This is a genomic window from Coleofasciculus sp. E2-BRE-01 (assembly GCF_040221695.1).
Taxonomy (GTDB): domain Bacteria; phylum Cyanobacteriota; class Cyanobacteriia; order Cyanobacteriales; family Coleofasciculaceae; genus Coleofasciculus.
Window position 1 is genome coordinate 57,672 of sequence record NZ_JAVKEA010000189.1, and the last position, 47,745, is coordinate 105,416.

General features: G+C 45.4%; 38 protein-coding genes, 1 tRNA gene and 3 pseudogenes (1 of these 42 cut by a window edge). 15 read left to right on the forward strand and 27 right to left on the reverse strand.

Annotated features, from left to right (window positions below):
• The 4 genes and pseudogenes from RIG66_RS23350 to RIG66_RS23365 form a co-directional block, all read left to right on the forward strand.
• Positions 1-990, forward strand: the 3' portion of a protein-coding gene (locus RIG66_RS23350) for a hypothetical protein (protein WP_446381097.1). It extends 168 nt beyond the left edge of the window; the window shows 990 of its 1,158 coding nt (coding positions 169-1,158); its start codon lies beyond the left edge, outside the window; it ends in the stop codon at positions 988-990.
• Complete coding sequence (locus tag RIG66_RS23355; RefSeq protein ID WP_446381098.1) at positions 980-1,978, forward strand: pentapeptide repeat-containing protein; 999 nt, start codon at positions 980-982, stop codon at positions 1,976-1,978. The genes RIG66_RS23350 and RIG66_RS23355 overlap by 11 nt, the downstream gene beginning before the upstream one ends.
• 147 nt (positions 1,979-2,125) lie before the next feature.
• Positions 2,126-2,686 (forward strand): Uma2 family endonuclease, encoded by a 561-nt coding sequence (locus RIG66_RS23360; RefSeq protein WP_446381099.1) that lies wholly within the window; start codon positions 2,126-2,128, stop codon positions 2,684-2,686.
• A 66-nt stretch (positions 2,687-2,752) separates the two neighbouring features.
• A pseudogene (locus RIG66_RS23365) lies at positions 2,753-2,962 on the forward strand (DUF72 domain-containing protein); the annotation flags it as partial.
• A 265-nt stretch (positions 2,963-3,227) separates the two neighbouring features.
• Here the strand turns inward: RIG66_RS23365 and RIG66_RS23370 are convergent.
• From RIG66_RS23370 to RIG66_RS23380, 3 genes are all read right to left on the reverse strand, one after another.
• A complete protein-coding gene (locus RIG66_RS23370; protein WP_446381100.1) occupies positions 3,228-3,542 on the reverse strand; it encodes a DUF1816 domain-containing protein in 315 nt (104 codons plus the stop codon).
• Positions 3,543-3,839: 297 nt separating this feature from the next.
• On the reverse strand, positions 3,840-4,412 hold the full coding sequence (locus RIG66_RS23375; protein WP_446381101.1) for a ferritin-like domain-containing protein: 573 nt from the start codon (positions 4,410-4,412) through the stop codon (positions 3,840-3,842).
• 186 nt (positions 4,413-4,598) lie between these two features.
• The gene (locus tag RIG66_RS23380; RefSeq protein WP_446381102.1) at positions 4,599-5,105 is read right to left on the reverse strand and encodes a hypothetical protein; all 507 of its coding nucleotides are present in this window, start codon (positions 5,103-5,105) and stop codon (positions 4,599-4,601) included.
• A gap of 331 nt (positions 5,106-5,436) precedes the next feature.
• On the opposite strand from RIG66_RS23380, the gene RIG66_RS23385 reads away from it, so the two are divergent.
• From RIG66_RS23385 to RIG66_RS23400, 4 genes and pseudogenes are all read left to right on the forward strand, one after another.
• The gene (locus tag RIG66_RS23385) at positions 5,437-6,099 is read left to right on the forward strand and encodes a BON domain-containing protein (RefSeq protein WP_446381103.1); all 663 of its coding nucleotides are present in this window, start codon (positions 5,437-5,439) and stop codon (positions 6,097-6,099) included.
• A 163-nt stretch (positions 6,100-6,262) separates the two neighbouring features.
• The gene (locus tag RIG66_RS23390) at positions 6,263-6,439 is read left to right on the forward strand and encodes a hypothetical protein (RefSeq protein WP_446381133.1); all 177 of its coding nucleotides are present in this window, start codon (positions 6,263-6,265) and stop codon (positions 6,437-6,439) included.
• A pseudogene (locus RIG66_RS23395) lies at positions 6,381-6,611 on the forward strand (hypothetical protein); the annotation flags it as partial. The gene RIG66_RS23390 and the pseudogene RIG66_RS23395, both read left to right, overlap by 59 nt.
• A gap of 239 nt (positions 6,612-6,850) precedes the next feature.
• The gene (locus tag RIG66_RS23400) at positions 6,851-8,071 is read left to right on the forward strand and encodes an L-lactate MFS transporter (RefSeq protein WP_446381104.1); all 1,221 of its coding nucleotides are present in this window, start codon (positions 6,851-6,853) and stop codon (positions 8,069-8,071) included.
• A 211-nt stretch (positions 8,072-8,282) separates the two neighbouring features.
• Here the strand turns inward: RIG66_RS23400 and RIG66_RS23405 are convergent, their stop codons facing one another.
• The gene (locus RIG66_RS23405) at positions 8,283-8,732 is read right to left on the reverse strand and encodes a response regulator (RefSeq protein WP_446381105.1); all 450 of its coding nucleotides are present in this window, start codon (positions 8,730-8,732) and stop codon (positions 8,283-8,285) included.
• Positions 8,733-9,037: 305 nt separating this feature from the next.
• Between RIG66_RS23405 and RIG66_RS23410 the strand changes: the two genes are divergently transcribed.
• Positions 9,038-10,231 (forward strand): aminotransferase class V-fold PLP-dependent enzyme, encoded by a 1,194-nt coding sequence (locus RIG66_RS23410; protein ID WP_446381106.1) that lies wholly within the window; start codon positions 9,038-9,040, stop codon positions 10,229-10,231.
• A gap of 180 nt (positions 10,232-10,411) precedes the next feature.
• On the opposite strand, the gene kaiC is transcribed toward RIG66_RS23410, so the two are convergent.
• The 3 genes from kaiC to RIG66_RS23425 all read right to left on the reverse strand — a co-directional run bounded on the left by kaiC (position 10,412) and on the right by RIG66_RS23425 (position 13,412).
• Entirely contained in the window at positions 10,412-11,971 is a 1,560-nt protein-coding gene (gene kaiC, locus RIG66_RS23415; protein WP_446381107.1) for a circadian clock protein KaiC, read from the reverse strand.
• Between the two features lie 93 nt (positions 11,972-12,064).
• Entirely contained in the window at positions 12,065-12,379 is a 315-nt protein-coding gene (gene kaiB / locus RIG66_RS23420) for a circadian clock protein KaiB (RefSeq protein WP_446341388.1), read from the reverse strand.
• Between the two features lie 115 nt (positions 12,380-12,494).
• On the reverse strand, positions 12,495-13,412 hold the full coding sequence (locus RIG66_RS23425) for a circadian clock protein KaiA (RefSeq protein ID WP_446381108.1): 918 nt from the start codon (positions 13,410-13,412) through the stop codon (positions 12,495-12,497).
• 304 nt (positions 13,413-13,716) lie between these two features.
• On the opposite strand from RIG66_RS23425, the gene RIG66_RS23430 reads away from it, so the two are divergent.
• Positions 13,717-17,100 (forward strand): ATP-binding protein, encoded by a 3,384-nt coding sequence (locus RIG66_RS23430; protein ID WP_446381109.1) that lies wholly within the window; start codon positions 13,717-13,719, stop codon positions 17,098-17,100.
• A 64-nt stretch (positions 17,101-17,164) separates the two neighbouring features.
• Here the strand turns inward: RIG66_RS23430 and RIG66_RS23435 are convergent, their stop codons facing one another.
• The 12 genes and pseudogenes from RIG66_RS23435 to RIG66_RS23490 all read right to left on the reverse strand — a co-directional run bounded on the left by RIG66_RS23435 (position 17,165) and on the right by RIG66_RS23490 (position 30,562).
• Complete coding sequence (locus RIG66_RS23435; protein ID WP_446381110.1) at positions 17,165-17,314, reverse strand: hypothetical protein; 150 nt, start codon at positions 17,312-17,314, stop codon at positions 17,165-17,167.
• A gap of 278 nt (positions 17,315-17,592) precedes the next feature.
• Positions 17,593-18,033 carry a hypothetical protein gene (locus tag RIG66_RS23440; protein ID WP_446381111.1) on the reverse strand — a complete coding sequence of 147 codons (441 nt, stop codon included), beginning with the start codon at positions 18,031-18,033 and terminating at the stop codon, positions 17,593-17,595.
• A 352-nt stretch (positions 18,034-18,385) separates the two neighbouring features.
• A complete protein-coding gene (locus tag RIG66_RS23445; protein WP_446381112.1) occupies positions 18,386-19,150 on the reverse strand; it encodes an SDR family oxidoreductase in 765 nt (254 codons plus the stop codon).
• Between the two features lie 20 nt (positions 19,151-19,170).
• A complete protein-coding gene (locus tag RIG66_RS23450; RefSeq protein ID WP_446381113.1) occupies positions 19,171-19,830 on the reverse strand; it encodes a DUF2301 domain-containing membrane protein in 660 nt (219 codons plus the stop codon).
• A gap of 166 nt (positions 19,831-19,996) precedes the next feature.
• Positions 19,997-20,800, reverse strand: a complete 804-nt coding sequence (locus RIG66_RS23455) for an SAM hydrolase/SAM-dependent halogenase family protein (protein WP_446381114.1) — start codon at positions 20,798-20,800, stop codon at positions 19,997-19,999.
• A gap of 149 nt (positions 20,801-20,949) precedes the next feature.
• Positions 20,950-23,184 (reverse strand): hypothetical protein, encoded by a 2,235-nt coding sequence (locus tag RIG66_RS23460; protein ID WP_446381115.1) that lies wholly within the window; start codon positions 23,182-23,184, stop codon positions 20,950-20,952.
• Complete coding sequence (locus RIG66_RS23465) at positions 23,177-24,850, reverse strand: Swt1 family HEPN domain-containing protein (protein ID WP_446381116.1); 1,674 nt, start codon at positions 24,848-24,850, stop codon at positions 23,177-23,179. Before RIG66_RS23465 ends, RIG66_RS23460 begins: the two co-directional genes overlap by 8 nt.
• A 287-nt stretch (positions 24,851-25,137) precedes the next feature.
• Positions 25,138-26,871 carry a glycoside hydrolase family 9 protein gene (locus RIG66_RS23470; RefSeq protein WP_446381117.1) on the reverse strand — a complete coding sequence of 578 codons (1,734 nt, stop codon included), beginning with the start codon at positions 26,869-26,871 and terminating at the stop codon, positions 25,138-25,140.
• Positions 26,872-27,091: 220 nt separating this feature from the next.
• The gene (locus RIG66_RS23475; RefSeq protein ID WP_446381118.1) at positions 27,092-28,981 is read right to left on the reverse strand and encodes a glycoside hydrolase family 9 protein; all 1,890 of its coding nucleotides are present in this window, start codon (positions 28,979-28,981) and stop codon (positions 27,092-27,094) included.
• A gap of 578 nt (positions 28,982-29,559) precedes the next feature.
• The gene (locus tag RIG66_RS23480; protein WP_446381119.1) at positions 29,560-29,829 is read right to left on the reverse strand and encodes a hypothetical protein; all 270 of its coding nucleotides are present in this window, start codon (positions 29,827-29,829) and stop codon (positions 29,560-29,562) included.
• Positions 29,830-29,867: 38 nt separating this feature from the next.
• Positions 29,868-30,056: pseudogene (locus tag RIG66_RS23485) on the reverse strand (nitroreductase family protein); the annotation flags it as partial.
• Between the two features lie 239 nt (positions 30,057-30,295).
• Positions 30,296-30,562, reverse strand: coding sequence for a hypothetical protein (locus tag RIG66_RS23490; protein WP_446381120.1), 267 nt, complete (start codon positions 30,560-30,562; stop codon positions 30,296-30,298).
• A gap of 156 nt (positions 30,563-30,718) precedes the next feature.
• Between RIG66_RS23490 and RIG66_RS23495 the strand changes: the two genes are divergently transcribed.
• A complete protein-coding gene (locus RIG66_RS23495; RefSeq protein WP_446381131.1) occupies positions 30,719-32,842 on the forward strand; it encodes an NAD(P)/FAD-dependent oxidoreductase in 2,124 nt (707 codons plus the stop codon).
• An 11-nt stretch (positions 32,843-32,853) separates the two neighbouring features.
• Positions 32,854-34,482 (forward strand): WD40 repeat domain-containing protein, encoded by a 1,629-nt coding sequence (locus tag RIG66_RS23500; RefSeq protein ID WP_446381121.1) that lies wholly within the window; start codon positions 32,854-32,856, stop codon positions 34,480-34,482.
• 154 nt (positions 34,483-34,636) lie between these two features.
• Here RIG66_RS23500 and ntcA read toward each other — a convergent pair whose 3' ends face one another.
• Entirely contained in the window at positions 34,637-35,308 is a 672-nt protein-coding gene (ntcA, locus tag RIG66_RS23505) for a global nitrogen regulator NtcA (protein WP_044210879.1), read from the reverse strand.
• A 280-nt stretch (positions 35,309-35,588) separates the two neighbouring features.
• Between ntcA and fabI the strand changes: the two genes are divergently transcribed.
• From fabI to RIG66_RS23520, 3 genes are all read left to right on the forward strand, one after another.
• On the forward strand, positions 35,589-36,365 hold the full coding sequence (gene fabI / locus RIG66_RS23510) for an enoyl-ACP reductase FabI (protein ID WP_446351965.1): 777 nt from the start codon (positions 35,589-35,591) through the stop codon (positions 36,363-36,365).
• A 252-nt stretch (positions 36,366-36,617) separates the two neighbouring features.
• Positions 36,618-37,097 carry a type II toxin-antitoxin system antitoxin SocA domain-containing protein gene (locus RIG66_RS23515; protein WP_446381132.1) on the forward strand — a complete coding sequence of 160 codons (480 nt, stop codon included), beginning with the start codon at positions 36,618-36,620 and terminating at the stop codon, positions 37,095-37,097.
• A gap of 1 nt (position 37,098) precedes the next feature.
• Positions 37,099-37,698: a type II toxin-antitoxin system PemK/MazF family toxin gene (locus RIG66_RS23520; protein ID WP_446381122.1), complete on the forward strand. Its 600-nt coding sequence runs from the start codon at positions 37,099-37,101 to the stop codon at positions 37,696-37,698.
• A gap of 46 nt (positions 37,699-37,744) precedes the next feature.
• On the opposite strand, the gene RIG66_RS23525 is transcribed toward RIG66_RS23520, so the two are convergent.
• The 7 genes from RIG66_RS23525 to RIG66_RS23555 form a co-directional block, all read right to left on the reverse strand.
• Positions 37,745-38,452: a M48 family metallopeptidase gene (locus RIG66_RS23525; RefSeq protein ID WP_446381123.1), complete on the reverse strand. Its 708-nt coding sequence runs from the start codon at positions 38,450-38,452 to the stop codon at positions 37,745-37,747.
• Entirely contained in the window at positions 38,449-41,709 is a 3,261-nt protein-coding gene (locus RIG66_RS23530) for a type I restriction endonuclease subunit R (protein WP_446381124.1), read from the reverse strand. Before RIG66_RS23530 ends, RIG66_RS23525 begins: the two co-directional genes overlap by 4 nt.
• A gap of 32 nt (positions 41,710-41,741) precedes the next feature.
• The gene (locus tag RIG66_RS23535) at positions 41,742-41,936 is read right to left on the reverse strand and encodes a type II toxin-antitoxin system VapB family antitoxin (protein ID WP_446381125.1); all 195 of its coding nucleotides are present in this window, start codon (positions 41,934-41,936) and stop codon (positions 41,742-41,744) included.
• Positions 41,920-42,162: a FitA-like ribbon-helix-helix domain-containing protein gene (locus tag RIG66_RS23540; protein ID WP_446381126.1), complete on the reverse strand. Its 243-nt coding sequence runs from the start codon at positions 42,160-42,162 to the stop codon at positions 41,920-41,922. The genes RIG66_RS23535 and RIG66_RS23540 overlap by 17 nt, the downstream gene beginning before the upstream one ends.
• Before the next feature lie 66 nt (positions 42,163-42,228).
• Positions 42,229-43,548: a restriction endonuclease subunit S gene (locus tag RIG66_RS23545; protein ID WP_446381127.1), complete on the reverse strand. Its 1,320-nt coding sequence runs from the start codon at positions 43,546-43,548 to the stop codon at positions 42,229-42,231.
• Complete coding sequence (locus RIG66_RS23550) at positions 43,529-46,270, reverse strand: N-6 DNA methylase (protein WP_446381128.1); 2,742 nt, start codon at positions 46,268-46,270, stop codon at positions 43,529-43,531. The genes RIG66_RS23545 and RIG66_RS23550 overlap by 20 nt, the downstream gene beginning before the upstream one ends.
• 447 nt (positions 46,271-46,717) lie before the next feature.
• A tRNA-Arg gene (locus RIG66_RS23555) sits at positions 46,718-46,790 on the reverse strand.
• Positions 46,791-47,745 lie beyond the last annotated feature (955 nt).

Below are 47,745 nucleotides of genomic sequence, written 5' to 3' on the forward strand. Positions count from 1 at the left end.
TCCCATTTCAGTCTGGAACAACTTCGTTCAACGCTTTATAGCTTTGCGGAAACCTTAAACCGCCAAGCTGAATACTTAGTCGTGGCGGATACGATTATTCATCAATTAGAACCCCTCTATAGTGAACCGGAAGAGTTAACTCAAGTTGTCTCTGTCAAATCCCCGCCTAAAGCGGCGACTCAACCCCCATGGATTGTCTTAGAAACCGCCAGTGAACTGGCAGAAGATAGTAATATCCTGCGAATCAAAAAACTGATGCTTTATGTCAGTAAAAATCACTGGGAAACCGACTCGCAGATTCTCGAACAATTAAATTTGGCGGATTTAATTCAAGATTTAAGAGAATCTTACCCTAGCATCAAGAAACTCAGTGCAGCACTCAAGCAGCAAGTGCAAACCCTCAACCGACAGGCAGACTATATTGTCGTGGCAAAAACGATTCTCAAGGCGCTGCAAAAACTCTATACTGATGATTCAGAAATTACCAGTGTGAAATCAGCAAAAGTCGCGCGATCGCAGCCGCCAGCACCGCCACCGACAACCTTGCCATCACCGACCAATCGAGGGAACAGAAATACCCAAAAACGGGGAGAAAAAAACGAGCAGAGTGAATTTAATTATCAGCAATTATCAGGTGTTAAAGGTCAAGAAATTGGACAAAATTTAACTCAGGATTCCCCGTCAAACTCATGCTCGTATGACCCTTTTGATTTACGTTTAAATGTAATGAAATATACAACCCCATTGCGGGCAAAGTTATTAATTTTTTCGGTACTCTATCATCCGATTAAGAAAACGCAACATGATTGGTTATTAATGAAAGCCAAGCCCCTAGACGATTTGTTATTTGAATTATTCTCAAATTGTGCCACAGTTGAGGAACTCGAAACCAAGCTTTACCAGACAGCACAAGCCCTTGAGAACACCGATGAAAACACTCAAGCCGCTGGCGCGATCGCACAATCAATGAAACGACTTTATGAACGTTAAGGAACTCCTACAGCGCTATGAAGCGGGAGAAACAAAATTTACTGGCATCAGTCTCAGCGGTGTTAATTTGTTTGGCGCGGACTTAATTGGCATTGTTCTCAATGGTGCTGATTTACATGGCGCGACGCTAATTTTTGCTTACCTGAGTCGCGCTAATTTTCGGAAAGCTAATTTAGTGGGGACGCGGTTAAGTGGCGCAAATTTAAATCAGGCGTGGCTGAGTGGGGTTAATTTAAGTAATGCCGATTTACATGGGGCAAGTTTACAAAGCGCTGACTTAAGAAGCGCAAATTTGACATTAGCTAGTTTGCTCGATGCTAACTTAATGGATGCTGATTTGCGGGGGGCAAATTTAAGTGGGGCGGATTTAACTGGGGCGTGTTTGCGGGGGGCGAATTTGCGAGAAGAGAAGCGGATGTATACCGCCAAGCTGCGGGGCGCCATCTTGCAGAAGGTAGATTTACAAGGGGCAGATTTGCGGGGGGCAGATTTATTGAAAGTGAATTTAAGGGGTGCTAATTTAAGGGAAACGAATTTGCGGGAAGCGGATTTGCGGGGGGCAAATTTGAGTGACGCCAATTTGAGTTCGGCATTTTTGACGGAAGTGAATTTGATGGGGGCGAATTTGCGTGGCGCTATTCTAAAGAATGTCAAATTGGAACGGGCAATTTTAAGTGAGGCAGATTTAACTGGCGTGAATTTACAGGGGGCTGTAATGCCAGATGTCAGGTTAAGTAAAGCCCAAGTGAGTCGGGGAAATCTGAGTTTTGCGCGATTGAATCGGGCAGATTTGAGTCGGACAAATTTACGGGAAGCGAATTTGAGTGAGTCGGATTTAATTGAGGCATATTTGGCAAGAACAAACCTGATGGGGGCTAATTTGAGCAATGCTAATCTGACACGGGCAGAATTGAGTACCACGAATTTAATGGGGGCAAATTTGCAGGGGGCGACAATGCCTGATGGTAGAATTCATGACACAGATTGAATGGCACAGACAGAACACTGAATAGTGAGGGACACAGATTGACACAGACAAGTAAATAATCCCCCCAACAATTCTTACATCTTTATGGTGAAAGGTGCTTTAAGTTAAGATGGAGACAGTACCTTTTTTTAGGTCATCGCGATCGCTATGATAACCACAGAACAAGTTCGCTGGACTGTTGGTGATTTAGAACTCTTTCCAGAAGACGGAAAACGGTATGAAATCATTGATGGAGAACTGATTGTGACGAGAGCGCCTCATTGGAAGCATCAGGAGGTTACCGGAAATGTGTATGCTCAGTTACAGACTTGGTCGCGTCAGACAGGTTTAGGAAGAGCCGCGATCGCTCCGGGTATTATTTTCTCAGCTACCGATAGCGTCATCCCTGATGTAGTTTGGGCAAGTAATCAGCGATTAGAGGAATGCTTAGATGAGTCTGGACACTTAACTGATGCGCCTGAGTTGATTGTTGAGGTGCTATCAAAAGGTAGTAAAGATAGACAACGGGATTTAGAGTTAAAGCTCAAACTTTATTCCACCCAGGGAGTGCAAGACTATTGGATTCTCGATCGCCAGAGACAAGAGATTAAAGTTTATCGGCGCGAACAGGCGATGCTGAAATTAGTAGTAACATTGTTTGCTCAAGATGTACTGACAACTCCGCTTCTACCTGGGTTTAGTTGTCTAGTGGGAGAACTATTTCACTAAACACAATCCCCCAGTCGTCGCAAGTTGAACGATGCTCAAGCAACGGTGTCGAATCTGCTGGAGCGAGTGAATATATTAGGGGAACAATTAGACATAATTCTGTTTCAGTTACCTCCCCGATGGCATTGTAATCCCCAACGACTGCGCGATTGTCTGGCGGCGCTTGATCCAGAGTATCAGTATGCCTTTGAATTCCGCGATCGCACTTGGCATAATTCTCAAGTCTACGGCATCTTAGCCGAACACGGGATAGCGTTTTGTATCTATGACTTAGGCGGTTATCTTTCTCCAAAAGAAGTAACGGCAGATTTCGTCTATTTGCGACTCCATGGACCCCACTTTGGAGTCGGTTTCGTGAACCTGTTTAAACGGCTGATACGGACAGATCGTGCTAATTTCCAACACATGATGACCCTCTGGTGCCATTCCGGGTTCCCTCGATTTCATCGTGGGACAGGAGAGAAAAATCCAGGGCTTCTCAAAGTTATCTTCGATTGGTTAAAAGTCTTTGAAGGAAAATTATTGATTTTCTGGAATCGGACTAAGAAAAGCGTTTTGAATTATAGACAAAATCAAAAATGCCGCATTTGAAATTATTGGCGGGTTCATTTTCTGAAATGGTCAGCAATTGGGGTTGACCTTGCTTTAGTTCAGTTACTCGGATTTGACTGCCTTCCTCTTTTAAATCCTCGATATATCCGGATTGGTGAAGTTTGGCTTGCTTGCCACTGCCAAACGGTCCGAAATAGTAAGTACAGTGGGGGTTATCTGTGACGATTTTCAGCCACCAAGCTAAACCCAAACGCTCTAAGGAAGCAAGAAATGTATTTTGATGTTTTTTCCAAAAACCAGTCATCTTTTTTTGGTAAGTCTGTTACTGGATCTGTAGATACCCTGTTAATCATGGATGGCATTCTTCAAGATTGCCATCTCTACGCTAGAGCTTTTGGGTTTCCAGAGGTTAAGATTATCAATGTTAGTGAGGCAATTTCTTCTATCTAAAGAATGAATATTGAGTTAAGTTAGCTTGTAACGCTGAATACAAAACTATTTGGGAATCAGGAAAAAATCCCGCACCCAGTTGGGGTTCTGGTAGCACGGGATACTTTTTACCTGAAAGTGGCGCGATCGCACGCCCAATAGAACCAATTAATTAGCTGGGTTTATTTCTGGGATCGATAGCCGCTAACAGATCAGCAAGTTCACTGGCGTGATCTTCTTCATCTTCGAGAATGCTTTCGACGATATGACGAGTTGTGGGATCAGCATGACCAAAAAAGCCAACTAACTTGCGATAAACTTCAATCGCAATCCGCTCGGCGACTAAATCTTCTTTGATCAATTGAGTCAACTCAATATTGGCACCCGTGCTACCATACTCCGTAGATGAGCGCTCCATGATTGTCGCCGGATTAAAATCGGGATCACCCCCAAGCTGATCAATCCGCTCGGCGAGCATCATCGTATGTTCTTGTTCTTGCTCGGCGTGTTCAGCAAACTCCGCCGCAACCTGAGGATAATTAATTCCCTTAGCAATAACCTGATGGTGACGGTAGCGCATTACACATAGAATTTCCGTGGCTAGCGCTTCGTTGAGGTACTGGCAAGCTTGTTCGCGATCTAGGGGATAATCTTCAGTAACGGCTCCCTCTTCAATAGATTGACGCGCCTGCTGACGGATCTTATCAATATCATAAAGTTGATTTTTTGTTTGTGTGGCTGTCATACGTGTTCATCCTTCTCATTATCAATTCAGGGATACTCACCGATGCACCAACGATAAGTCGTTGGCTCTCGGCGTTAATTGAGTAACCCAAATCTTTATTACTGAACTTAACTTTAAACAAAGAGCCGAAAATGTGCTTCTGTCGTAGGGGAGAACTATCATTTCTAACTTCCGAACTATTTCGACTTAGGCGGAAGTCGGCTCTTGATACCCCTGAATCGCTTCGGGTTCAAATTGGCGCAGCACACGAGTGGCTTGGCGGATTAAATCCTCCGGTGCTTTTACCGCAATCAAATATTTGCCCGCATTGATGCGATTGCGATACGTCAAAGCGTCACCCCCACCAATGGCTATACCAACGCCACCACCAACAAGAGCGGCCAGCGCTCCAGCAATAGCGCCGATAATTCCAGCAATAATATGATTAATAAGGCTACTCACGCCGGGAAAAATTGCGATACCCGTTAGGAAGATATAACCCGCAATGAATCCAACAGGAATCAACCAATAGGCTAAGCGAATGATTTGTTGAGTCACCTGTTGATTGGGTTCAACTAATCCAAATCCATCTGCGCTTTGATAGCCTTCACCGATGATACTAATCTGAGTTGTTGATAGACCATTTTTAACTAAGGCAGAGGAAGCTGCTTCTGCTTTGGTACGATTGGGCAATACGGCAATCAGATAAGACATAATCCGATAGTTTATGATATCTACAAGTTGAGCAGAATAATAGAGTTAGGGAAGTTTACGATAATCTTAAAGAATAGAACCCGGCAATAACGTCAGTCTTGAGACGGAATACATCTCCAATACCTTTACCTTGATCTGACCCCACCCTAACCCTCCCCTTGGCAAGGGGAGGGAACGTTCCCCCCCTACTTTGAGAATCATATCTACCCCTTTAGAAAGAGGAAAGCCAAGGGGAACAAATACCAAGATGAAGTGGGGGTGTCGGCTATTTCAATATGAGTTAGATTCCGTTAAAACCAAATGGTGATTTGAGGTGATAGGTATGGTTTTCATGACAGACCAAGAACTTGGTACTAGAGTTAAAGATCAAATCCGCTGGGATGGGCGTGTGCCAGCAGCAGATATTGAGATTACGATTGAAGATAGTAAGGCAATCCTGAGAGGCAATGTACCCAGTTACCGCGCCAAAATGGCAGCAGCAGAAGACGCTTGGGTGGTATCGGGAATTCAGAAAGTGGATAACCAACTCCAGGTAAAATATCCACCTGCGGTAACAGTTCCCCCAGATAGCGAAATTGCATCGAGTGTAAACGCCGTCTTAGTTTGGGAACCTGATATTGATTCGGCGAACATAGAAGTCAGTGTTACCTCAGGAGTTGTTACTCTCCGAGGTACTGTGGATGCTTATTGGAAGAAATATCAAGCGGAACAGGATGCTTATGGGATTGCGGGTGTCATCGATGTAATTAATGAACTTGGGGTGGTTCTGACCGATAAACTGCTTGATCAGGTAATCGCTAGAGATATTGAAGCCGCCCTAGCCAGAAATTCTCATGTCAATGTTGAGGATGTCACGGTGGCTGTAGACAATGGCACTGTGATCTTAGGGGGTAATGTTCCCAATTGGGCGGCATGGCGCTCTGCCTATAATGCGGCTATCTATACTACTGGCGTGGTTGATGTCGTCGATCAACTGAATATCTTTTATACCTAGTTACCGATGAGGAATTAGGGAGATGAGGGCGTTAATTCAAAATTCGGTTGGGGCGGGTTTCGCACAGACGTTACCATCAATAACTAACAGAAAATCCCTAAACCCGCCCCTACACACTCAAAAATTAACCAATACTGAAAATAAAACTACTGAGAAGAAAACCATGACTAAAACATCAGCATTAAACGTAGAACAAAAACCTGTCCAAATCCCATCGGGTCGAGTTAACCTGGAAGGCAATTTGAATATGCCTGAAGCGACTCAGGGCGTGGTAATTTTTGCTCATGGGAGCGGTTTTACCGCAGGTGCAAGCGCCGACGCTACTAATTGTGGGTGGTAATGATGCTCCCGTGATTGAGATGAACAAGGAGGCTTTGGCACAGCTAGAGGTTGAAAAGAAATTAGAAATTGTTCCAGGGGCTACCCATTTGTTTGAGGAACCTGGTGCCTTGGAAAATGTGGCAGAACTCGCTTGTGATTGGTTTGAGCGCTATCTAGCTAGGACAAAGTAATAATCGGATAACACGTTTAAGAGAGGGAGCAGGGGAAGCTGAGGGAGCATGTCAGAGAAAGCAGACAATTGTTCAGCTACCTGCTAAGTTGGTTTATTCTTCCAGAAGGCTCTACCTACGTACCTCAACGCAATCGACAAAGGGGATCATAGAGCCGAAAATTAGCTTGATCCAGTTAGCTGATCAGATTCTATTCAGGTGGTATCCTCTTGGATGATCAGCTATGTGTAGGAGATTCTATGGATAACTGGCAATCTGTTCGCGTTTTTGGCTTGCCAGCAGAGAAAGGCAGATGGTTTTTAATCCCCTTAGGCTCGCTTGTTCTACTGTGTTTAGGCACAGTCTATTCTTGGAGTATCTTCCGTAAACCGCTAGAGGACTTATTTGGCATCAGCGCCACTCAAAGTTTATTACCGTTCACAGTTTTATTAGTCCTCTATGCCCTGTTGATGCCCATTACGGGATTCTACATTGATAAGATTGGTGTGAGCAAAATTACCGCGATTGGTGGCGTGGTGACGGGAATTGGTTATCTCCTCTCCAGTTTCGCCACGAATATCATCCTCTTAACGATTACCTATGGGGTAATCGCTGGGGCGGGCGTTGGCATTGCCTATGGTGTTCCCCTAGCCGTTTCCGCTAAATGGTTTCCCGATCGCAAAGGGTTGGCAGTAGGATTGACGGCGATCGGCTTTGGACTTTCTCCCTTGGTGACAGCACCGCTAGCAAAGGGCTTAATTGAGGCGTTTGGGGTTCTTCCTAGCTTTGCAATTCTGGGGATTAGCTTGACGGGAATTATTCTCGTTATCTCAATCACGCTAAAATTACCCCCAGTTGGATGGAAACCCCAAAACTGGACGCCAAAACAGATTGAAACAAGCAAAAATCAGCGACGACAACTCTTGCAATCGCCATCTTTTTATGCGCTCTGGTTTTGCTATACCATTGGTACGTTTGTCGGACTATCGGCGATCGGTATTTCTAGTCCTGTGGCACAGGAAATTATTCAACTCGATGCGACGACTGCCGCGATTACAGTTTCTATCTTTGCTATTTTCAATGGCATCGGGCGTCCTCTATTTGGTTGGTTAACGGATCGCCTACAGCCCAAGGGAGCGGCGATTATTTCCTATGTGTTAATTCTGATCGCTTCGATTTTGATGCTCAGTGCGGGAGAGGGGCAAGCTTTGACCTATCTGGTTGCCTTTTCTCTGTTCTGGCTTTGTTTAGGAGGATGGTTAGCGATCGCACCAACAGCGACGCTGATTTTGTTTCCGCCGGAGGACTATGCTAAGAACTATGGGATTGTCTTCACCGCCTATGGCGCTGGCGCATTATTAGGGACTCTCGCCATCGGTCAACTCCGGGATTTGTTTGGCAGTTATACCTACGCTTTCTATCCCACCGCCATTTTAGCCGTCATCGGCATTATTATCGCCCAATTTAAGCTTCGCGCTTAAGTATTGGACTTTGGACAAAAAAATAAATTTGCGTAATTTATTTGCCAAGGCATTTGGGGCAGAAAAATTAGATGTAGGGGCGGATTTAGGGATAATTGTTTGGGTTTTATGTCCCGATATCATATTTTAATATTAACCTGAAATCCGAGCAAAAAACACCAGATTTCCAACCGCGATCGCACTTTTTTTGTCCAAAGTCCAGTAAATCCGATTAGCCAACATTTGCCAGGGGTTTCCCTTCAAGGGGATAGAGTTCAATTAATTCGCACAGTCTATACTGTTGATAATTTTTCGGCGAACTGAGACGGGCTTTATTAATAGTCCAAACCAGTTGATCGCGAGAAAACGGTTTACTTAAGTGAGCAATAGCCCCCTGTTTCATGCCCCAAATTCGGTCAATTTTATGATTTTTAGCGGAACAGATAACAATGGGAATGTTCTGAGTCTCTGGATGTTTTTTGAGCTGACGACACACCTCAAACCCATTCATTTCCGGCATCATTAAGTCAGTGACAATGACATGGGGTTTATACAAAACTGCCTTATTTAGCGCTTCTTTTGGGTTGGTTAGATTGATGATCGTATGACCGCTATCACGCAGGTAAAGATTCATCAATGCTAACTGGGTGATACTATCCTCAATCAATAAAATCTTACTCATAGGAAGATTAGCCTGAAAGTTTCAATCTGCTGGGACACAATAAAAATAGGAAATTGCTTTTAGATGTCTATGCTACCTACCAGAATACCTTTACTTCCTGTAACAAAAAATCCGTTGATTCGCTGAATCATCCTACGTAGAATGGCTGAGTTTAAGGAAATGAATCAGTATATATGCTTATCGGATTGATAAAATTGGGATTATTGAGATTATCATGACGCATTTCTGAGATACAGTAAAAACTTGCCAATAGAGTTCTGAGAAGGGAGGATTGTAGTAAGACCCTATCCATCAGCAACTTTTCCATGACAGGCATATCGGGTGCATCAACTCATCTGCAACACCATCGACAGCAGTTTCCGGCTTTAGCCAACAAAGCCTATTTCAACTTTGGCGGTCAAGGGACTCTCCCCGCCAGGTCATTAACGGCGATTCAACAGGCTTATGAGTATACTCAGGAGCATGGACCATTTTCGGGTAAGGTCTATGGATGGGTGGTGGAACAAACCCAGCAAACCCGAAGCGCGATCGCGTCGGAGTTGAGAACGCCTCCCGAAACGATTACCCTCACCGAAAATGTCACCGTTGGCTGTAATATTGCCTTCTGGGGAATGGACTGGCAAATTGGCGATCGCATCCTGCTGACGGATTGTGAACATCCGGGTATTGTGGCTACAGCAGAAGAGATTGGACGGCGATTTGGCGTAGAGGTGTCCACCTGTCCAATTATGGCGACGCTGAACCAGGGTGATCCTACCGCCGTGATCAAACAACACCTGACACCGCGTACCCGCTTAGTGGTTCTCAGTCATATCCTCTGGAATACGGGTCAAGTTTTGCCCTTAAAAGAAATTGTGGAAACCTGTCGTAATACGGCGACAGAAAATGCCCCGATCCGAATCTTAGTCGATGCGGCTCAATCGGTTGGTTCTTTACCCTTAAATTTAAGCGAACTTGGGGTAGACTTTTATGCCTTTACGGGTCATAAATGGTGGTGTGGACCTGCTGGGGTTGGCGGTTTATACGTGCGCCCTGAGGTACGAGACGATCTGCATCCGACATTTATTGGTTGGCGCGGTATTCTCATGGACAAAACCGCTAAACCCATCGGTTGGAAGCCGGATGGAGAACGCTTTGAAGTCGCGACATCCGCCTATCCTCTCTATGTAGGATTGCGAGAGGCGATCGCAACTCATCAGCAATGGGGAACGGATCAAAGCCGCTATGAACAAATTTGTCAGCGCAGTCAGTATCTTTGGCAACGCCTATCTGAATTAAACTCGGTGCGTTGCTTGTTGAACTCTCCCCCCCAAGCAGGTTTAGTGTCCTTTATCTTAACCGATAGTACCCCCTCTTCCCAACTTGTCAACCAATTAGAAGACAAGGGTTTCCAGCTTCGCACGCTGCGCGATCCCGACTGCATTCGCGCCTGCGTTCATTACTTTACAGACTATGAGGAAATGGATCGGTTAGTGGACGCGATCGCGAATCAATTGTAGAGGCGGATGTAGGGATAATTGTAGGGGCAGGTTTAGGGACTCAATTCAAATATCCACCAATAATGGAACAACAAAACCCGCCCTTATTTAATTAGAATCTCCGTGATAACATCTCAACAAAACCCGCCCTAACACCAAATCCTGGCATAAGACAAATGACATAAGACAAATGACCAATAACTATTCCGTTGACTTTTGCCGCACACCTTGGACAATCCGCGAGAGTTCACTCTTTTCGTCAACCGTAATCCGACTGGGGGAACCACTGATAATCCGCTCGTAATTGCGGAATGAATCTTTAATGTCTGCCCCATCTTTGCTAATCAAATACTCTCGAATGCCGGTATCGTGCCAAGATCCCCGCATTTTAAATACATTAAGCGCCCGCGACATTTGCCCCCGAATTTCCACGTATTGCAACATTAAAATTGTATCAGTAATCGTAGAAATATGGGAATCTGTAATTGAATTCGATCCCATAAATTGATCAGTTGTATTGGTGAAGAACCCGGTAATTTCTTCTTGCTTGGCGTAACCAGTCACACTAATCACGAACTGACGGAATGCATTATTGCTCACTCCCCGTGCTAACGCCGAAAGAGAATCAATGGCAATCCGAGACGGTTTGAACTCCTGAATTTGGGTTTGAATAATTTGCAAATGATCTTCTAATCCTGCCGATTCTGGGTAAGAACAAAGAATTTTCAATAATCCTTTTTCCTCCATTTCCTCAAAATCGATTCCCCAGGATAAGCCGTTCCGCGTAAGCTGCGCTCTAGATTCTTCGTAAGCAAAGAGAATCGCCCGTTCTTCATTTAAACAAGCATCATGAATAAACTTACTAACTAATAAAGTTTTTCCCGTTCCCGTAGCTCCCGTTGCTAGAATAATGGAATCTTTAAAGAAGCCACCGCCACACATTTCATCCAGGGTTTTAATTCCAGAGGATACCCGAACATTAGATGAACGCTGAGTTAATTGCATGGCACCTAAGGGGAAGATATTAAATCCTTGATTGCTTAGGGTAAACGGGTATTCCCCTTTCATGTGGGTTGTACCCCGTAACTTAAGTATTTCAATGGTGCGGCGTCGCCGTTCTCCTTCCAAAACATTGCGAACAATTACCACATTATCGGAGACAAACTCTTCCACGCCAAACCGGGCTACAGGTCCATACTCTTCCACGCGCTCCGTTGTCATCACTGTCGTCACGCCAATTTGCTTGAGGCGAGCGACTAAGCGAAAAATTTCTCGCCGCACTACTGAAGCCGCATCATATTGTTGAAATATGGCAGTAATCGAATCAACAGAAACCCGCTTGGCTTTGTACTTGCGAATCGCGTATTGAATCCGCTCAATTAAAGCAGACAAATCAAAGTTGCCGACAACTTCTTGTCCTTCGGGATCAGGAGAAGCATCCAGAATAAACAGTTTGCCGTCATCAATTAACTTTTGCAGATCCCAGCCTAAACTATGGGAATTTTTAATAATATCATTAGGAGATTCTTCAAAGGTAACGAAGACACCCGGATCATCAAATTGAGTGATCCCGTTATGCAGAAACTGAACCGCAAACAATGTTTTCCCCGTACCAGACGTGCCGCTCACCAATGTGGTTCGAGCCACAGGTAACCCCCCATGGCTGATATCATCGAACCCTTCAATCATCGTCCGGATTTTATGGACTCCTGGGGTGGTAAATTCATCGGGTCTTTGCTCATCTAGATTAAATGGACTCATATTTTTTCGTCAAATTTAAACATATAACTAAAATCGCCGTCATCTGAGAATAGATCTCGAATTTGCTATTATCTCATAAAATCTGAATATGCTCTAAAAATCTATCTCTCCATCCTGAAGTTCTTCATACAGCAGATCCAATCCGATTAAGACTTTTTCGCGATCAGACAGATCCCCAATAATTTTTCGCACCGGAGGAGGTAAAACTTTCGCTAGAGTTGGCGTTGCCAAAATTTTATCTTCCTCGGCAAGTTGAGGACTTTTGAGAACATCAATCACTTTCAGGGCGTAAACCCCTTGAAATTCCTGTTCTAGGATATTTTTGAGGGTTTTCAATGCGGTAACTGAGTGGGGAGTATTCCCAGCCACATAAAGCTTGAGGACATAAGTTTTTTTTAGGGGACTCATAGGGTTAGCCATTAGGAATAAGCGAAGGATAGTTGCCAATTTAAAAGTAACCCGGAAGAAATTCGCTCACCGTGGACGTTGATGGGTCGGGAGCGAATTGCTAATACCACAATTATTATAACTCTCTGGGAATCGAGCGGCGATACATTTCACCTAAATGAGCAATTACATCGATCAGTGTTAGGCGATAGTCTGTGAGAATATCTTCCTTGCGCCCCTCTAGCTTGAGTTGTTTAGCAAAATCATCCATCAAATCCATGTGAATTTCTACAATCTTAGAAACGGATATATCGGCAAAAAATGCTTCATTTACCAAATTATCAATTAACTGGTTAATCGTGGTGTCTTGACTGAAGTACATTAAAACAATGTCACGATAATCACTCTTAAGCTGTTCGATCAGTTTACTTTTTTCATTTTGCGATAAATAGCGAAAGAAAAACTGAGGATTTCGTTTATAGTAAACACCGAGATATCCCAGTCGCTCTTTGAGTTTTTCAGATAACCGATACTGCTGCTTCATTAAAGAACCCCGATGAATTTCCTCGGTTGTCTTATCCGCATTAGCCGGAAGAATAGGCAAGTTGCAGTTCGGAGAAAGGGAAAGGAACTGGGTAATTGCCTGTTCCAGGGAACGTTCTAGGTCAGAGACTTGGCTACTATCGAGTCGAACTTCAGCGGCGTGAAACAAATAATGCACCTCCCCTGGAGTACAACGAACGGTTGTCTGAATTGGGTTTGGCTGAGCATTTGTGACAACAACAGAATCATTGTTTTTTGATTCTTTGGGAAAAATAACTAGAGGAAGTAGGATTCCTTGTTCGTACAACTGATTAATAACGGGTGGTAAGGTGTCGTCATCTTGAAGCACTAAACAATCGATATGCTGCTGTTTTTGTTCCACGAACTCCAGAAACTCAGAGGCTGAGTTCGCGATCGATAACAGATAGCGATCGCCACTTAAAACCTGGCTCAGTGACTGCGCCAGGGCTGGGGAACGAACAAAAATACCAATTGACAGTTGAGGATGCAAAACGATAGAACTTTAATGTTGAAAAACAACCTTACCAATTGCCGAGTTAAATTTCTCGACCGTAACATATCTTAACAAAATTTTTCTAAAGTTAATTAACATTACGTTAAGTACTCTAAGAATTGTAAGTAATTGTAAGCATTTTGCCCTTTCCCCCCCCCATCCAGCGCAATAATTGAACTAGAGCGGTGGTTGTGCTGGTCAGCGGAGCAAGTCCCTGGCGCTATTCGGCTTATGGGCAACTTAATAATTTATAGCCTGCGACCTAGCCGCTTCCCCTGATTTGAGCTAATTGGTCATATCCATGTCAACTCCCAGTTTAAAAGAATGTGCTGCTCCTGTTCCGATTTGTTCCCAATCCACTGATCTAACTGCCCTACTGGAGATTTTTCACGTATCAGGGAGTGACTCGATTGTTGTGGTCAGTGAGCAGCACTATCCTCTGGGAGTCGTGAATTTGCGACAGCTTATGCCCCATCTCCTGACCGGGGCGACGTCAGCCGCAACTTTAGGAACAACCGCAACTAGAGATTTCTCTCAACGGCTCTCGGAATTGGAACCCTCTGTAATTGAACCCCTAGAGATTCTACCAGCATCGTTGACAATCAGCCAGTTCTGGACTATCTTAACCGACTTGGGTAGGGGAAGACCAGACACACCATTCGATACATCCACCATTCCCTACCCGGAAGGTTCCAGACAATGGGCATTAGTCGAACCCACTGGTAGATTTTTGGGACTGCTCAATAGCTGGCAATTATTGAAATTCTTAGCACCATTACCCCAAACTGAAGATGTAGAGACGTTACATGCAACGTCTCTACGTCAGGGCGGGTTTTGCCCAAACGTGATCATCAATAACCAACAGCACGTTCCTAAATCCACCCCGACAACCCATTCCCTCGATAATCGCGAAGGGTTCCCCAATCCCCAATCACCCTTAATCCAACTCCTCGAACAACTACCACTCCCCCTGAGTTTACAAACCGCAACCGGGCAAATATTGTCCGAAAATCGGGCTTGGCGTCAGCAGATAGGGTTATCCTGGGAGCATCCAACTGGGATAGAATCAACCTCGGTTGAATCACCCTCCAACCTACGCATCCTTAGCCATAACACTCAGCCAGACTCAACCCGCTACTGTGCAAATGGGCAGACAAATCCTCAGGTAACAGAACCATTAGCGGTAGCTGAGCCGAACCCCACCCATAAGCAGCTCAACAATAGGGAGAAGCCAGTGGCTTGGGGTGTTGGTGATCAAACTCAGCCAACATTCACTTCCCCTAGAGCGATGGGTTATGACTGTGCAGGCGATCGCACCCACTTCATGGCAACCCATGCTCAACATCCAGAACTTGAGTCTACAGCGACATCTCAGTATCCTCAAGACTCACGCCGGGATGGGGAAACGCTAGAAATGACGAAAAAAATCCAGGATCGCCAGTTTGTGTTGACAAAAATGCCTCTACCTCCCTCGTTGTTCCCCGAATTGACAACTGAGGACTGGAAAGGCACACCATGGAAAGACGCACCATGGCACAAAAATACCCTCAATCCCCCTAATTCACAGCTTTGGTTAGTCATGGCGCAAGACACGACGGCTCAACAGCAAGTCGCTCAAGAACTGACTGCCAAAAATGCGGATTTAGTCCAACTCAACCGCCTGAAAGACGAGTTTTTAGCCTGTATTAGCCATGAACTGAAGACGCCACTCACCGCCGTTTTAGGATTATCAACCCTGCTCAAAGACCAGTTATTAGGTGAACTCAATGAGCGTCAAGCGCGTTATGCTCGGTTGATTTACCAAAATGGGCGTCAACTGATGGCAGTGGTCAATGATATTCTGGATCTAACGCGCATGGAAACAGGTCAGCTTGAACTGACGTTAGAACCAGTGCAGATTCAAAGCCTGTGCGATCGCGCTTATCAACAAGCCCTACAAGTCTACTCAGACAACAATCCCAACCACGAAGGTGCAACCCCCGACATCTCCTTTGTATTAGACATCGAACCCGGTCTAGACACCATCATTGCCGATGAACTACGGCTGCGGCAAATGCTGGCACACCTGCTATCCAATGCACTCAAATTTACCGATAGCCAAAACACCGTAGGTTTAAAGGTTAACAATCAAGATGGTTGGATTGCCTTTAAAATCTGGGATACCGGAATTGGTATTCCCGAAAACAAGCAGCACTTAATTTTCCAGAAATTCCAACAGTTGGAAGAACCCCTCACTCGTCAGTTTGAAGGGACAGGGTTAGGATTAGTCTTAACCCAACGCTTGGCTCGCTTGCATGGAGGAGATATTTCGTTTATCTCAAAAAGCGGTGATGGTAGCGAGTTTACCCTGCTCCTTCCCCCCTGTCCACCTTCTGGTAAGGATTTGGCAGAGACTGAGGACTGGGAACAGGTAAGCACCAACCTCTCATCCCCCCATCGTAACCGCTTGGTGTTAATTGTCGAAACTGTACCCCGGTATCTAGAAAGCCTGACGGTGCAGCTAAAACATTTAGGCTACTGGGTGATCAATGCTCGTTCTGGTCCAGAAGCACTCTCCAAAGCTCGTAGCTTACAACCGAGCATCATTTTACTCAATCCTCTTCTCCCACAAGTTTCGGGTTGGGATGTACTGACATTACTTAAGTCTGATCTGCAAACCCGTCATATCCCCATCTTAGTTACAGCGACTCAAGCTGAAAAAGAACAGGCTGATCAAAATAACGCCGATGGCTTCTTAAGTTTACCGGTTCAAGCGGAAGCATTAGCCAAAAGCCTGACTCGCTTGGGTAAACATCAGCCTCCCGCCAATCAGGTTCTAACGCTGCTTTATGTCAGTGCGGGGTTAGTCGAGGTTCCCCCGGAATCGTCAAGACTAATTTCTCAGTTAACTGATATACTCAGTTGCCAACATTCAGATCTAAAATACCGGGTACTGGAAGCCGATGATTTAGAACAAGCAGAATTATTGGCGCGGGTTTGGAATCCAGATATCGTTTTGCTCGACGGGGCTGGGATCAACGATTCCCCAAGTTACTTTAAAACCTATTCGTTATTTCCCGCATTAGCAGAGCTACCCCTAATTACCCTAGATCATCAAACCACACAAGCTGCCAATCAAGCGATCGGTCTTTCTGTCTATCCCTGTTTAGCCCCAGATAACCCCCAGAAAATTACCACACTGCTGCAAGTGATTCAAATTGCGGCTGGCGTGAGTCGCAAGTCGAGTATTCTGATCTTTGATCTGGGCGACACTCAAGGAGTTAGTCCAAAACATCACGCTTTCAATCCTAATTCCGTTACACCTTACACCCCTTGGTTACGGGCATTAATTCAATATCTACAAGCGGCTGGATTTAGAAGTCTATTCTCCCAGTGTTGGTCAGATGTCTACCATCAACTTCAAGCACAAATGGTTGATGTACTGCTGATTCGGATCAAGGATATTGAAAATAATTTGGGCATGGTTCAAGGATTAAAAGAGTTGAATCAGCTCCCGAATCGACCCCCGATTCTTTTGCTGGATCATCGATTGCCTGATTCCTCTCTGAATGTTGGAATCTCTGAGTCTGATAAAAGAACGACGGAATTAGAGTCGCAATTGCAAAGCGTGGCTACTAAAGTTTTGCCAGGGCGTTCCTATTCCATGAGTCAATTGTTAGAACAAATTCATCAGGTTCTCGACTAAGGTATAATCCAAGCCAGATCCCCGACTTCTCCAAGAAGTCGGGGATCTCTGTTCTTACCAGTGATTAACGATCAATAATTAATTTGGTATGAATCCCTGGATAAGAGTGGCTGCCAATTCTCACCTCTAAATTTGAGGCTCTGTCGAAATAGACGATAGTCGCGGTAATCATCGCGAGTCCGAGGAGGATGACGCCAATATCATTTTTTTCCATGGTAGTATGCCCTTATTGCTGATACCTTCAACAATAGACGGCTAACTCCATGCAAAGAAAATACACAGGATAAGTTGCTGAATTGACTATGATATAGGGGTTTAACTTAACCAAGATTGGGGAACGGTTAGCTTTGGGGAGTGGACAATTTCTCAGCTAGCACGGTTAAGGGATGAGGGATATAGGAGATGGGGAAGATGAGGGCGGGTTTAGTTAAGTTATTGGTTTGTGGCAAAATGTTATCTGTAAAACCCGCCCCTACACGCCTGTTCCTAGTTTCAATGTAAATCTTCTTCCCAAATCCCGATATAGATTCGTCCCTCTTGTTGGCGTTCAATCACGCCTTCGAGATAGTCTAGCTGAAAGGAAAACTGCCGAGATTGACGTTGCCACACTTGTTCTAATCCCTGTTGGATTTGCTGGTTCAGCTTGCACCCTAACATTCCATTCAATGTCAACAATACTGTCTGGGAATCCACTTCAGCCGTAAAGGAGGCTTCGGTTTGTCGAATTCGTAGAGAATTTCGGTCAAACAGGAAACCTAAGCTAATCTGATCCGGTATTAATTCATAGAATACAGCACGAGTATTGGGCCAATAACCGCGTGCGGTTCCGGTGGGAGCGCCTAATAAACGCATCACATCTTCTTTGGTAATTCCTGGCTGAAAGGCGGGAATACCAACGCCTGTCGGGACTTCTCGACATCGCTTTTCAATCATGTCCCCTAGAGGAGGTGGAAAGACGTTGATGGATTCTAAGGGGAATGTAGAGGGCTTTGAGGCAAGTAGGGAACTCAGTTGTAACCGCGTCAGTGGTGAGAAAAATTGAGCGGATAGCACAACAGGGAAAACCCCGGCTATCAGGCAATTTATAATGATGACTATTACCATGATAATTTTCTTAAGATTTAGAGTGGTAAAGCACCGCCGATAATCGGGTTAACTTACCTAATAATTGGCAATTACAAAGTTATAAATAGGATTAGATTTATACTCAAATAATGGCGCATTTTTTAGGACTATCAAAACATTACGCCTTAAATAATTGGGTTAGAAAACTGCCGCTCGTTTTTTAGGAGTACATCATTTTCCGGGTCATCCCGCCATCAATGACAAAATTCGCACCCGTGATAAATGTAGCTGGGGAAGAGGCTAAATAAACAGCAAATGCGGCAATGTCTTCGGGTTTGCCCACTCTACCCGCCGGATGTTGTTGATGATCCTGGGGGGTTAATTGGAGTTGATGTCTAGTTGAGGGCTTTTGCCATTCACTAACATCTATCCATCCTGGACTAATACAATTGACTCGAATATCTGGACCGAGGCTAATGGCGAGGGCATGAGTTAAGGCGACAATTCCGCCTTTAGCCGCCGCATACGCTTCTGTATTCGGTTCAGACATAAACGCTCTAGTCGAAGCAATATTAATAATTATGCCTTGGTTTTGCCGGAGATAGGGAACAGTATATTTGGTACAAAGAAATGCCCCAGTTAGATTAGTCGTTAGCTTGTGATTCCAATCGTCTAAACTGAGTTCTGTGATTGGCGGATTTTCGGGATTGGCAATCGCCGCATTATTGACTAAAACATCGATTCTCCCCCATTGATTTTGGATGGCTTGAATCGCCTGTTTCACGGAATCTTCTTGGGAAATATCCGTTTGAATAAATTGAATGGCACCAAGGGGTTGAAACTCGGCGGCTGTAGTTGTTCCGGCTTCTGGATCAATTTCTGCGATCGCGACATTCATCCCCTGTTCTAAGAAGGCTTTCGCAATCGCCTTACCAATCCCTTGTCCGCCTCCGGTAACAATGGCAACTTTTCCTGGCAAGCTCATCGGTTATTATACCCTAATCCTTAGGATTGAGCCGCACGTTGTTGTTTCAGATAGGCAAACACTGACTTATCGCCAATGTCAGGGGGAATGGGCTGGATTGCCTTACGCACCGCAAAGACTAAAAATAGAACTGTCCAAAGTCCTAAAAGCACCTGTTCCCCGGTAGCGGGTAACATATTAACTAAATGTCCCAGTAACAAGACGGGTACTAAGGGAGTCAGCAGTTTAGTTTCAAAGCGGTTAAAACAAAAGGCTTCTTTAAAGTAAATCCCGGTTAACGCTACAAACACAAAGCCAATCCCGAACAGGGTAACGGGTTGGTTATACACGAAAAGGGCGAGGGGTTCGTTAGTCTGGATGGCAAACCAGCCAGCCGCAATCGTACCAATTCCCCAAAACAGTTGTAGGAGGCGGTGTAGGGGGGCTAAATAGATATGAATTGTTGCCAAACTTACGCCTAGCGCTACACAGAATAAGCCATATAGGGGCGTGAGGGCGGTTAAAATGGTGGGATTATCCGGTTGCCACAAGACCAAACCACTACCGATCGCAAAGCTCAATGCCGCGATTATCAGGCTAGTTCGGTATACAATAACGCCGACGCGATCGTGGTCGGTAATCGTAAATTCGCCAAATTGACCCTGGTAAACCTCAGAGTCCCATTGTTGCTGTAGTACCATGTTTATCTCATCTCCTCTCAATACCAGGAAGGGGCTGGGAAAGTTTTAAGTTTTGAAGGGTGTAGGGGCGGGTTTCACTATTATCGTTTCTGAATTCACCCAGATGTGACTAAACCCGCCCTCATCTCCCTCATCTCCAAGCCTGTACCCTCTGCCTCTATATAATTTAACCTTCATTTTCAGTGGTGACAGCCACGTCTACCCTATTTCCTAACTCTAACTGCAACTCAGATTGAGCGCTACCGCCATTCACAGCAATTTCGACCCAACCGTGACTCCCAATTAGGGCGATCAGTTCTCCTAAAGGGCGATCGCTATAAGTTTGACCCGTGGGGATCTGGCGCTGGTTGACGGTAACTGTCCTCATTTTTCCCCTCACGTCAGCGGCAGGAATATTGGTGATGAGGTTGCCGAAATGGTCAATATACTGGATAGAACCCGTGATCCCCGTCGCGGTTTTGGTCAGTTCCGGGATTGGCAATTGTACCAGAGTGCTAGGTTCGATCACTGATCCCAACTCGTCTAAGGGAACACCACTGGCAAGATGTGCGCCGACGGGGGCAAATATATCTCGACCATGGAATGTTTGACTAGGGGTGGGGGTGCGCCAAAATTCTGGGTTAGTGAGTTCAACGGCAAAAACAATCGTACTTTGGGTTAAAATACCGCTAAACAATCCATTATCGGGTCCGACTAGGAAACCGTCATCCGCTTGTAGCGCGATCGCACGGCGCTGGCTACCTACACCCGGATCAACTACAGCGACATGGATGGTGCGATCGGGAAAATAGGGATAGGCGTTCATCAGGTTAAATCGGGCGGCGGCGATGTTTTGCCTAGAAATCTCATGGGTGAGATCGATGATCGTGATGGCTGAGTTAATTTGGGCGATGACGCCTTTCATGACTCCCACGTAGACATCATTGATGCCAAAGTCGCTTAATAGGGTGATGATTGGGTTTTGGGACATAATGAATTTAAATGAATTAAGGCGGTTGAAACCACAGCTACACAAACAAAACCCGCCTGCGCGGGTTTCCACACCCCTAGTTTTTCTCTCTTTCCTGGTCAAGCGGACGAAAGTTTCGTTTGGTTCCGCGATTTCCTTTTCAACAGGGCTTAAGTTGACACGGATGAAGGCTTGCGCCCGCACATAAGTACCTCATCTATTATTCCTTCCAAGCGCAGGAAATGCACTCGTCCCGATGCTTCCCCTGCAACAATTGTTACTCCATCGGGCGCAATAGCACAGCAGGTTAACTCACTCTCCCCAATGAAATTAGCAATTATCTCTCGACTTTCCAAATCCCAGATAGTGAGAATATGGTCAGATGAACTAGATATCACCCAGTTACCATTTTGTGCTACTGCCACAACATTGACATGATTGGTGTGAGTTATGGAAAAAAGTTCCTTTTTGGTATCCAGATCCCAGACTTTGAGAGTGTTATTATCAGATGAACTAGAAATCACCCTCTGACCATCAGGTGTAACGACCAAAGCTTTTACCACGCCGAAACGAGGGTTTATTGTCTCTATTTTGTCTGTTTCAAATTCCCATAAATTGATAGTTTGACGAGAACTAAAAATTATCCGTTTACCATCATAATTTAAAGCTAACTTTTTGATTGCTCTGGTCTCATCTCTTTTGAAAATCTCTTTTCCTGTTTTTATATCCCAAACTCTAATAGTTTTATCTTCTGAACCGGAAATTACCTGCTTACAATCTGGTGTTACTGCCACAGATTGCACCCAATTAGTATGACCTTGTAGAGTTACAATTAGCTTTTTGGTTTCCCTATTCCATACCTTCACCGTTTTATCGTTAGAACCAGAAATAATCCATTTTCCTATAGCCGCCACAGTATTTACAGGTTCATCATGACCTGTAAGAGTGAAAAGGTGCTTTCCATTTTTCCAATTCCATATATGGAGAGTTTTATCAACCGAAGCGGAAATGACTTGATTTTCTGTCAATGCCAGAGAGGTGACCGATCTTTTATGCCCTCTAATATCTAAAATATCCTTTCCGTAGTTTATATTCCAAATCTTTATCGTATTATCTTTAGAACCGGAAATTATTTGTTCTCCATCCGGTGTAATGACTACAGATTTTACATGATTAGCATGACCTGTAAATGTTAAAAATTCCTCTCCAGATTCCAAATCCCATATCTTAATAGTCTGGTCTCTACAACCTGAAATTAGCCATTGACCATCGGCTGTCACTGCCATAGATAGTGTTACAGGTTTTGTCTCATTTGTAATCGTTTTTAGTTGTTCTCCTGTTTTTATATTCCAGACCCTGATAGTGTAGTCAGCCGAACCAGAAATAATCTGCTTACCATTTGGTGTCACTGCCAAAGCGTTTACCGAATCGGTATGACCTTTGAGGGTGAAAAGTTCTTTTTTTGTTTCCAAACTCCAGACTTTGAGAGTTTTGTCATCACCACCAGAACCAGAAATAATCATCTTTCCATCTGGTGTTACTGCCAAAGCGTTTACCGAATCAGTATGACCTTTAAGCGTGAAAAGTTCTTTTCCTGTTTCCAGACTCCAGACTTTGAGAGTTGTGTCTTTTGAGGCAGAAATTACCAGTCTGCAATCTAGGGTAGTTGTCACAGCTCTTATTTTGTCACTATGACCTTCGAGGGTAAAAATTTCTTCTCCTGTTTTCAGATTCCAGACTTTGAGAGTTTTGTCTTTTGAGCCAGAAATTATTAGTCTACCATCTGATGTAGCTGCTACAGATCGTATGGCAGCAGTATGACCTGTGAAACTTTTAATCTCTTTTCCGGTTTGGAAATCCCAAATCTTTAGCGTTCTATCATCTGAACCAGAAATGAGCCAGTTAGTATCTGGTACTATCTCTAAAGCCATTACTGAGTCAGTATGACCTGTAATAGTACGTAACAATGGTTCACCTGGCTGGGTCAAGCTAGGAGTCAATGGACGTAGCCAGGGAGAAACTTTTCTTTGCGTTGCCTGTTCTAGCAATGCCTGAATATCTGGTATGTCAAAAGACAGCAAACGCCCCCATAGTTGCCCAACAAGTTGCGTTTTGTCTCTATCTAAAATATGTGCCGATAATCGAAGCGCACCTTGAATTAATCTGAATACCTTGCATTTTTTATCAGAAAGTATGATATCAGGATTGAAAGCCAAATCATAATCTTTAACAAGTGATTGTGTTCCAACAGCAGAAACCTTTGCCTCGATGAAATCAAAATTCGTCAAGCAGCGATACAATTCCTGTGCCTTTCCAGCTTTTTCCAAATGACGTGGCGCATGTTTCAAAGCATAATCTCTCTTTTCAGGCGACAGACTAGCTAACCGATCACGAAAATCACTCATCCCCAAACATCCCTTGCATTAATTTATCCGAAATCCGTGCATTAATATCTTGAAGTGTCACCCCAGCCGCTTGAACAATATCTTTGCGAGATAAAAAATCACAGAAACTTGAATGATAGATGCTGTAGCGAGTTTCGCCATTAAATTTATCCCGGTGCAAAAATTGCTGCCACTCGTCAAGTACCTCCTGCACCGTGAAGGCATCTTCACCAGCAAATTCAGCAATTAATTCACGAGATACGGGTTCCCGAAGTTCCGCTAACACGTACACAATCTTAATTTTGGTACGTTTACTTTCCTTGTCAAACATCCCCATTCGCCGCCAGTGGTCTTCGTAGTAATCCTGCAAACCTTGGGGTAGACTCTCGATACTCAAATTTCTATACTTACCATCGGCTATATCTGGCAAAACATAGCGCAGATACATGAAGTTATTCTCGCTTTTATTCGCTAACTGAGTAACGAATTCCCCCACCGTCAATCCCCTTTCATCAATCCACGCCTGTAGCGGCGATGATTTATTGATCTCACTCCGAATATATCTGTGAATATCTTCTAAACTTTGCGTTTGGTACTGCATCAAGTTGAAGCGATGCGGCGGCGTATTAACCGTTAAGGTTAGAGTGACGGGTCGCTGCGTCATTACCAAGTAGACACCCTTGTCCAGTGATGTAGGTAAATAGAGAAGATTCGCACCACTGTGGTCAGTTTGATCCACCTCATCCAGTGCATCAACAGCGATAACCAACCGTTTCCCTTTTTTTGGTGCAACGCCTTGCGCCTTGACAATTTCTGCTAATAACTGGCTAAAAACTTTGCCGTCTCGTTTGGCGTCTGGTGGTAGGGAAGAATAAGGCAAATTATAACGGGCAATCAGTTGGGTGCAGACATTCTCTAGAAATTGGTCAGCCCGGTTGATACCTTGAGAACGTACATTAAAATGAGCCACACATCCCGTTTGCTGCACGTATTTAGCCAAAATCGCACTTTTACCGATACCGGGTTCGCCTTGAATAATAAAATAACCGCTAGGCTGACTTGTCAGAAATTCTTCTATCGCTTGAAACACAAATTCACGCCCTATAAACCCGGCTGTCTTCTCCTCAATTAGTGATTGAAAGGAGTGACGCACTTCTGGTTTCTGGGTGACAGGTGTAGATTGATTTGTGACTCCTGATTCTGGCTTATCTTCAACCTCAACAGTCGCCTGTCCTTGCCGCACTTTTGCCTTCTGCTGTTCGATTGTCTGTGCTGCTTTCTTGGCGCTTTTATCATCAGTAGCAGCCAGTAGCCGCGCCATACTGTCTAAGGCGCGAAATGTATAGTCATCATCAAACTTTTCTATCTGGTTATGCTTGACTTCATTGCGGACTTGTAGTAATTCACTAACTAAGCTGCGCTCAAAATGACCGAATTTTGCCGCATCGCGGAACGCATTATTCCAATGATCAATAATAAGTTTCAATACAACTTGAGGATCTCTCCATTTGAGATCATCGCCCTCAAGATGATAATCCTGTAAACCAAGACGCGCATCCTGCAACCAGTTTTTGCCATAAGCCTGCTTCATCTGGCGTTGGATGAAAAACTTGAGTCCCGGCACTAAATCCTCTTCCAGTGCCTGATCCACCCATTCCTTATTGCGCTTGCGATCGCCTTGAGTCATGATATTTCTATTTGCTGCTTGGGAAGAGGGTGTTAGGTTTCGCTTTCACTCAACCCCACCTACAATCTTTCTGATTCAATGATAGGGATAAAACTCCTATCTTGCAGCACTGGTAATAAATCCTCACTTACCTTGAGGTGGGCAAGAGCAACAAAGGATAATATTAGGGTATCAAGGTTTATAACTCTTGCCCACCCTACATAAAATCAACTGAATCGAAGAACCCGCGCAGGCGGGTTTTGTTTGTGTAGCTGCGGTTTCTAACCGCCAAGCTTTTCTCGTACAAGTTAACCTTCCGCCATCACCATCCCTATCAGTGCGATCGCAGGGGCATTATAATCAATCGCATATTCGTTCGTGGCATAAGATCGCTGATCATCCACATAACTTAGCGGACCCAATCCTTTCGGGGCAATTCCATCCTGGGCTTCTGTATTCGCCCCCCCTACCATTAACCCGGGAATTACCGTTTTTTTCGCGACAGCAACTCGGTGATGCACATTACGGACTGAATTTGACCCCACAGCCGTAACAAAGGATAGATTAAAATGATTGCGTCCTAACAAATAATCTAACTGATCCAGCGCCGCCTGATAATACGCTTGATTTCCGGTGAGTTTATAGGCATAAAACAAGGTAATTCCTTCCTCCGCTACCATCTTATTCGACGCCCAAATAAACTTATCAAGTGCCAAGCGATAGCCACTGCGATTCACCGTATCCAGTAAACGATCTGCCCGTTCTAATAACTTTTGCTTCATTTGTGCATTCAGATTTTCTGAACCTTGCTGACGCGGTTGCAACAGATAATCTGCCATCCCCAAAGCCGAGGGATCTTTCCATTCAAATAGAGTATAAGACAAGTCAGGAAGCTCTTGGTCTAAATACTCCGCAAAACTTGTCTCCCCTGTCGTAATCAACAACTCCGCCGCCGCCCAAAAACGGTCATCCTTATCCGTTTTTAACGACGCTTCCGTATCCCACTCCCCAGCTAGATATTTCCCCGAACCACTATCGTCCCCCTCAACCCAATCCACACGCATTGAGGGTTCATTTTGCAAGAATTCCCAAGCTTTTTGCGCCGCTTTTAAATAATTCTTCGCCAATAACACATCATAGGCTGAATACACTCGCGCCGCCATTGCCAATGCGGCGGCAAATTTCGCCGTTTCTGGTGTGGAAATTCCATAAATATAACGAGGTTGGGTATCTTCATTCGGTAGAATCATGGGGGGCCATTCTTTTCCCGAAAGCTTGCGATAAACCGCACCATCACGCCGTTGCATGGTCAGCATCCAATCCAATCCCACTTTCATTTCATCCAGCAAATCGGGTCTGCCATTACCACTTTCAGGAATCATCAATTGGCGGTCAGAAAATAATGACGGATATTGCTCATATAAACTTAATAAACGACCCACAGTTACCGCCGTTGGTCCCACATATTTACCAAAATCGCCTGCATCATGCCAACCCCCTTGGGCGCGTTTCATTTCACCCGCCCGATGCATGTCATCGGTATGGGCAAAGGTGCCATCATTTAAATGGCAAGGAGAATGACCAATTCCATTAATAGAATCTCGTATGGCTACCCCGCAGCGTTGTAAATAGTAGGAACGCAGCATTTTGTTGAAAGCATCTTGATAAATAGCTTGACCAATCTCAAAGGGATAAGACTGAATCTCTCCAAGTTTAAGATAATAGCGCCCGGGGCGGTTAAATGAGGTGAAATCAATCCGTTGGATACTATCTTTACTGGCTGCATCTTGCATCGGTGCTGACAACTCAGTCTCGAATACGGGGCGGTTATTTCGGACGTTAATTAATTGGACGGGATTGGTGGTAGAAGAATTGTAATTGAGTAAAAAGGCTAACTTAGGATGGGTTGGTGAATATCCGACTTGATTAATCAAAAGTTTACTTGGGTTATCTGGGTTTATCGTTTGCGCTTGTCCTTTAGCCCAGAATCCATACACCATCGATATTGCCCAACCGAGGAAGAAACGTCTATCGATTTTCATGAGATTATTCCATCCTATTCATTTACAGATTTTAATCTGTAGACGCACCTTTAATTCCTAAAAAATTAATCACCTAAAGCTTTGAGGAGAGGGTGACCCGACTCAAGTCAGGGCGGGTTTTGTACAAACGTTATTATCAATAGCTGCACGAAAGTCCCTAAACCCGTCCCTACACACTTACGCGCCATGTCCTCGAAGGTTGTGAAGCATCAAAACTATTTCACCCATCTTGTGGCGGTTCAACTCCCCAAATTAATTGTCCACTATTATAAACCGGAATATGAGTGCGCTTACCCTTCCCAGCTTGTTCTAGCATCTCTTGGTACGACCAATCATTATTCATAGTCCAGATACCTGTCGGCGTATTCACCTGAAATTGGACATCTTTTTTATAATAAGCTTCTCCTCCAGGATAGAGTTGTGTCCCATCCACATCCACCTGGATATAGTAAATCGTTGGGGAATTTTGCCAAGGATTAAGTCCAGATACCGTTATTCCTGATTCAGGACTGGCATTGACTGTAATATCCGTTGGGTTTCCTCCGGCTTCTATCACCTCACTACTATCAATAAAATAGCGAAAGGATAAATTCGGAATAATCCGAGCGGGCCAGGCGGATTGGTTATAAATAGTGGCTTGAACCTCCATCAAATTATCACTCAGTTGAGTCCCTTGCGCCTCAACAAAAAATTCATCACCTCGTTGTTCTGGTTCCGGAAAATTGGCTAAGGAATTACCCCCATATTTCTGATAGAGTTTCGCCACAGCACCCGTAAATCCGGCATTATAATCTGTGGCAACTTCAGTCATCTGAAAATTAGACCGTTCATCGATATAATTATCCTCCTGATCGGGTCCACCAACTAAGGCTCCATACAAAATATGTCGCGTTTCTTCCGGAATTTCTTTACTATTTGCCCAAGAACCATGGGCTGTTCGATGATGGGGTTGTCTGGGTGAGTTCTTGCCAAATCCGACCACATAACTCCGCTGATCTGGATTCGATCCTAACATATAATTAATCTGCCGTTCGGCAAAGGCATGATATTTTCGCCGCGTCCAAGGCGAGTCTACGGAGTCCCCATAAATAAAGGCTAAAAATGCCGTTTTTGCCGCATATCTTAACGAACCCCATTCATCCAGCCAAGCCAGTCCCCCTGGGGTATAGGAGACGTGTTGCCACTGACAGCGATCGCACCAATAGTCTAACCAGCGTTCGGCGTCTTCTTGATACTTATTTTTCCCGGTTAATTCGGCTAATAAGACATAACTGCCATAAGATTTATCATCCCAGGTATGCGTCCAATTATAAGCGAGAGTCGCATTCGGTTGATCCCTTAACTCCTCATAATACGCTTCAGCTTTCTGTAAATACTCTGGTGCTTGGGTTGCTCGATAAAGCCATGCTGCACTCCAAACCAATTCATCAGTATAACCACTGGATTTGTAATACTCTGCCGCCTCAGTAATGCAATCCGAATAGTTGCCTGGATATTGCTCAGCAAAGTCGTAGAGTTCCTGGGCATGTTTTAGCAAGGTTTGGGCATAATTCGCATCGGTTTCTTGAAAAACCATAGCTGAAGCTGCCATCGCGGCGGCGGTTTCTCCAGCTAAATCAGAACCCGGACAAGTGGCATCAATTTTATAGGAAGGACGCTCCATCGGCATCACCTCCGCCGCCCCCCACCACCCATGATCTAAACTGCCTTTACCCACCTGACCCCACAACACTGTTGGCGCAGGATGGGCTTTAATAAAATAGTCATTAACCCAGCGCAAATTATCCAGCATGGCGTTATATTGACCACTTTGTTTGTAAGCGTCTTCGTATTCAATGACACCCCAAGCTAAAAGCGTAGTTGAAGCTGCCATGGGAAAGCCAAATTTTAGATGATCCCCGGCATCATACCAGCCTCCGGTTAAGTCAATCCCATTATCTGCACCATCAGTTAATGCGGAATCCCCCCGCCATTCCACCCGATTATTGGCAGGCAGTTTTCCGGATCGCTGCACATCATAAAAATAGACCGCTTTTTGTAAGACTTCTCCGTAATTGTACTGATTTCCTGCTAGAGAGTCTCGACCAAAAATATTGAAGACACCGAACATCCAATAGTGAAGGCAGTTAAATGTTAAAATAAAGACCGTCAGTAAAAAAATGATCAGGAATTTAATCAGAGTACGGGCTTTAAACATAACGTTGGGGTTATCCAGATTAATCTCATCCTAGCTTACTCAGTTCCTGAAGCCATCCGAGAATTCACTCAATTGCTAATTTTTCATGAAATCTTTAATGAAGATATATTTTACTGGACAAAGAAAAATCTCTTGGCAAACGCTTTAGCTTATCTAAGTAGGTGGACACAATTAACGTGAACGATTGAGATTAGGGAACAGGGAACAGGGAACAGTAAGGGTTTGAGGTGAATTTACAAAACTTAATACTAAGTATTCCTAGAAACCAGGTTTCTTTGCGTGAAAGGTTGATATGGCGTTGTCATCCTCACGAGAAACCCAGTTTCTTGACCGAATTTTTCCTCAACGGTGTACTATTCGGATCTACCTTTATCCCTCATAACCGTCCGGATAGTGTGATACCAAATCTGCTTCAGCAATCCCCTTTATCCCGTGCGTACTTTTTCCTTGAATCCCTCTGCCATCTGCCTTCTACACCTGTGCAATCCTACTTAACTCTTATCTATCAGCACCTCCTCAAGGGGGCGACGCGGTGAAGTGGGCATGGCTTGAGCATAACCAATCCGTAGTAGTAATAGAGGTTGTGCTTCCTCTAATCCCAGATAGTTCTGGAATTGCCGTCGCACCTCTAACACTTCGCAGGGCATATTAATGTGCGCGTGTTTAATATTAAACGAACTTGCTGTGAGAGCCACACGTTGGAAACTTTGTCCCAGATTTACCCAATGTTTTTTATCATGCTTTTGGGCAATAAATAACATAAGTGCTGAGGAACTCTGAATCAGTTTCTCGCACGCGCATGGTCATCGGGATCTACTATGGGTAAACGACGGGAATAGTCCGGGTAGATACGGATAGTATTGGTATCAATAGAAAATTTCCAGGGTTGGGTGTTGTGACCCGATGGTGCTAAGGTGGCGAGGCGAATCAGTTCTCTGGCTTCCGGCGGAGAATCATGGTTAAAGTAGTCGGTACAATTAACGTCCAGTGATGAGTGTCGTTATTGTAGTAGTTTCATGTTGTAGGTTAGGTTGACGTATGAAACCCAACAAACTCTAGGCTCGCATCCCTGACTACCGAACCGTGACAAAATAGGCGGCAAATCCCCACTAACCAACTGTCAACAGCCACCAGTCATCAGCTACCAGTCAGCCGTCAACACTAGAATTACAATAATGACGCGATCGCAACCTGGGGTCAAGCGATGATTAACACCGCTTGACATCCTCAAGAAACCGGGATACTCCCCACCGCCTCTATGGACGGCAGAATATTCCAGGCTTGGGCGACAATATCACTAAGCCAGCGTCGTTGTGCCTGATCTAAGACACTATCTTCCGCTAGCACTTCAGCGGTAAGCTCGTCTAAGGACTGTCCTTGAGAACGGGCGATCTGAATGACACCGGCAATTGCCGCTGCTACTAATTCTTCGTTCACTGGTTTTTGACGGAGAGCCGTCATTTCTTGGGGACTAACTGGGATGGGATAATTCATGGCGAGTTAACAAAAGCACCCTAATTTACCGAAAATGAGAAGAGTGTAAACTTTTTTTACTAATATTAAACCAATCAGTATCCGGAAGTGTAGCGTATTTTGCTTCAAGTCACCTCCGTCATCTTGCGTAATTCCTCAGCGAATCAGATCACTCAGATGAAAGAACTTCTCTACGTAGAAATACCGAACCCCGATACCGACGCTGTTCGCACCTGGTTGCAGCAGGACTGGTACTTTGAGCTGGGGAAGAAAACGATAACCCTGGATGGTATCCTGGTACAAATTGAACATGCGTCTTCAGCCAATTCATCTACACCGATTTGCGTCCCGATTCCGGAAATCTCCATTTTTGTTTGGTCGGTGCAGCGAACCACCTACTTGAAAGCCTTTCGCTGGTGCGATCGCGCGATCGCGGGAGAACGGCAATTACTCCAGAAGCTGACAGGGGACTTACGCCGTCAGTTTCCCTATCGCTATCCTGAACCCCCAGAGGTCGATTTATCGCAACAGTCGATCTTTGAGGCGCTAGCACCCTATTATCCCCAAACGGTTCATTTCTTCCAAAAAATGCCCAAAGGGGAATATGATCTCAACCGCGTCTATTGGTGGGAAAAACGATGGCGCGAAGGGGTGCGGAATCCACAGCAGCCTAAACAGGTTGTGTTTAAGACAACCGAGGAACCAACACAGCTTCGAGGACACAGCTACTCCAATTCCACCTATGACCTGATTTATATCGGTGGTGCCCTGGGAGTCATTCACGCCGCTGTTATGGCACAACGGGGGTATCGAGTTCTACTGGTAGAACGATTACCCTTTGGGCGCATGAACCGAGAATGGAATATTTCCCGGGCTGAGTTTCAGAGTCTCATCGATTTGGGGTTATTTACGCCCGATGAGTTTGAAGCCATGATCGCCAGAGAATATATTGATGGCTTCAACAAATTCTTTGATGGCAACAATCCTCCTCATCTAAAAGCACCTGTATTACATACACCAACTGTACTGAATGTGGCAATTGATTCAGAGAAATTGTTACAATTATGTGGAGAAAAGTTACAAAAAGCGGGCGGCGACATCTGGGATGAGACGGAGTTTATCCGGGCAGAGATCACGCCAGAGGAAGTTGTCGTCAGTCTACAGCATTTGCCCAGCCAAACCCCCCGACAAGCCAGAGGACGACTTTTAGTCGATGCCATGGGCACCGCTTCTCCCATCGCTTGGCAACTGAATGGGGGCAGGGCGTTTGATAGCGTTTGCCCCACCGTCGGTGCAGTGATTGCCAGTGGGTTTGAGCCAGGGGTTTGGGATTCTAACTATGGAGACGTTCTCAATAGCCACGGCGACATTTCCCGGGGACGGCAGTTGATTTGGGAACTGTTTCCGGGGGCGGGGGAGGAACTGACGATCTATCTGTTCCACTACCATCAGGTGCATCCTGAGAACCCTGGCTCTTTATTAGAAATGTATGAAGACTTTTTTACAATTCTGCCAGAGTACCGCCGCTGCGACATGGAAAAATTGGTGTGGAAGAAACCCACATTCGGCTATATTCCTGGACACTTTAGCATAAGCAGTCGCGATCGCACGGTGGCGTTTGATCGGCTGGTTGCCATTGGGGATGCAGCTTCCCTACAATCGCCTCTGGTGTTTACGGGATTTGGTTCCCTTGTGCGTAACCTGTATCGGTTAACCGACTTACTCGATACCGCCCTACGCCATAATCTCCTAACTGCCAAAGATTTAAACCAAATTCGCGCTCACCAAAGCAATATTTCTGTCACCTGGCTTTTTTCCAAAGGCATGATGGTACCCACCGGGCGTCATTTGCCTCCCCAACGGGTGAATGCCATGCTAAATACCTTCTTTGGGCTTTTAGCTGATGAACCGCCAGAGGTTGCTGATACCTTTATTAAAGACCGTTTTGATTGGTTAACCTTCAACCGACTGGCATTAAAAGCAGCTAGACGTAATCCTGCCCTGATTTTTTGGATTTGGGACATGGCAGGGACAAAGGATTTCTTGCGTTGGCTGGGGAGCTACTTCACGTTTACTGGAAATGCTATAGTGAGTGGATTCCTTAAAGGGTGGTTCCCGAATCTGATTCGCCGCTTACAACCCTGGATTGAAAAGCATTATCCCTCACTAGGATTGCGACTGTTAGCCCAACATTATGCGATGACAGCGGGGATGGGACATCCGGAACAGGTGCAGCGTGAAGCATCAAATTCGGATGAATTAGTGACCCATGGGGGTCAAAAGAAAGCCTTTGATTCTTGAGGGTTTAACCTATGCAACTCTTGCCCTACAGTCGCTTTACCCTAAAAAGTAACGAGCCATTGCCGGATGTTATTAATAAGCTCAATGCTCACATTGAAGCGCCCAAAACATTTCGCTGGACTTTTTCTCGTAACCATGCACCTTATGCCGGAAGAATTTCCAGTGATGGGTTTGAGGTGCGGCGAATTATTCATCACCGCAACTCGTTTTTACCCACAATCCGAGGGCGATTTGAATCGGGCTCTCAGGGTACGGTGATTCGCATCACGATGAGGTTACATCCCTTGGTTATTGGGTTCTTAGTGTTTTGGTACTTAACCTGGTACAGCGCCACTATCCCACTATTTCTGTGGAGCATTTTTTCGGGGGATGGGGTTAGAGTTGAAGGCTTGCTGTTTTTAGGACTACCAATTGTTGTATTATTTACCTTCTGGTGCTCGTTTTGGTATGAGGCAAATCGCAGTCACCGCGAGTTAACCCAGATTATTCAGGGAGAACCCCTTGAGCCGCCAAACTCTAGTCGTAAAATCCGTCGCTCTTTGTTATTGAGAGGCGTCTTGTTTGTGGTAGTTATTGGCAATATTATCTGGCATCTGGATGAGTTTTTTCCATCCCTGAAACGTGACACACAACCTGTAGTGCTAAAGTCTTGTTCTGACAATTCAACGGAGTCTTCCTACTGCAATTTCTCTGTCTTTCGTACCTTTACGGGACATCCAACTGCTTTGGCTATTGTCATCAGTGCTGACGGTAAAACCTTAATCAGTGGTGGGAAGGATAAGGCAATTAAAGTGTGGGACTTGCAAACTGAAACGTTAACGAAAACACTCCAGAGTGATTCCGGTGTGATTCAGGCTCTCGCGATCGCGCCCGATGGTAAGGTGGTTGTCAGTGGTAGTGGCGATCGCATGGTTCGGATTTGGAATATGACCACTAACCAACCGCCTCAACTCCTAGCAGGACATGCTGAGACTATCAATGGGGTTGAGATTTCATCCGACGGAACGACAATTATTAGTCACAGTCATACCGAAATTAAAGTCTGGGATTTGGCAACGGGTCAGCTAAAACTAACTTTACCCAATTCGCCGTCTACTGAAATCAAAATTGGTCCTGTTTTAATCGAAAACAATTCACCACGTTTCTATCCTCGTGTGATTAGTTCTGATGGCAAAACAGCACTGGTTCAATTGGGTGTGGGTGGCAAACTTGTGGCGTGGGATTTACTCACTAACCAGCAAATTATCCTCCAGAAAAAATGGTCGGACGGTTTTGGGTATATGCACTCGGCGTACATCAGTGGGGATGGGAAGACAGCCGTGACAATTTACTATCACCAACCCGTGACGGATTTGAGAGTATGGGATTTAACAACGGGAATGCTGAAAGCCGAAGGACGTGTATCTTCGACGAGAAACTATTTCGGGTATGATACCTTTGTTCTCAGTCGCGATCGCATTATTGGCAGTACCGATGAAGGGATTAAGGTGTGGAATCTAGAAACAGCTGAGCTAGAAGCTACATTAGAGCATGAAAAAATGAGTGATTTGGTGGTTAGTTCAGATGGCAAACTCTTAGCTGGAATAACCGAGAGTTCAGAGAATCAAGAGTCCAAAATTAAAGTCTTGCGGCGTCCCTAAACCGGATATTTCCATCTAAGAATAAGCGAAGAGAACATGAAATCCTCCTCTATTATCAACGCAATGCAGCTTAAAGTTCATCAAATGAATCAAGGTGAAGCCTCTCGCATTCAAAATTGATGAACCTGAGCAATACGTAAATTGTCTACGACGCCTACGTGAACTGCTGACTCAGCACTACAGGGTTGTGAACCGTGATTTTTTTCTTTTGAATAGAAATCATTTGATCAGTTCGCAGATCCCCCAGTAGACGAGTGACGGTTACTCGTGTGGAGCCAATCGCTTCCGCGATCGCTTGATGGGACAGCTTCAAGTCAATGGTAATCCCATCCTTGCCAGGGACACCGAAGTCACGGCAGAGAATCAATAAAAAACTGACCAAGCGAGATCCCATATCCCGGTGAGCTAATGTCTCGATCATCATTTCCGTCTGTAAAATCCGCGAGGACAGTCCCTGGAGCATCAACATAGATAGCTCTGGGTTGTCCTTGAGCGCTTGCTCTACCTGGTCAATCGGAGCTGAAAGCAGTTCAACCGGGGTAAATGCTACCGCATGGTAAAACCGATCAGAGCGGTGACCGGTAATCAATGACAATACCCCAAAGACACTATTTTCCCGCAACAAAGCAACTGTAATTTCTTCCCCCGCCTCATATACCCGGGAAAGCTTCACAGCGCCTTTCATTAGAAAGTAGACCCGTTCGGCGGGATCTCCTGGGAAAAAAATAGTTTTGCCCCGCTCAAAGGTTTCAACAACGGGAGGAAATGAGCTTCCGCCGATTTGACGGAACACAGCTGCTAACGGTCTATCTTGCATTACGACCATACCTATTACCCTTGCGCCAAAGCCTTACTGACTTCTAAGTGATCGCCGATGAAGCTTGAGACTCCAAAATCGGCTCAATGAACGATCTCTATATTGTATTCAAGAATACTTAATCTGAGTCCCAATAGGTTTTTTGTACCAATTGTTACATAATGAGGTGAGATGTCAACGGACACCTGATGAATTGAGTTGACAGCTAACGGTTTGGCGTTATCATACAACGAACATCGCCCAAACACGGTTATTCTTTGTGTTATTGTCTTGAAGAATTAAGATACCTATGCTGAATTTGACTGGAAAGAATGCCCTAGTGACTGGGATTGCCAACAATCGATCAATCGCCTGGGGCATTGCCCAACAGTTGCACCAAGCGGGTGCTGAGTTGGGAGTCACCTATTTGCCCGATGAGAAGGGACGCTTCGAGAAGAAAGTCAGAGACTTGGTAGAACCCCTACAACCCAGTGTCTTCTTACCCTGTAACGTCCAGGATGATGCTCAAATCGACGCCACCTTTGAGGCGATTGAGAAGCAGTGGGGCAAACTGGACATCCTCATCCATTGCCTTGCCTTTGCCAACAAAGAGGACTTATCGGGAGAATTTAGCCAAACCTCGCGCCAAGGGTTTACGACAGCCTTAGAAATTAGTACCTATTCCCTCACGCGATTAGCCGCCGCTGCTAAACCCTTAATGAAGGAGGGAGGAAGTATTGTCACCATGACCTATCTTGGCGGCGTGAAGGTGATCCCCAATTATAATGTCATGGGGATTGCCAAGTCAGGATTGGAGATGAGCGTCCGTTACCTCGCCGCCGAATTGGGACCGAGTAATATTCGGGTCAATGCGATTTCCGCCGGTCCAATCCGCACCCTAGCGTCTTCAGCGGTGGGCGGCATCTTGGATATGATTCATCATGTGGAACAGGTAGCACCCCTAAGGCGAACCGTTACCCAGCTAGAAGTTGGCAATACCGCCACCTTCTTATCGAGTGATCTCGCCAGTGGGATCACGGGTCAGGTTTTATATGTCGATGCTGGATATGAAATCATGGGTATGTAATTGGATGCCTCGGTCAAGAAACTGGGTTTCTTTGGGTGAAAGCTTGATAAGCTGTCATGCATTTAAATTGGGAATAGGTAGCGAGCAAGATGCAAAGCCTGCGGCATGGCTTCGCTTAACGCACTACAAGGATTTTGCCATTATTGACATTAAGGTTTAAATGCCGAACAGCTTATTTCTGTCATCTTCGCGAGAAACCCGGTTTCTCATAATACTTGACTGACGATCTAGGTATCAGCATTAAAAGGAATGATGTTGGAGCAACTCATCAAATATTTTGTCTATAAGACAAAAGGGCATATCACAAAAACACAGCTCATTAATTTTTTATATTTGGCTGATCTTTATACGGTTAAATGGACAGGAAAGCAGCTTACTGAATTAAACTGGTGTTACTACCACCATAGTCCCTGGCATGAAGATATAGACGCCGCTCTCCGTCAAATGGACGGCAAAGAGATTGCCCAGAAAGCTGAAGGCAGGATCACCTTTATTAGACTAGGTATAGAAGCAGAGATCACAACTGATATAAATTTACCTTTGGGTCTAAAACTAATGCTTGATAACATTAGAAGAGAGTGGGCTAGTGCCGCAAAATTTGAACAGTTATTAGATTATGTACAGAATACGGCTCCAATGCTGGAAATGAGGCAAATTCATCAAGCTGAAGAAACAGTTAAGCTCAATTTAAACGCCGAACGAGAAAAATTGGTGAGTGAGTTAGGTTTGTAAAATGGCTGGACAAAAACCTCGGCAAGGATGGATCTATCTGATTAATCCTTCTCGTGTTTCTTTGCGCTGTAAGCAGGGTCATGTTCATATTTATGATTTAAAAGAACCCAGTCAGATCGAGTGTAATCATAAAGATTGTACAGAAAAGCTTAATGCTAGTCGAGTTTTGAGAGGCAGTCATCCTCACCTTGTTTGGACAAGTGAGCAATTTAGAAATAACTCGGATGACATGCAGACATTTGCAATTATCCCATTGAGTTCACGAGAGATATACAAGGGTTTACCAACGGTTTACCCGATTAATCCAACCCAAAGGAATAATCTTGATACTGAATATTATGCTTTAATACATCAAATATACACCGTTGATGGTAACTGTTTTAAAGATTCTAACCATCATTGGTTGAAGCGCATAGGACAGTTAGACAAATCAGACAAAGAGGCGATAGAGAAACGATTACACTATTTTTTGGTAATACAAGATAATCCTGATGGGGACTGGTTTTCCAAAAATGCCTCTCCAGAGTTGGCTAAAAAGGTATTTTATCAGTTATCTGAAGATGAGCGAAACAACCTCATCGATGAATTTCTAGGTTTTTGATAAAACAACAGTATTCTCAAATTGTCGATGCGATGGTCTAAGTTGCCTATACGGTCAAACTGGCACCATTTTTTCTAAGCCACTCTTTTCTCTCCCGGTAGTCGGGCATGACCTTATCTACTTCGTTCCAGAAGAGATCGCTATGATTACGGTGGTGGAAATGGCATAGCTCATGAACCACAATGTAATCAATAATTCTGGGTGATGCCATCATGCCTTTCCAATGAAAATTAAGCCAGCCACTTGTGCCACAACTAGCCCAGCGGTAGCCCATGTCTTTGACTTTGACTCCCACAGGCTGAACGCCGACTTTAGGAGCAAAATATTTGACGCGATCGCGAAAACGTTGCTGACCCTTCTCGATGAAATACGATATAAATGCTTGTTTTGCTGCTGCATTACCGCCTTGCTCAACGACTTGACGATCTAAGCGAAAGTAGCCTTCTTTGAGCTTGAGGGCACGGTCTTGATTTGATACGAGTGCCAAACGATAGGTACGACCCAGGTACAGAAAGGTTTCACCGTTGACCCACTCGCGCACTACAGCACTGGCATTGAGGTCTTTCCATTCAGCCAAGTTGCGGTAGATCCATAGACGCTTGCTTTCTACTACTGCATCGGCTTGTTCCGGGGTGTAATCAATCGGTGGGCGCAAGGTTACTCTGCCATCACGCTCAATCACAATATCGGTGGTTTTACGCGGGCTACCAGGTAGTAACTGGTATTCTATATCTCTGACACAGCGGATATTCATGGGTTGTCAGTCGTACTTTTCAATAGTTCATTGTGGCGGTTTTTGGCGAGTTTCATAATTTCAACGGCGATCCGTTCACGATTTACTTTCAACTCGACAATGCCAGTAAGGGTAAGTGCAGTCTTGATTTCACTGCGGGTTCGCTTTTGCTTATCGCTATTATTCCAGAAATCGATGCTGCCAATACTATCTTGTAAGGTTTCGACAACTGCTTCCATCAGCACCTTGATCTTGGGTTTGGCATCTGGGGGTATCTCTCCATTTTCAAAGACCTGGTTGGCGATGTGTTCGTAGAAGGTTGTTGCTTCTTTACTCATGCCCTCTTCGCCCTGCTGACGACCCGCGATCGCCTCTTCGCGGATTTTCTCTAACTCTTTGGCGAGCTTGTCCCAGCGGTCGTGATATTCTTCGATCAGGTACTCGACTTTCTCTGATAGGCTTTGATAAAAGGCTGGGTCTTCATCGTGGTGGACAGTGCAATGCTTGCGGATGGCATGCTCCATTTCACTAGCCTTGGCTTCGTCGTTGTTGCCTGCGTGCTGGTTAAGTTGCGCCATAAAGTCTGGCGATAGCAGCTCTACGGGAGGCACTTTGGGGTTGATGCCCAGACTAATCAAATGCTCGTTGATTAGATCCCGGACTTTTTTGCCAGCATCGCCCAGGTTGAGGCTAGTGTCTTTGTAACGCTCTTTGGTGACTTGGAGGATATAGCCCAACCGTTTGGCAGGCACTCGGTATTTTTGAGCAATGGAGTTGGGCAGGATGATATCCAGACTCGCCAGGAATTTCTTCAGATAGACCTCAAAGTCAGCCCGGATTTTCTCGTTTTTGAGCAGCTTAACCGCCTCATGAACCACAGCAGCATCTGCTTGGATGGTCTCTAGGTTTCCTTCGGCATATTCCCGTACTTTGGCGACCTTATGCTCTGCAAATAGCTGTAGCAGGCGTTGGTCTCGCTCCTCTAACACGGGCATCTCAGAGGCAATGCTTTTTAAGCCCTGAGCCAATTCCTGTTGTTCATTAGTGGCTGCATACAGAGTCAGAGCCTCCGTCAGATTTTCGGTGAGACCGATGTAATCGACGATGTAGCCCCGCTGTTTGCCTTTCTTGACTCGGTTGGTGCGGGCGATCGCTTGTAGCAATGTATGCTCTTTCATTTTTTTATCGAGATACATCACCTGCTCAATGGGGGCATCAAAGCCCGTGAGTAGCATGTCACACACAACCAAAAAGGCAATGCCAGTATGAGGCTTATCGGGATCGTCAAAGTCGAAGGGACGGCAAAAGTTATCGACGGCATTCCAAGCTCGGACTTGCTGGCGGGCTTCGGTGACGTAGGTAGGCTCATTAGTGCCACTGCTGGAGATTACCACTGCTGCCTTGAGGAAGCGTACTTTGCGGATCAGTTCGAGGTCGGGGTTCGGTTGCGCTTTTAAGCGGGCTACGGTGTCGGCTAAGGCTTGATGGATTGCTTTTTGATAACGCACAGCAGCGAGTTTAGAATGGCACACCACTTGGGCTTTAAAGCCGTTAGGAAAAATATTTTCTAGGTAGTGTTTCACCAGGTCTTGGGCGATCGCGCCAATCCGTTGCTCGGCTTCTAACAAGTCGCCTGTCGCCCCGTATTTCTTCTTGATTGCTAGTAACTCTTCGTCACTGCGATCGCGAAAGAGATTTTCAAAGCAGGTTTCAAAGCCGTGTTTATCATTGAGGGCATCGTCGGAGGTACGACCTTCGTACAAAATTTGTAGCGTGGTGCCGTCGGGTACGGCATCCATGAGCCGATAGGTGTCGATGTAGCTGCCAAAGCGTTTATGGGTTTTCTTTTCACCGTGTCGCTCGGTAATGAGGGGGGTGCCAGTGAAGGCAAGACGGGCAGCGTTGGGAAAGGCTTCAAAGACGTTATCGCCCAGGTCGGAGCTTTGGGTGCGGTGAGCCTCGTCAATCATCAGCACGATGCGGGAGGAGTGATTGACTACGCCAAAGGTCTGGCTACTCGGAATAGGGCGATAAGTGCCTAGGGCTTCGGCAACTTTCAGGGGCATGACCCGATCGCGCTGCTGAAACTTATGCACCATCACCATATTGATATCGGAGGCATCCGTTGATAGGTGGTCTCGGAGGGCTTGGGTGCTTTCAATCGGATAAACCCGCCCGCCAATCAGGGTGGCGGTTTTAGACAACTGCTTTTCGAGATCGACGCGATCGTTAATCAGCACGATTTTGTAGTCGTTCAGGTCTGACGATGCTCGCAGCATCCGCGCCACAAATACCATTGTCAGGCTTTTGCCCGATCCTTGGGTGTGCCAAACAACACCACTTTTTTCGGCTGCGGTTTGACCTTGGCGTAAACGCTCAATAATTTTGTTGGCTGCTCGAAACTGTTGGTAACGGCACACCACTTTAATGCGGGGACCGCTATCGCTGTCCATAAAGACGCTAGAAGTCCGCAAGATGCTCAGTAGGTTGGTCTTATTGAGCATACCGTTGATGAGTTGCTGTTGTTGGTTCAGCCCTTCGGCGGTTCTCTCTGGTTGAGGATACTGGGTTTTCCAGGGATAGAAATGCTCTGCTTCGGAGGTAATCGTACCATAGTCAGCTTCAACGCCTGTGCTGCGAACTACGAACAGATTGGGATGAAACAGGCGCGGTTCTCCTTCCCGTAAACCATGCCGGGTGGTCTCTTCTCGCTGGTTCATGTAACGCTGGAGCTGCTCAAAGGCTTCAGACATGGGGTTAGCACAGGTGGCACTGCCTTTTTTACACTCGACCACCACCAAGGGGATGCCGTTCACGAATAATACAATGTCGGGAATGATGTATTGCTTAACGCAGCCCGGTGTATCGATGCGGAACTGGTTGATGGCGTGAAACTGGTTGTTTTGGGGATTTGCAAAGTCGATCAGTTTTACTACAGGGTCTTCTTCCCCGGTTTGTTCGTTGACATCGACTTGGGACTTGAACAGCAGTTTTTGAATGGCTTCGTTGGCTTCGAGGAGGGTGCGGTTGGGCTGGCGCAGGATTTGGTCTTGCAGGTCTTGGAGTTGTTTGGGGGTGAGCCAGGGGGTACCATCGGCGTTAGTGTTGAGGGCTGCGACGGCTTGGTTAAAGACCTGGGGCAGTAGCCACTGGCGAAAGTTAGCCCGTAGGCTTTTGGTGGGGTCACTGGGGATTTGTGCGCCTTGGTCAATAATTTGCCAACCGAGGGCTTGTAACTGCTGTAGAAATGGCTGTTCAACTTCGGTATATTCAGACATAAGCTACCTGATAAGGCTGGAATCGACTAAAATCATGTATCTGTCCTCATCAGGCTGAGGTCGCCCTCCCAGGACAACTTACCTCGAAAAGCTTTGATTTTTTCTTGGTGCTTGAGCTGTAATAGCGTTTTTAGAGCCAACTCGATTACTTGATCGGTGGTGGTTAGCCCAGTGGTTTGTAGGGCATCGGCAATTAAGGCTTCGTCTATTTCAATATTGGTTTTCATGATTTGGGGGGTATGAGACTGTCAAAGATCGTTCAAAGTCGGTATCTTTGCCAACATTGGGAATGAGGCGAAGCACTTCAGCAAAGGATTTTTGGGGCGGATGCAATAGGACTTGCTCTAGGATTTTGCGATGCTCGGCTTCGGCACTGATGCCGTGGCGACTAGCCCGTTGTTTCAGTGCTTTGACAATGGCATCGTCGATGTTACGAACAATTAGATTAGCCATAGCGATGGGGTTTTGAAGAGATTGCTTATGCTGATGATAGCATTGCTATCAAGACAGGCGATGGGGCTAGTTTGAGATATGATCCACCTCGTCAGAATGGACTTTGACGGGGACTTTGCCAGTGAGTAAATCGTGCATTAAGCCAGATTTCTTTACCCTAAGCTTTTGAAGACATCTACCATTTCTAAAAATATATTCATCGATCGAATTAAGCTTAGACTCTATTTTTTCTTGCTCATCAGCTAATTGAGGAACCGGGATCAGTAATTCTCTAACTCTGCCAATACTCATTTGAGGCAAGGCTTGCCCCATTGTCATATTTCTAATCTGTATTTTAAGAAAATGGCTTCTTAACAGGTAAAAAAGAAATGACGGATTGATGTTGACCGGATTAATTACACATAAGGAATCCAGTAATGCAAATCTTAAATGTGATGGTAAAATACGTGTTTCACCGATTGTACCTTTTCGGGAAAATGCGATTGAAGATTTAGATAATTTACATCTACGCTCTTGTTCTAAAACAATCTCTTCAATAACTCTTCTAGAAGTATCTAGCTGAATCTGATCGAATTCATCAAATTCAACTGTCGAGATAAAGGGAAATCCTTCGTCATGATAAATTGGATTACGATGACTTGGGTTGGGATCTATTACATCAGCGCAAGAAGTTATCAAGTTCACCACCCAATCTTTCGGAATCCAACCGATCGCACTCTCCTGATACAACTCCGGCGCTTCGTCACGGGGAGGGCGCAGCTTGCCATCCGCACCAATGCCACGGGTAAACAAGTCGTGCATCAGCCCTGCCTTAATCTGCTGGTATTTCTCGATCAGGGCTTCTGTATGTGCGATCGCGCGATCGATGGCTCGAAGGATATCTGCAATCCGCTTTTGAGCTGAAATACTTGGCGTTGGGAAGAGAACCCTACAGAAAAGCTTTCTACTGATTCTTGTTCTAGTTGTTCCTGCTGACAAAGACTCTATTTGTCGTCTAATCACATGAGAATTAATCATGTACATTAGCCAATGTTTATCAGCAGTGGGAGATCGAAGAATCGCTACATCGACTACTGTCGCACACCCCCCCCCTAGCCCTGGAAATAAACAAGCTCGCCCTAAAGGATCAGGCATTCTAGCTATGAGAATGTCCCCCTCTTTCAATTCAGTACAGTTCAATCTCCTAAACTGCTTGTCATTCAGGTACTTATTCGATTTATCTAAAAAAATGCCATCTCCTATATCCGCTAGTTGGATAAGCCGATTACCTCCTTCTGGGTCTTGGTCTTTACTTTCAACCCAATCACCATCACAAAAGAGTGAGCTAAAGTCTAAAAAGTCGTCTATTGAGAATAGTTTCCATCCTTCAGGTATTACTTGGCTCATATCCCAACTCCACTAAAAACGCCTGCAACTCCTGCGCTGCCACATCCCTTGCTGCTTCAATCTCCTTCGCCGTCACCGCATACTTCTCCCACAAATTCTCAATCGCCCGCACACAAACCCGCTGATCCGCCCGTAAATAAGTTTCATAAATCTCCATCAGCGTCTTCCGCAGACGCTCAATAATCACCGTGCGAGCTTCATCCGTAGAAATTTTTTCACGGGCACTTTGCACCAGTTCATCGCGATTATTCTCAATACTCCTAATATTAGCCCGGAGCGTTTTCACTTCATCTTCTAAAGCCTTGTGACGCTCCAAGCTGGCGGTAATCCTTGCTGCCTGATTATAGGCGTGTTGTCCCCGTTCCATTGCCTCTTTTAAAGGAATGGCATACTCACTGATATGACCCACCTCAGCAGCAAGCTCCAGAATACGATTACCGTTAGTAAACAGCACCTCTTTTTGGGTAAATCCTTCAGTGCAATAAAAGCCTTTCTTAGCACCTGGGGGTAACAAATCCGCTGCCTTAATTTCAGTGAAGATATTGCCAGCCAAAGCTTTAACCTGTTTGATCTGCGCCTTCCACTCCGTCGTCCAAGTCTTCAACTCCTCTTTTTGACTTTTCACCTCCTCACTAGGCAATACCCCCGTGTCGTCGGTATCCTCAAAATCTTCCGCATCAGCAGCAGCAAATAGTGCCTGCAACTCCGCCAGCCGAGTCTGTGCCTGCTCCAATTCCTCTAAAACTTCCGGGAACTGGCTCTGCAAAATATCCTCATCGGGAATCAGTTCTGCCCCCCAACCACTGGCTGCAATGGACTTAAAATCTGCCTTCAATGTATCCACATAGTTGGCAAATGCCCCCCGCACCTGAAAGGAGGTGAGTAACTGCTGGTTGGCTAATTTCTCTTCAATGCTCCTGAGCAAACGACTCCGCATAATATAGACATTCCGGGGGCGAGCTTCCTGATTCGCTGCATCGGGGGCTAGAGCCTCCACAACGGGTAGATTTTCCTGCCACCACTCCTCTAGCCTTTCCCTAAACTGCTGGTGACGAGCGATCACACTTTGGTGAGTCGCCACAAAGTCGGCAATGTCGCGCTTACTCGTCAGCACTGGGGCAAAGTCAAGATAAGTCTGATCACGGGGTACAAAAGCATCCTCTCGCAACTGCCCATAGTTCTGCCAAAAGTGTTCGAGGCTATCGACTTCCACCTTGGGTACTCCCCCATGCAGATGGGCACGCACATCATGGGGTTCGGGCGGTGGGGCATTGTCCACATAACGCCGGATATTGCAGTTGTAGTCCTCCTCGGCAATCTCCGCCCTAGGCACTAACCGCGCATAGGCGGGAATGTTTTCCTTAGTGCGATAGGCATAGACAATTTTATCAACATCTTCGGGGCGCAGGAAGTTCTGCGCTTTGCCCTCACGGTATTCGCGATCGGCATTGATAAACAAAACGCGATCGCGAGTCGTCGCCCCCATCTTATTCAGCACGAGAATGCACGCCGGAATCCCAGTGCCATAAAACAGGTTACTAGGTAGACCAATAATCGCCTCTAGATAACCGTGATTGATAAAGTATTTGCGGGCTTCATGCTCCTCTCCCCCTCGAAATAGCACACCGTGGGGCATTACTGTTGCCGAGCGACCATCGTGCTTCAACACCGCCAGCATGTGCTGCACAAACATCAGGTCAGCCTTTTTGCCCTTTTCTGGCATCATCACTGGAAACCGTCCGGTGAATACCAGATCTTTTTTAATATAGTTCTGGCTAAATGGAGGATTAGCTAAAACGCGATCGAAGCGTTTGAGTTCGTTATTTTCGTCTAGGTGCTGGGGTTCGCGGATGGTATCCGCTTGACGAATATCCGCATGGGAGATGCCATGCAGCAGCATATTCATCTTGCAGATAGACCAGGTTGTCCCCATTTTCTCCTGTCCAAACAGAGCCAGTTCCTCAGCATTTCTCCCCTTTTCCCGCAGATAGTCCCGCATTTGAATCAGCATCCCGCCTGAGCCGACAGTAGGGTCATATACCCGCATCCCCTCCTCTGGGTCACAAATTTCGACGCAAACCCGCACCACCTCCGCTGGGGTATAAAATTCTCCCGCCTTTTTGCCCGCCGAGTCAGCAAAGTATTTGATTAGCCACTCGTAAGCTGCCCCCAACAGATCGGGAAACTCAAAATCGCTGTCTTTTAAAGGAATCTTCTCGAAGTTCTGCAAAAAATCAGACAATGTATCGTCGTCCAGCGTTCGCTGCCCGATTTTGCGGTTGAAGTTAATGCCCTTGAGTACATCTTCTAGTACATCCGGGTTAGCATCTTCAATTGCCTCTAGAGCTTTATTAAGAGTCGTACCGACATTATTTTTAACATGCTTGAGAGCCGGATGCTTGACGATTTGACGCTGACCATTATCATCAATCACTTCTTCTTGCCAGCCCTCATTCCAGCGGGCGCGAGGTGGCACATAGAAGTATTTGCTAGAGTAATTATCGGGGTCTTCTAACTCTACCTCGATGTCTTCTTCAGCCATGCCTCTAGCTGCTAACTCTGCTTGTAACTCAGCACGGCGTTGGTCAAAGAGATCGCTTGCCCGCTTCAAGAACAACATGCCAAAGACATACTCTTTGTACTCACTAGCATCCATACTACCGCGCAGATCATCGCAAGCAGTAAGCAAAAGATTGTACAAGCGAGAAAGCGTTAGTTTCATCGATAACCTGAGCAAAATCTATTGGATTCTAAGGCAAGAGTTCTTACAATCTGCCTCCGAAACTATACATTATAGAAGATTACCAAATTGACCTGAATCGAGAGACGCGATGCCTACGGCGGGCTGTGCCTACACGAAACTCAACATCGCCTTATTATCGGATGGGATGCCAAAAGTCAGCACCAGGATTGTGACATGACTTATTCGGGATCAAGGAAACTGAATAATATCGCAGCATGAGGAAGTTCGTGCCGAAAAAGCAGCAGACATCGCCAAAACTTTAACTAAGATGAACGAAAAAGGCGACCTCAATAACCAACAACAAGCCTTCATCAAACGGAAAACTACTACCCTCGACCGTATCAATAACCCCTACCCTCGTCCTACTGGAGAGCCGATGACACTAATCTGACAACGATGACAAATGATGTATCAATCAACAACAAACGAGCACGGAGGGATTTGAACCCCCGACACCCAGAACCGGAATCTGGTGCTCTATCCACTGAGCTACGCGCCCTTGTGTGCAGCGGCGTTTCCAAGGAAACACACATGGCACAAATCAGATTATAACGTTGATTTGGAAAAAACGGCAATCTGTGCCAAATAAAAAATTCCCCTGCCTATGGCTCAGACTAAATCCGGGTTAACTACCCCCGATGTTGATCTTACTTTTCACCGCATCTGGAAAACCTCTCTCCAAACCTCTCTCCTACAAGGAGAGAGGCTTTGAATTCTCCCATGGAACAAAAGCGAAGCATCCTCTGGCTTCCCCCTTTTTTAAGGGGGACGGAAGGGGGATCTACAAGGGAAGAGGGGGATCTATCAAAGGGGACGGAAGGGGGATCTATAAGGGGGACGGAAGGGGGATATAGGTAGCGAATGTTACCTAAAGCAACTTTCCCTTTAGACTTTCCTGAAAACTATTCCTTTAGATAGAGGCACATTCCACTCTTCTGTGGGAGAAAGAACTGGTGTGTATGCTTAATCATGTAATCACTAGGGCAATTTGATACAGGTTCAGTACTCACTTGCCTATTATCAGGACTTGTTTGGTAAACTGCTGGAGTCAAAAAACTAATTTGTTCCATCATCACTTGGAATAGATACAGTCAACCTCTCTACTAAATAGGATTATGATACTAGGACTTCTTACAATTTACTTGTTAATCGCTGGATTATTTTGCATAAACTGGTTAAATGCATTCCAGAAAGAGACGAATTTATCGTCGGAGCAAAAATTCCGGTGTCGGATAGTCTTTATCATTGCCACCGTTTTTTGGCCCCTCACCTTCCCAATTTCATACCTGGAACACTGTTCGAGAGTTTAGGGAATAAACTACCCAGACCTGCTATCGCTCTCGGTCTGGGTTTTCAGTAGCCCTGAAGTCATCAAACAAGCTAAGCTGAACATATTCAATAGTTCGATTTAACTTGCACGACAACCCCGTGCCTCCAGGCTGGTTTATAGACAG

Coding starts and splice junctions, on each gene's coding strand:
- RIG66_RS23355 (WP_446381098.1), top strand. CDS start 980: ATGAACGTTAAGGAACTCCTACAGCGCTATGAAGCGGGAGAAACAAAA.
- RIG66_RS23360 (WP_446381099.1), top strand. CDS start 2,126: ATGATAACCACAGAACAAGTTCGCTGGACTGTTGGTGATTTAGAACTC.
- RIG66_RS23370 (WP_446381100.1), bottom strand. CDS start 3,542: ATGACTGGTTTTTGGAAAAAACATCAAAATACATTTCTTGCTTCCTTA.
- RIG66_RS23375 (WP_446381101.1), bottom strand. CDS start 4,412: ATGACAGCCACACAAACAAAAAATCAACTTTATGATATTGATAAGATC.
- RIG66_RS23380 (WP_446381102.1), bottom strand. CDS start 5,105: ATGTCTTATCTGATTGCCGTATTGCCCAATCGTACCAAAGCAGAAGCA.
- RIG66_RS23385 (WP_446381103.1), top strand. CDS start 5,437: ATGACAGACCAAGAACTTGGTACTAGAGTTAAAGATCAAATCCGCTGG.
- RIG66_RS23390 (WP_446381133.1), top strand. CDS start 6,263: ATGACTAAAACATCAGCATTAAACGTAGAACAAAAACCTGTCCAAATC.
- RIG66_RS23400 (WP_446381104.1), top strand. CDS start 6,851: ATGGATAACTGGCAATCTGTTCGCGTTTTTGGCTTGCCAGCAGAGAAA.
- RIG66_RS23405 (WP_446381105.1), bottom strand. CDS start 8,732: ATGAGTAAGATTTTATTGATTGAGGATAGTATCACCCAGTTAGCATTG.
- RIG66_RS23410 (WP_446381106.1), top strand. CDS start 9,038: ATGACAGGCATATCGGGTGCATCAACTCATCTGCAACACCATCGACAG.
- kaiC (WP_446381107.1), bottom strand. CDS start 11,971: ATGAGTCCATTTAATCTAGATGAGCAAAGACCCGATGAATTTACCACC.
- kaiB (WP_446341388.1), bottom strand. CDS start 12,379: ATGAGTCCCCTAAAAAAAACTTATGTCCTCAAGCTTTATGTGGCTGGG.
- RIG66_RS23430 (WP_446381109.1), top strand. CDS start 13,717: ATGTCAACTCCCAGTTTAAAAGAATGTGCTGCTCCTGTTCCGATTTGT.
- RIG66_RS23435 (WP_446381110.1), bottom strand. CDS start 17,314: ATGGAAAAAAATGATATTGGCGTCATCCTCCTCGGACTCGCGATGATT.
- RIG66_RS23440 (WP_446381111.1), bottom strand. CDS start 18,033: ATGATTGAAAAGCGATGTCGAGAAGTCCCGACAGGCGTTGGTATTCCC.
- RIG66_RS23445 (WP_446381112.1), bottom strand. CDS start 19,150: ATGAGCTTGCCAGGAAAAGTTGCCATTGTTACCGGAGGCGGACAAGGG.
- RIG66_RS23450 (WP_446381113.1), bottom strand. CDS start 19,830: ATGGTACTACAGCAACAATGGGACTCTGAGGTTTACCAGGGTCAATTT.
- RIG66_RS23455 (WP_446381114.1), bottom strand. CDS start 20,800: ATGTCCCAAAACCCAATCATCACCCTATTAAGCGACTTTGGCATCAAT.
- RIG66_RS23460 (WP_446381115.1), bottom strand. CDS start 23,184: ATGAGTGATTTTCGTGATCGGTTAGCTAGTCTGTCGCCTGAAAAGAGA.
- RIG66_RS23465 (WP_446381116.1), bottom strand. CDS start 24,850: ATGACTCAAGGCGATCGCAAGCGCAATAAGGAATGGGTGGATCAGGCA.
- RIG66_RS23470 (WP_446381117.1), bottom strand. CDS start 26,871: ATGAAAATCGATAGACGTTTCTTCCTCGGTTGGGCAATATCGATGGTG.
- RIG66_RS23475 (WP_446381118.1), bottom strand. CDS start 28,981: ATGTTCGGTGTCTTCAATATTTTTGGTCGAGACTCTCTAGCAGGAAAT.
- RIG66_RS23480 (WP_446381119.1), bottom strand. CDS start 29,829: ATGTTATTTATTGCCCAAAAGCATGATAAAAAACATTGGGTAAATCTG.
- RIG66_RS23490 (WP_446381120.1), bottom strand. CDS start 30,562: ATGAATTATCCCATCCCAGTTAGTCCCCAAGAAATGACGGCTCTCCGT.
- RIG66_RS23495 (WP_446381131.1), top strand. CDS start 30,719: ATGAAAGAACTTCTCTACGTAGAAATACCGAACCCCGATACCGACGCT.
- RIG66_RS23500 (WP_446381121.1), top strand. CDS start 32,854: ATGCAACTCTTGCCCTACAGTCGCTTTACCCTAAAAAGTAACGAGCCA.
- ntcA (WP_044210879.1), bottom strand. CDS start 35,308: ATGGTCGTAATGCAAGATAGACCGTTAGCAGCTGTGTTCCGTCAAATC.
- fabI (WP_446351965.1), top strand. CDS start 35,589: ATGCTGAATTTGACTGGAAAGAATGCCCTAGTGACTGGGATTGCCAAC.
- RIG66_RS23515 (WP_446381132.1), top strand. CDS start 36,618: ATGTTGGAGCAACTCATCAAATATTTTGTCTATAAGACAAAAGGGCAT.
- RIG66_RS23520 (WP_446381122.1), top strand. CDS start 37,099: ATGGCTGGACAAAAACCTCGGCAAGGATGGATCTATCTGATTAATCCT.
- RIG66_RS23525 (WP_446381123.1), bottom strand. CDS start 38,452: ATGAATATCCGCTGTGTCAGAGATATAGAATACCAGTTACTACCTGGT.
- RIG66_RS23530 (WP_446381124.1), bottom strand. CDS start 41,709: ATGTCTGAATATACCGAAGTTGAACAGCCATTTCTACAGCAGTTACAA.
- RIG66_RS23535 (WP_446381125.1), bottom strand. CDS start 41,936: ATGAAAACCAATATTGAAATAGACGAAGCCTTAATTGCCGATGCCCTA.
- RIG66_RS23540 (WP_446381126.1), bottom strand. CDS start 42,162: ATGGCTAATCTAATTGTTCGTAACATCGACGATGCCATTGTCAAAGCA.
- RIG66_RS23545 (WP_446381127.1), bottom strand. CDS start 43,548: ATGAGCCAAGTAATACCTGAAGGATGGAAACTATTCTCAATAGACGAC.
- RIG66_RS23550 (WP_446381128.1), bottom strand. CDS start 46,270: ATGAAACTAACGCTTTCTCGCTTGTACAATCTTTTGCTTACTGCTTGC.